This window comes from Kribbella sp. NPDC002412 (assembly GCF_053592935.1).
On sequence record NZ_JBSFBL010000019.1, the window covers coordinates 57,100 to 114,265 of the forward strand.

Below are 57,166 nucleotides of genomic sequence, written 5' to 3' on the forward strand. Positions count from 1 at the left end.
GGCCTCGACGATCCTGCCCCCGGCCGTTCCCGGCCACGAGAAGTACGAGCTGCCGGGCCTGACCGGCAAGGGCAAGGGCGCGGAGGACCCGGCGGTCGCCGAGGAGATCAAGGCCAAGCTGAAGGAGCTCGGCAAGGAGAACTTCGAGCTCAGCTGGTACTACTCCAACGACGACAAGATCGCCACCCAGGTCAACCAGCTGCGGACCCAGGTCTACACCGCGGCCGGCTTCAAGGTGAACGCGATCGGTGTCCCGAAGGCCAAGATCCGGACGATGCGCAACGACCCGGCCGCGCCGGTGAACATCGGCCAGGGCCCGTCGGGCTGGTGCTCGGACTGGCCGTCCGGCGGTAGCTGGTTCCCGGTGCTGTTCCGTTCCGACGCCGTCGAGCTGAGCAACAGCATCGGCATGATCCAGGACAAGTCCCTGGACGCCGAGATCGACCGCGTCAACGGCCTGGCTCCGGACCAGCAGCTCAAGGAGTGGCCGAAGATCGACAAGATGATCATGGAGAAGTACCTGCCGCTGATCCCGCTGTACTACGCGGCCAGCTACTACCCGATCGGCAAGAACCTCGGTCACGTCGTCAACGACCCGACCCAGGGCCTGCCGGAGTTCACCTCGATGTACCTGAAGCAGCCCTGATCCGGACTGCCGTAGTACCTGCAGTCTGATCATCTGATGGAGGGGTGGCGACCGGGCCTCGGTCCGGTCACCACCCCGATCGGTGAGGAGAAACCCTCGTGCTCTACTTCGTGGCGCGCCGGCTGGTGAGCGCGCTCAGCGTCGTGCTGGTCACGCTGATCGCGACCTTCACGCTGTTCTTCGTCGCCCCGACCGACCCGGCCGCGGCGATCTGTGGTGATCGCAACTGCACCCAGGAGCGATACAACGAAATCAAGGAAAACCTGCACCTCGACCGGCCCAAGGTGCAGCAGTTCGCCGAGTACACGGTGGGCATCGTCGCCGGGCGGACCTTCGAGACGGCCGGCGTGAAGCAGGAATGCAACGTGCCCTGCCTGGGCTTCTCCTTCAAGAACGACCGGCCGGTCACGCAGATGCTGAAGGACCGGCTGCCGGTCACGGTCTCGCTGGTGCTCGGGTACGCGGTGATGGTCCTGACCATTGGTGTCTTCGTGGGCTCGATGGCTGCGAAGAGACGTGGCACCCTCGGCGACCGCGCGCTGATGAGCAGCACCCTCATCCTGAGCTCGGTGCCGTACTACATCGTCGCCCTGATGGTCTCGCTGTACCTGACGATCCTGTACCCGATCCTGCCGCGCGGCGGCTACACGCCGTTCAGCGACAACCCGGGCGCCTGGTTCGCCGGCCTGCTCACCCCCTGGCTGGTGCTTGGCGTCTACAACTGCACGCAGTACGCGCGCTACTCCCGCGGCTCGATGGTCGAGGCGCTCAGCGAGGACTACATCCGGACCGCCCGGGCCAAGGGCCTGTCGGACCGGCAGGTGACCTACAAGCACGCGCTGCGCTCCGGGATGATCCCGGTCATCACGATCTTCGGCCTGGACATCGCCGGCAGCCTGGCCGGCGCGATCTTCACCGAGCGGATCTTCGACCTGCCGGGTCTGGGCAACCTCGTGCTGGAGAGCCTGAACAACTACGACCTGCCGGTGATCATGGGCACCGTCCTGGTCGCCTCGGTCATCCTCGTCGCGATGAACTTCCTCGTCGACGTCGGCTACAGCCTGATCGACCCACGAGTGAGGCTGACATGAGCATGAATGATGAGCTGAAGCGGCCGTCGGTCGTCACCCGCGAACGCCGTCAGGGCGCGATCAACCCGAGCGGCGAGACGCCGTACCTGGTGGTCGAGGACCTGACCGTGAGGTTCCCGACCGCCGACGGTGTGGTCAGCGCGGTGAACGGGCTGAGCTACTCGGTCCCGCTCGGCCGCACGCTGGCGATCGTCGGTGAGTCCGGCTCCGGCAAGTCGGTGTCGAGCATGGCCGTGATGGGCCTGCACGACCGCCGGCGGACCCAGATCACCGGCTCGATCACGCTCGGCGGCGACGAGATCGTCGGCCTGCCGGAGAGCGACCTGATGAAGGTCCGCGGCGACGCCGTCGCGATGGTCTTCCAGGACCCGCAGTCCTCGCTGCACCCGCTGTACCCGGTCGGCAACCAGATCGTCGAGGCCTACCGGGTGCACCACAAGGTCAGCAAGGAGGTCGCGAAGAAGCGCGCGATCGAGATGCTCGACCTGGTCGGCATCCCGAACCCGCAGCGCCGGTTCTCGCAGTACCCGCACGAGTTCTCCGGCGGTATGCGGCAGCGCGCGATGATCGCGATGGGCCTGGTCAACGACCCGAAGCTGGTGATCGCCGACGAGCCGACCACCGCGCTCGACGTGACCGTGCAGGCGCAGATCCTGGACCTGCTGAACAACCTGCAGAAGGAGTTCGGCTCCGCGATCGTGCTGATCACCCACGACCTGGGCGTGGTCGCCGAGATGGCCGACGACGTGCTGGTGATGTACGCCGGCCGCTGCGTCGAGTACGGCACCGCCGAGGATGTGCTGGCCCGGCCGCGGATGCCTTACACCTGGGGTCTGCTGGAGTCGATCCCGACCGTGTCGGCCGCGAACGAGCGGCTGCGCCCCATCAAGGGTCTGCCGCCGAGCCTGCTGAACCTGCCCATCGGCTGCTCGTTCAGCCCGCGCTGTCCCTACAAGGACCGGGTCAAGGGCGAGCGCTGCACCACCGACCTGCCCGAGCTGCTGCCGGTCGACGGCGCCGGTGCCCACACGTCCCGTTGTCATCTGCACGACAAGGCCTCGATCTACGAGGCCGAGGTCGCGCCGAGACTGGGCTGAGCGGGGCTGAGGAGAGAGATGAGCGACAACGTGCGTACGGTCGACGCCGTACCGGCGGCCGCGGGAGCACCGCTGCTGCAGGTCCGCGACCTGAAGATGCATTTCCCGATCAAGGAGGCGGCCGGGCTGGGCCGGACCAGGAAGCTGGTCCAGGCCGTGGACGGCGTCAGCTTCGACCTGAAGGCCGGCGAGAGCCTCGGCCTGGTCGGCGAGTCCGGCTGCGGCAAGTCGACCACCGGCCGGATGATCACCCGGCTGCTGACCCCGACGTCGGGGCAGATCAGGTTCAAGGGCACCGACATCGCGCAGCTGAAGGAGCGGGACCTGCGCCCGTTCCGCCGCCAGCTGCAGATCGTCTTCCAGGACCCGTACAGCTCGCTGAACCCGCGGCAGACGGTCAGCAACATCATCAGCACGCCGCTACGGGTGCACAACCTGGTCAAGCGCGGCAAGGAGCTCGACCGGGTCCAGGAGCTGCTGGAGCGGGTCGGCCTGAACCCCGAGCACCACAACCGGTACCCGAACGAGTTCTCCGGCGGCCAGCGGCAGCGGATCGGCATCGCCCGGGCGCTCGCGGTGGAGCCGGAGGTGATCATCGCCGACGAGCCGGTGTCCGCGCTGGACGTGTCCATCCAGGCCCAGGTTATGAACCTGCTGGAGGACCTGCGCCGCGACCTCGGCATCGCGTTCGTGTTCATCGCCCACGACCTCGGCGTGGTCCGGCACTTCTGTGACCAGGTCGCGGTGATGTACCTGGGCAAGATCGTCGAGCAGGGCCCGCGGGAGCAGATCTACGGCGCTCCGCAGCACCCGTACACGCAGGCGCTGCTGTCCGCCGCGCCCGACCTGGGCACCATCCGCGGTGTCCCGCCGAAGGAGCGGATCCGGCTGGTCGGCGACGTGCCCTCGCCGATCGACCCGCCGAGCGGCTGCCGGTTCCGGACCCGCTGCTGGAAGGCCGAGGACATCTGCGCGACCCACGAGCCGCCGCTCGAGGCCAAGCCGCAGTCCCCGGCCGGTCACTCCGCCGCCTGCCACTTCGCCGAGCCCAAGGTCGACCTGACCGCCGCCACAGCCTGAGGTGTTGAAGAAGGCCCCGCACGCTGAACTGCTCCCCGGAAGTTGGACTGAGAAATTCAGTTCCGACTTCTGGGGAGTGTTCGCGCCGCGGAGCCTTCTCCTGTTAGGTGTGCTGCTCGCCGTGCTTCAGTTCGTCTCGCTCCTGGGCGAACCGGATCGACTCGAAGGTGACCAACCCCGCCAATAAGACAGTCAGCACGCCGAGTTGCCCGAGCGCCGGGACCTTCGTGATCAGGGGTACGGCGACCAGCGCGAGCGCCGCCGTGACGAGCCGGGACATGCTCAGCCGGTGCATCGTCCGCCACTTGAAGCCGACGTGTCCCAGGAGATAGAAGATGACGCCGGCGAACAGCGCCCAGAGCCCGATGCCCTTCAGCGGGTCGGCGACGTCGTGATGCTCGGTGTCACCGACGTACTCGAGCACCTTCTTCAGGCCGAGCGCGAGCAGGATGATCCCGGCCACCATCGGGAAGTGCAGGAAGGTGTACGCGTCCCGGGCGAGGGCGGTCCGGGTGTCCTCCGGCTCGGACGCCAGCGCGTGCTCGCCGTACAGGACGGTCGCGTCGAAGTAGATCCACCACAGCGCGGACGACACCATCAGACCGAGCACGGAGGCGATCAGGATCGGCCAGGAGATCGGCAGGTCGGTGACGCCGACACCGATCGCGACGATCGACTCGCCGAGCGCGATGATCACGATCAGCCCGTGCCGCTCCGCGAAGTGCGACGCGGAGTGGAAGCGCCAGCCGTGCGCGTCGATGAGGTAGGTGCCGCCGTAGTCGACGGCCAGTGCGGCGGCCCACAGCAACGTCTGCGTCCGGCCGTCGTACTGCGAAGCGACCACGAGCAACGCGCTGGCGCCGAGCATCGACAGCGAGAAGCGGAGAAGGGTACGGCGTAGCTGCCGGTCGCCCTCGGCGATCAGCCAGAAGAGCACCAGATGGAGCGTGCGGAAGATGAAGTAGGCGCCGGCGATGACCACCGGGCCGGGCAGGCCACCCGGAAGGTCGTCGAACGCCTCCGGGATGGCCAGCGCGATCAGGAACAGAGCAGCCATCGAGGCGAGCATCACGCCCCGGACTGCGCCCTCGTCGGCCTTGACCAGGTTGCACAGCCAGGAGAAGCCGATCCAGCTCCACCACAGCAGCCCGGTCAGCAGGACACCGCGCAGTACGCCGTGCCAGGTGAGGTCGTGGGCCATCAGCGCGGTGATCTGGGTCAGCGCGAACACGAACACCAGGTCGAAGAACAGCTCCAGCGTCGTGACGGTGTGGCCCTCGCTGGTTTGCTCCGCCCTGATGGGTCTTCTGGACTTCATGCGGCACATCCTGCCACCAGAGCAGGCTGCCGGAATGGAAACGGCGGGCTCCCTCCTGGTCAGGGTCAGGGGAGAGCCCGCCGTGCTCTAGGCGCGCCCGTGCGCTTGCCGGCTGCGGCGGCTGAGGGAGTCGATGGTGACGGCGATCAGCAGGACACCGGCGGTCACCATGTAGCGGACGCTGGAGTCGAGGCTGAGCAGCGCGAGGCCGTTCGAGATCGACATGATCACCAGGGCGCCGAGAAGCGCGGAGTACGCCGAACCACGGCCGCCGAACAGGCTGGTGCCGCCGATCACCGCGGCCGCGATCGCGTTCAGGTTGGTGTCCGCGCCACCGCTGCTCTGGTTCACCGCGACCAGCCGGGCGGCCGCCAGCAGACCCCCGACCGCGGCGAAGGTGGAGCAGGCCGCGAACACCGACAGGTAGATCATCCGGACGTTGATACCGGCCCGCCGGGCGGCTTCCACGTTGCCGCCGACGGCAACCACCGAGCGGCCCCAGCGGGTCCGCCGGATGGCGAAGTCGGTGGCCACCACCAGGCCGAGGAAGAGCAGGAACATCGACGACACCCCGCGGTCGCCGTTCAGGATGACGACGGGGATCAGCAGTACGACGGCGAGCGCACCGGCCTTGATCGCGATGATCGAGTTCGGCGCCGCCGACAACCCGGCCGCGACGCGGGCGCGTCTGCCGCGCAGCCTGGTCAGCACGTACACCGCGACGACCACCGCGACCAGCCCGTAGGCCAGCGCGGGGGAGAGGAAGCTGCGGGTGGCGAACCCGACGAGCGCGGAGCCGAAGGGCAGGTTCAGCGAGCCCTCCTTGCCGAGCACCAGCAGCTGCAGGCCGAGGAAACCGAGCAGACCGGCCAGCGTGATCACGAAGCTCGGCACGCCGAACCGGGTGTACAGCGCGCCGTAGAACAAGCCGATCGCCAGCCCGAGCGCGACCCCGAGCAGCAGCGACAGCACCAGCGGCCAGCCCTGGTTCACGAACGTGACCCCCAGTACGGCGGCCGACAGCCCGCTGACCGAACCGACCGAGAGGTCGATCTCGCCCAGCAGCAGGACCAGGACGATGCCGATGGCAATCACTCCGACCGAGGTGGTCTGCAGGGTGAGGTTGACCAGGTTGCGGCTGGACAGGAACGAGCTGTTCGCGATCTGGAAGACCGCCCAGATGATGATCAGGCCGACCACCACCGGGACCGAGCCGAGGTCGCCGGACCGCAGCCGCGCGGTGAACGCCGAGACGGCGCCGCTGATGCCGTGGCTGGCGATCAGCCGCTCGTCCTGCAGGTCGGCCGGCAGCTCCGCGCTGCCTCCCGCGCCGTTCCCGTTCCCGTTGCTCGGGCGTGGGGCGTCCTGCGGCCGGATCTCGGATCCGTGCAGCGTCATGATGCGGTCCCCTCCTCACGGGTCCGGCGCGCTGCGCGCTCGGAGACCGCGTTGTCCGTGGCGCCGGTGATGGCGGCGATGATGTCCTGGGTCTTGGTCTCGCTGACCACGAAGACGCCGTTGTTCCGGCCGAGCCGCAGTACGGCGACCCGGTCCGCGACCGCCATCACGTCGGCCATGTTGTGGCTGATCAGGATCACGGCCAGCCCGCGCTCGCGGAGCCGCTCGACCAGGTTGAGGACCTCGGCGGTCTGAGCCACGCCGAGAGCCGCGGTCGGCTCGTCCAGCATCACCACCTTGGGCTGGCCGAGCAGCGAGCGGGCGATCGCGACGGTCTGCCGCTGACCGCCGGACAGGCTGGCCACCGGGATCCGGACCGACGGGATCTTCGCTGACAGCTGCCGGAGCAGCTCCCACGACGAGCGCTCCATCTCGACCTCGTCGAGCACCTTGCCCGTACGCAGCTCCCGGCCGAGGTACAGGTTCGCGACCACATCGAGGTTGTCGCACAGGGCCAGGTCCTGGAAGACCGTGGCGATCCCGAGCTGCTGCGCCTCGGCCGGACTGCCGACCCGCACCTCCCGGCCGTCGAACACCATCGTGCCGTCGTCGGCGGTGTAGACGCCGGCGATCGTCTTCACCAGCGTCGACTTGCCGGCGCCGTTGTCGCCGACCAGTGCCAGGACCTCACCGGCCCGGACGTCCAGCTCGATGTTCTTCAAGGCCTGGACCGCGCCGAAGCGCTTGGAGATGCCCCGCAGGGACAGCACCGTGCTGGTGCCGACCGGGGCCGGTGTGGGGGTGACAGTCACTCGATCAGCCTCCTGGGGCTTTGTCTTCAGGCCATGATCGCGGCGATCCGGCGGCCGGGACACCCTTTCCGGTTCCGGAACGGGTGTCCCGGGGGTCAGCTGAGGCCGGCGGCGGTGCAGGCGGCGGCGAACGACGCGGTGCAGATGTCGGTCACCTTGTAGATGTTGTCCTTCACCACGGTGTCCTTGATGTTGGCCTTGGTGACGGCGACCGGGTCGAGGATCGTCGACGGCACGCCGTTCTTGTCGGTGGTCGATTCCGGCTTGCCGCCGTTCGCCAGCGCCACCGCGCCCTTGGCGGCGGCCTCGGCCTGCGGCTTCACGGCCTTGTAGATGGTCATCGCCTGGTCGCCGGCGACGATCCGCTGGATCGCGGCGAGCTCGGAGTCCTGGCCGGTGACCGGCGGCAGCGGGGTCACGCCGCCACCCTTGAGCGCTGCGATCGCGCCACCCGCCGTACCGTCGTTGGCGGCGTACACACCGACCAGGCCGTTCTTGATCGCGCTGAGCTGGCCTTCCATCCAGGCCTGCGCCTTGTCCGGGCTCCAGTCCGGGGTGTCGAACTCGGCGGCGACCTTGAACCCGCTGGTGTCGAGCACGCTGTGCGCGCCCTTCTTGAAGTCGGCCGCGTTCGGGTCGGTCGGCGAGCCGTTGATCATGGCCAGGTTGCCGGAGGTCTTGCCGGCCGCCTTCAGGGCGTCGACCAGGGTCTGCGCCTGGAGCTTGCCGACCGCCTCGTTCTCGAAGGAGACGTAGTAGTCGGCGTTCTCGATGAACCGGTCGTAGGCGATCACCGGGACGTTCTGGCCCTTCGCGGAGGCGACCACCGCGGCGGCGGCCTTGCCGTCGACAGGGTCGAGCACCAGCACGTTCGCGCCCTGGGTCAGCGCGGCCTCGGCCTGCTGTTGCTGCTTGGCCGCGTCCTGGTCGGCGTTGCTGTAGATCAGCTCGCAGTCGGCGCAGGCCGCCTTGAGCGCCTCGGTGAACAGCGGCCGGTCCAGCGCCTCGTAGCGGGTGGTCTTCGACTCGGGCAGCAGCAGCGCGATCTTCTTGGCCTCGCCGGAGCCTCCGGCGGCGGGTTCGTCCGACCCACAGGCCACCAAGGACAGGGCGAGGGCCGAGACGGTCAGGCCGAGCCCGACGAGACGGGATGGAGAGACGAACATGTGGCGGCTCCTTGACGTGATGGCCCGAGTAGGCCTGACCGAAGTCAAGCTGCGCTGGGCCTTGGCGTCAAGACTTGAATTCAAGAAATAGACATATTGGCGTTACAAACGTGATCGGTCGGGGGCACCGCGCCTCCGCCGCGCTGCGGTGCCAGGCGGGCGTCCTGGTCCCGGAAGCCCAGAACCGGAGGAGCACCGGGACGGAGCCCGACGGGCGGCATCCCGCATGCAGTCGGCCAGGGGCGGCGCCCCGCACACCCCGCCCGGGCGCCGGCGTGCCGTGCCGCGTGTGGTGGCGCGTAGCGCCGAGGTGGGGTCAGGCGAAGGTTTTGGTGGCTTGGGTGTGGCTTAGGACTGAGGCGAGGTGGATGGCGCCTTGGATGTCGGCTTCGTCGCCGAGTTCGGCGCGGCGGAGTTCGACGGTGGCGGCGGCGCTGGGGATGGCGCAGCGGTCCAGGGCCTCGCGGAGTGGGTCGAGGATCAGGTTTCCGGCTTCGGCCATCAGGCCGCCGACCACGATCACCTCGGGGTTCAGCAGGTTCACCAGGCCGGCCACGGCGACGCCGACCCGGCGGCCGGCGTCCTCGATCACCCGGCGGCAGCCGAGGTCGTCCTGCAGCGCCCGGGAGACGATGTCCTTCAGCCGGAGCGGGCCGTGCGACGCGGCCAGGCTGTTGATCAGCGCCCGCGACCCGACGAACGTGTCCAGGCAGCCGCGGTTCCCGCACCGGCAGATCGGCCCGTTCTCGTCGATGGTGAGGTGCCCGATCTCGCCCGCCGTACCGGCCGAGCCCCGGAACACCTCGCCGGCCAGCACGATCCCGGCGCCGACGCCGTACGAGAACTTCAGGTAGCAGCCGTGCCGGACGCCGCGAAGCGCGCCGTTGCGGAGCTCGCCGAGCGCGGCCAGGTTGGCGGTGTTGTCGAGCGCGACCGGCGCGCGCAGGTGGCCGGCCATCGCCTCGGCGACGTTGACGCCGCGCCAGCCCGGCAGTACGGCGTCGGAGCCGGCTTCACCGCTGACCGAGTCGACCGGCGCCGGCAGCCCGAACCCGATCGCGGCGATGTCCTCGACGCCCGAGCTGACCGTCTCGGCCAGGTCGGCGAGCAGCCGGGCGGCGCGCTCCATCCCGTCGTCGGCGACGTGGTCGGCCTGCAGCGGCATCAGCTGCTGGGCGAGGATCTCGCGGGACTCGTTGGCGATCGCGACCCGGACGTCCCGCTCGCCGAACGCCACCCCGGCGAGCAGCCCGCCGCCGGACGCTAGGGACACGAGTACGGCGCGGCGGCCGTTGCGGATGCTGCGGGACAGGCCGACCATGCCGGCCTGGTCGAGCTCGCGGACCATGTTCGACACGGTGGCGGCGGACAGGCCGGAGGCGGCGGCGATCTCGACCTGGGTCAGGGGGCCGTGCTGCCGGACGACTCCCAGAACGCGCTCGCGGTTGGCTTCGCGCAGCGAAGCCTGCGACCCAGGCGCCGGGCGGGTTGCGTTCATTACATAAACATAACGGATCGCGAGGCCTTCGTTGCCAACTGCCGCTGAACAACCCTCAACATCGCCATCCGACCTCGCCAATCACTGCCTTGCATCTACGTCCCCGGTGACAGTAATGCACGGAGGTCGCGCGGGGGCGCGGGCACGCCAGACGTGCTCACCGGTGCGTCAGACGGTGAGCGCCAGGGTGAGGAGAGTGACTGGTACAGCCAGTTCGACGGCGGCGCCGAGAACGTCGCCGGTGACACCGCCGAGGGCCGACCGTGCCCGCCGGGTGACGAGCAGGCTGACCACTACAGCCAGCAGTACGGCGCCCGCACTCCCTGCCAGTCGCGCGGCATCAAGCCAAGCGAGAGCGAGGGCGCCGGCCAGTACGGCGATGGTCGTGAGGACAGCCGCGATCGGGCGGACGGTCGCGGCGACCATTGCGCCGAGACCGCCGGGGCGGGCTGACGGGACCGTCGTACGGCAGGTCCAGGGGAGCGTCAGGCGGCTCGCGGTGATGGCGATGAGTACGGCCTGCCAGCCGAAGCCGGACTGGATGCACGCCGTCAGAGCCGCGACGTCGAGCAGCAGCACCGCGACAATCGCGACCACCCCGAACGGCCCGATGTCGCTCTGCTTCATGATCCGAAGCATCGTCTCGCGATCCCGCCGGCTCCCCAGTGCGTCCGCAAAGTCCGCTAGCCCGTCGAGATGCAACGCCCCGGACACCACCACAACCACCAGCACCCCGAGCACACCCGCCAGGAGCTCCGCATCCGGCCGCAACAGCTGAGCCGTTGCTACAACACCCGCTGAGATCCCGCCGATCAGCACCCCGACAGCAGGCGCCAGCACCATCGCCCGTCCACCCACCACCCGATCCACCCGCGACGGCATCCGAGCCGGCAACACCGTCAACGTCCCCACCGCCAACCAGCCGCCGTCCACCCACCCACCCCGCCCGCTGTTGTCCAGGCCAGGCCCGGTCCCGCCGGAGCGGTTGGCCGGGGCTGGGCCGGTTCCGCCGGAGCCGTGGTCCGGGGTTGGGCGGTTGCCGGGCTGGCTGTCTTCTGGCGGGGATGTGGTCATGTGAGGGGGAGGGTTCGGCCGGCCACGGTCCACAGGACTGTGGTGGAGTTGAGGGAGATGGTGGTGTTGAGGCGGCCCATCAGGTCGCGGAAGAGGCGGGTGCCTGGGTCGGCGGGGACCACGCCGGAGCCCACGTCGTTGCTGACGGCAACCACCGTCCGGCCGGTGCCCGACCAGGCTTCGGCAAGGGACTCGATGGCCTGGTCGACCAGCCCGGCGCGGCTCAGGTCGGACCAGATGTCCAGGGCGTCCATCGTGCGCGACAGCCACAACGTCAGGCAGTCGATCAGCAGCGGCGGCCCGGGGGAGGCGAGCAGCGGGACCAGGTCGATCGTCTCGGCCAGCCCCCACGACGCCGGCCGGCGGGCGCGGTGCTCGGCGATCCGCTCGGCCCACTCCGGGTCCGACGAGCCGTCTCCGCCGGTGGCGACGTACAGGACCTCCGGCTCGCCACCCAGCAGCCGCTCCGCGGCGATCGACTTGCCGGACCGGGCGCCGCCCAGGATCAACGTGCGCTGCTCAGCCATCAGACCTCCTCGACTCGAACACCACGGGTACGTCGAAGGCCGCCTTCCGCGCCGTACGACGGAAAGCCGCCAGCACCGGCCGCCCCAGCAGCAGCACCATCGCCGCGGACAGCACCCCACGCGGGATGTCCCACCCGAGCGACGTCGCCACCACGAACAGGAGGTACCGCTGCATGTTCTCCGTCAGCGCGTCGCCCGGGATGAACGAGAAGTCGCTGCCGAACGTCGCGTACGGCCAGAACCACAGGTTCATCACCACGCCGTACAGCACCCCCGACACCAGCGCGTACGCCGCCAGCACGAGCAACTCGAGCCGGCCAGCCACCCGCGGTAGCAGCCCGGCCAGGCACCCCACCCACGCGCAGGCGAACATCTGGAACGGCATCCACGGCCCGACCCCGCCGCTGATCATCGCGCCACCCAGCAACGACACGGCCCCCAGCACGAACCCGAACCCGGCCCCGAACGCCCGGCCGGCCAGCACCAGCAGGAAGAACCCAGGCTCCAGCCCGGCCGTACCCGGACCGAGTGCCCGCAGCGCAGCCCCGACAGCCGCGAGCATGCCCAGCAGCGAGATGACCTTGGCGTCGATCCCCGACTCGGACAGCTCAGCCAGTACGACGGCCACCAGCAACGGCAGCAGCAACACGAACAGCCACGGCGCATCGGTGGTGTGCCCGATCGCGGACTCACCCGCCTGATCCGTCACGTACAACAGCGGCCAACCAAAGGCCAGCAGTCCGATCAGGGACGCAACCAGGATCGCAGCAGTGCTGCGCGGCTTCAGCCGGACAAGCTTCACGACGCGCGTTCCAGTGCTGTGGCGACCTCACCGACGGTCAGGAACGGCAACGGTGCCAGGATCTTCGCCACCTGCGGTGCGAACGCCGGCGACCCCGCGATCACCGTCGCGGTTTCCCCGTCACTCACCAGCTCACCCTCAGCCAGGACGAGCACCCGGGTAGCCACCTCAGCCACCATCTCCACGTCATGCGTGGACAGCACGACGGCATGCCCTGCAGCAGCCAGCTCCCGCAGGATCTCCACCAACCGCCGCTTGGCCCCGTAGTCCAGCCCGCGCGTCGGCTCGTCCAACAGCAACAGCGGAGGAGCACCACACAGTACGACGGCCAGCGCAAGGCACAGCCGTTGTCCCTCGGACAGATCCCGCGGATGCATCGCCACGTCGACGTCCGGAGCCAGCCGCTTCAGCAGCGCCCGGCAGCTACCCGCCGGCACCCCGAAGTCCTCGTCGGCACTTGCGCACTCGTCAGCCACCGTCGCCGCGTACAACAGGTCAGCCGGCTCCTGCGGCACCAGCCCAACCGCCTTCACCAGCTGAGAAGGCTTTGTACGACGCGGGTCCGCGCCAGCCGCAACAGCCGTCCCCGACCGCGGCGCCACGATCCCGACCAGCGCGTTCAGCAGCGTCGACTTGCCGGCGCCGTTACGGCCCATCAGTGCGACGACCTCACCGGCCTTGATGCTCAGCGACACCCCACGCAACGCTGTGACGGTGCCGTATCCGGCCACGAGATCCTTGCAGCGCGCCAACTCGACGCCAGGATGCGCAGCCGACCGCTGCGGAACAGCCGAGTCCAGCCGGCTGCGCAACGAGACCGCAGCCCGCCGCGCATCCCGCACCGACAGCGGAAGCGGAGACCAGCCCGCAAGCCGCCCCAGCTCCACTACAGGCGGCGCGACCGGTGCATTGACCATTCGCTCGGCCGGAAGACCAGTAGCCACAGCAGCCGAGCCACCCGGCACCTCGATCACCCGGTCGGCGTACTGAATCACCCGCTCGAGCCGGTGCTCAGCCATCACCACAGTGACGCCCAGGTCGTGCACGAGCCGCTGCAACGCAGCCAGCACTTCCTCGGCCGCCTGCGGGTCCAGCGCCGACGTCGGCTCGTCCAGGACAAGCACAGCAGGGTGAGACGTGAGTGCAGCCCCGATTGCGGTCCGCTGCCGCTGGCCGCCCGACAGAGAGGTCAACGCCCGATCCCGTACGTCGGCCAGCCCGAGCAGATCCAGCGTCTCCTCGACGCGGCGTCGCATCACGTCCGGAGCCACCCCGAGGGACTCCATGCTGTAGGCGAGCTCGTCCTCGACCGTGTCGGTGACGAACCCGGCCATCGGGTCCTGGCCGACCATCCCGACCACGTCGGCCAGGTCACGCGGCCGGTACTCGCTGGTGTTCCGGCCGTTGACGACCACCCGGCCGGACAGCGTGCCGCCGGTGAAGTGCGGCACCAGGCCGTTGATTGCCCGCAGCAACGTGGACTTGCCGGAGCCGGTCCGCCCGATCACCAGGGCCAGCTCACCCTCCGGCACCATGAAGCTCACATCCTGCAGCGCAGGGGCGTCGGCGCCGTCGTACGTCATCGTCACCCGGTCGAACTCGATCATGCGGTCACCAGCTCACGTCGGGGCGCCAGGGGTGGTGCGACTACCGCGGGAGCCAACCCGAGCAGGATCCCGATCACCGGCAGCGTCGGCACCGGAGGCACCACCAGCGGACCGGCCAGCACCAGCCCTTCGACGCCCCGAGCCGCGGCCGCGATCATCGTCCCGGCGGCCAGAGCGCCGGACGTCACCACCAGCCACTCCGGCAGAGCCCATGGGTCCGGCCGATAGCGCGTACGCGTCACCCGCTGCCGGCCGACCGCCATTGCACCCACCGCCAGCAGCAGTCCGACCAGCAACGCGCCGGCCGCGAACGGGAACGCCATGGAGTCGGTCAGCAACGCATAGACACCGAGCAGGATGCCCAGCAATCCCAGCAGCACGCACAGCCCGGTGATCCGGCGCTGACGTCGCGGCACGTGCGCCGTACGGCCGTAGCCGCGGGAGTCCATCGCGGCGGCGAGTTCCACCGAGCGGTCCAACGCGCCTTCCAGCACGGGCATGGCCGTCGTACGGAAAGAGCCCTTGGTGCGGCCGCGCAGCCGGCGGGCGGCGCGGATCCGGCGGGCGTCGGTGACCAGCTGCGGTGCGAAGGTCAGTGCGACCACACACGCCACACCCATCTCGTAAAGGGCCCCAGGCAACGACTTGAGCAGCCTCCGTGGACTGGCGAGCGCGTTGGCCGCGCCGATGCAGCACAGCATGACGGCGAGCTGGCCACCGTCGTACAGCGCGGTCAGCAAGGCCTCGAGAGTGACCTCGCCGCCGAGCTTCACCCCGTTCGCCCAGTCCGGCAACGGGATCTGGGGCAGCGTGAACAGGACCGTGTTGCCCTGCGAGCGCGTCGACAGCAACGCCTGCAGCACCACGCGGACGCCGATGACCACCAGGCCGAGCTTGAGGAACGCGGCGTAGCTGTGGGCCCAGGGAGCGTCGCTCCGCCGGGCCGACACCACGAAGCCGGTCACCACGAGGATCAGCACCAGCAGGACCGGGTTGCGCGTCCTGCTGGCAGCCACCGCCATGCCCAGCGCCCACAACCACCAGGCCCCCGGGTGCAGAGCCCGGGGGAGCGTCAGGTGATCGACAGTACGCACCTAGCTCTGCTGACTCGCACGCCGACGGCTGAGCGCCAGGCCGCCACCAGCCAGTACGACGACCACCACCGCGGCGATGATGATGCCGGTCCACGGCGCGCCACCGGAGTCCGAGGAGCTCGCCGCGGGAGACGCGGTCGGCGAGGGCGCGGCGCTGGACCCGACCGCGGCGCCGATCTGCAGCGTGACCGGGTCGTCGGTGGCCGGGACCTGGATGTTCTTCACCTGCTCACCACAGCCCGCGGACGGGTATCCATCGATCCCGCAGGTCAGGCCCTTCTCGATGCGGACGGGAGCGACGGCCGCCAGGATCTTCGCGCCGGTCGCCTGCACGTCCGTGACCACGCAGGTGCCGGTGGCGGGTCCCGGAGTCTGACCGCTCAGGGCGTCGGCCGGCGTACCCGGGTCGACCACCAGAGCCACCCGCTTCTTGCCGGACTCCGCCGGGGTGCTGCCGCAGATCGCCTCGAAGTCACCGGCTGCGCGCGGCACCCGCGGCTTGGCGCCACCGAGGGCGTACCGCCAGCCCTCAACGGCTCCATCGGCCGGTACGACGCCGTCGGCGCCCTTCTGCGCGAAGGCCCACTGGCCGCCGCTCCACTGGTAGTAGCCCCAGAACCGGTAGCCGTCCTCGGCCTGCGCGGTGGTGGCGACGGTCCCCGCCAGCAGGAGACCCGCCAGCAGGCTGAGGACCAGTCGTACGGTCCGGCGATATGCAGTCATCTCATGTCCTCGATCGGGCCGTGCCCGGTGGAGGAAGTCCCGCCTGCGTCGGCAGGGTGGGGCTCCACCCGCGGACCACGGCGGGTAGTTGAGCCTGTCTGCCTGCGTCACAGTGTTCCGGCTCGCCACCAGGAGGTGGCCTACGGTTGCGGGTCAGCGCCGGACTTCGACCGGCTTCCCTGCGGCACAGGAGTGGTTCAGCCGCAGCTTAACAAGCAGGAACCCGCACGACGCCGCGCAGGAGGTCGTACGGGTTCCGGCAGTTGCTGTTTACTCCGGGGCGGCGAGGCTCATGGGGCCGTAGACCTCGCGGCCGTCCTCGAGCAGGAAGACCTGGCCGACACCGTGCTCGGCCAGATCGCGCCAGCTCTCGCCGAGCCAGCTCTCCGCGTCGCCCTGGGCGGAGAACTCGGCCCCGCCGACCTCACCCGGGTCGACGACGGCGCCGGAAGCGGTCTCGAACCGCCAGCTCCAGCTCATGAGCCCGGCCGGGTCTGCGGCGCGTTCTGCTCGGTCTTGGCCGGGTCGCGCTCGACGATGCTGCCGAGCACCTCGTCGATCTGCTTCAGCACGCCTTCCTCGAGCCGGACGCCGGAGGCCTTCACGTTCTCGACGACCTGCTCGGGCCGGGAGGCGCCGATGATCGCCGAGGAGACGTTCGGGTTCTGCAGCACCCAGGCGATGGCCAGCTGGGACAGCGACAGGCCGGCCGACTCCGCCACCGGCTTGAGCTCCTGCACCCGGGTGAGCACGTCGTCGTTGAGGAACCGCCTGATCATGTTCGCGCCGTTGGCGTCGGTGGCCCGGGAGCCTTCCGGCGGCTGCCGGCCGGGCAGGTACTTGCCGGTCAGCACACCCTGCGCGATCGGCGAGAACACCACCTGGCCGATGCCGAGCTCCTCCGAGGCCGGCACCACCTCGGCCTCGATCACCCGCCAGAGCATGCTGTACTGCGGCTGGTTGGAGACGAACGGGATGCGCAGCTCACGCGCCAGCCGGTGGCCCTCCTGCAGCTGCTCCGCGGTCCACTCCGACACCCCGATGTAGAGCGCCTTGCCGGACCGGACGACGTCGGCGAAGGCCTCCATCGTCTCCTCCAGCGGCGTCTCGGAGTCGTACCGGTGCGCCTGGTAGAGGTCGACGTAGTCGGTCTTGAGCCGCTTCAGCGACGCGTTGATCGACTCGTGGATGTGCTTGCGGGACAGGCCGACGTCGTTCGGTCCGCCCGGGCCGGTCGGCCAGTAGACCTTGGTGAAGATCTCCAGCGACTCGCGCCGCTCACCCTCCAGGGCCTCGCCGAGCACCGACTCGGCCTTGGTGTTGGCGTAGACGTCGGCCGTGTCGAACGTGGTGATGCCGGCGTCCAGCGCCGCCCGCACACACGCCTTGGCCTGATCGTTCTCCACCTGGGAACCGTGCGTCAGCCAGTTCCCGTACGAGATCTCACTGACCTTCAAACCACTGTTGCCGAGATAGCGGAAGTCCATACCCCGACCCTACTGCCCGTGCCGGCGGCGTACCCGCCCAGTCTCAGCTCGGCTTCTCGCCGCGCTTCACCATCGGCTTGGGCAGCCGCCAGCGACGCATCTGCATGGTCCGCCGGACCGCGTAGAAGCCGACGCCCTTGGCCGACTCGTTCGGAAACTTCACCCCGACCGCCTTCTTCAGGCCGGCGGTGAGCAGGAACCAGTCCGCCGCGATCAGCAGGATCATCGCCAGGAAGAGCAGGTTGACCGTCCCGGCCAGCCACGGGAAGGCCGGCGAGAAGACCACGCCGAGCAGCGACACCACCAGCAGGATCGGCAGCGCGAACTCCATCACCGAGTAGCGGGCGTCCACGTAGTCCCTGGCGAACCGCCGGACCGGGCCCTTGTCGGAGGCCGGCAGGTACCGGTCGTCACCGGTCTGCATCGCCGACTGCATCTTGGCGCGCTCGGTCCGCATCTTCTCCCGGCGGATCGCCGCGGCCTCCTTGCGGTTGCGCGGCTTCTTGAACGACGCCTTCCGGGCCGCCTCGGCCTCCCGGCGGCTCGGGGTGGGGCGTCCCTTACCGCCCGGCTTGCCCTGGGGCTCGGCGGGTACGGTGGTATCTGTCTCAGACTTGGTACGACGGAACACGGGGTCTGAACCTCATTCGGCAGGGCAGGTCGCGACTCGGGGGAGTCCCCGGAGCTGACCACCACTTTATCCGGGCCGGTCCTGATGGTGTGGTGACCCGTGGAGACATAGGGTGGTTGACACGCACGCCGGGTCGACTGTCGCCGGCACAGAAGGGGTACGGATATCGATGAGCATCTTCAAGAGGATGTCGACGATCTTCAAGGCCAAGGCGAACACCGCCTTGGACAAGGCCGAGGATCCTCGCGAAACCCTTGACTACTCGTATCAGAAGCAGCTGGAGCTGCTGCAGAAGGTGCGGCGGGGTGTGGCCGACGTGGCCACCAGCCGTAAGCGGGTGGAGCTGCAGGCGTCTCAGCTGCAGTCCCAGTCGGCCAAGCTGCAGGAGCAGGCGCAGAAGGCGCTCTCGATGGGCCGTGAGGACCTGGCCCGGGAGGCTCTGACCCGCAAGTCGGGCCTGCAGGGCCAGATCGACGACCTGCAGACCCAGCACGCCCAGTTGCAGGGTGAGGAGGAGAAGCTGACGCTCGCCTCCCAGCGGCTGCAGGCCAAGGTCGAGTCGTTCCGGACCCGCAAGGAGACCATCAAGGCCACCTACACCGCGGCCGAGGCGCAGACCCGGATCAACGAGGCGTTCTCCGGCATCTCCGAGGAGATGAGCGACGTCGGCCTCGCGGTCCAGCGGGCCGAGGACAAGACCCAGCAGATGCAGGCCCGGGCCGGCGCGATCGACGAGCTGCTCGCCTCCGGCGCGCTCGACGACGCCACCGGCACCAGCAAGGACAGCATCACCCTGGAGCTGGAGCGGATGTCGTCCAACTCCGACGTCGAGAACGAGCTGGCCGCGATGAAGGCCCAGATCTCCGGGGGCAGCGCCCCCAAGGAACTGTCCGGTGACGCCACACCGGGAACCGCCCAGGCACAGCAGCCCACGCAGCAGCCGGCCGCCGAGCCGGTGCGACCTCAGGACGGAGACGCCCGATGATCGTTCGGATCATGAGTGAGGGCCAGTGGCGACTGGCCGACGAGAAGCTGGACGAGCTCAACAAGGTGGACGGCGAGCTCGAGAAGGCTGTCTCGGCCGGCGACGAGGAGGCCTTCAAGGTCGCCTTCGCCGCCCTGCTCGACTTCGTCCGGGCCGGCGACAAGCTGCCGGACGACGAACTGCACGACTCCGACGCGATCCTGCCGCCGAGCGACAGCTCGCTGGCCGAGATGCGCGAGCTGATCAGCGGCGACGGCCTGATCGCCGGCTGACCGGCCACCCCGATCGGCGCCCCGACCCGGCGGCCGATCACCCGAAGTAGTCGAAACGAGACCCCTGGGACCCGCAAATGGGCCCCAGGGGTCTTTTGTTGCCTTCGTGATTGCGCGCGGGTAAACACTCGCGATTGCTACTGTGCGGCACCGCTCTGACGTAGTACTCTCTGGATCACGCCGTTGTGGGGGCGGCGTTTCATCGAAGTTCGTGACGGGGTGTGGGTTGGTCACGTGCTTCGGATTCACCTGTGGGGGGTGACTGTGCGTGACTGAATTTGTCATGTCCGAGGAAGGGTTGGCCGATACGGCTGCCCTTCGGCCTGCGCCGTCGGGGGAACGACGCCGGCCGGTCTGGGTCGTACCGGACGAGGTCCCGGCGATCGTGCCGCGATCTGCCCGGCTCACCGAGGCGCGCTGGGTGTCGAAGTACCGGTGGGCTGCGCTCGCCGGGGACCTCGCCGCCGCGCTGATCGGTGGGTCGCTGGCCCTCGTCGCCCGGTTCGGCGGCCAGATCAACCTCGGCTACTTCATACTCGGCGCCGTGCTGCCGATCGCCTGGCTGGCGTGCGTGGCGCTCGAGCGCGGATACGAGACCCGGTACTTCGGCACCGGTCCGGAGGAGTTCCGCTCGATCATCCGGGCCGCGGTGGCGCTGACGGCGCTGGTGGCGATCACGTCGTACGCCATCAAGCTCGAGGTCGCCCGTGGTTTCGTCGTGCTGGCGGTCCCGATGACCTGCTTCGCGGCGATGTTCCTGCGCTGGCTGCTGCACCGCGCCATCTCCCGGCGCCGGTTCGAGGGTCGGTGCATGCGCCACGTGCTCGTTGTCGGACGCAACGACCAGGTGACCACGCTGCGGCGGCACCTGGAGGAGCGGCCGGCCGACGGGTACGTCGTGGTGGCCAGCTGCCTGCCACGCGGTGACGCGTTCGACGAGGCCGAGCCCGAGCAGCTGGGCCGGACCGAGATGGACATCCTGGCCGCGGTCGACCAGTTCGAGGTCGACGTGGTCGCGGTGGCCGCCGACCCGGAGCTGGCCGGGCACTCGCTGCGCAAGCTGTCCTGGGCGCTCGAGCAGCGCGGGGTCGACCTGATCGTCTCGCCCGGCATCGTCGAGGTCGCCGGCCCGCGGATCTCGATCCGCCCGGTCGCCGGCCTGTCGCTGCTGCACCTGGAGCGGCCGTCGGTGAGCGGCGGGCCGCACCTGCTGAAGAGCATCTTCGACCGGATCGTCGGCGGCCTGCTGCTGATCGGCGTACTGCCGATCCTGCTGGTCACCGCGTTCCTGGTGAAGATCACCAGCCGCGGCCCGGTGCTGTTCAAGCAGACCCGGGTCGGCCACGCCGGCGAGCGGTTCCAGATGCTCAAGTTCCGCACCATGGTGGCCGACGCCGAGGACCGCAAGGCAGAGCTGCAGAAGCTGAACGAGGGCAACGGGGTGCTGTTCAAGCTCCGTGACGACCCGCGCGTGACGAGGGTCGGCAAGTACCTGCGCCGGTTCTCGATCGACGAACTGCCGCAACTGGTGAACGTGCTCCGGGGGGACATGTCGCTGGTCGGGCCACGGCCGCCGCTACCGGCCGAGGTGGCGCGGTACGCCATGGAGGACGAGCGGCGGATGCTCGTGAAGCCCGGACTGACCGGCCTGTGGCAGGTCAGCGGGCGCAGCGACCTGACGTGGGAGGAGTCCATGCGGCTCGACCTGCGGTACGCCGACAACTGGTCGATCGCGCTGGACCTGCTCATCTTGTGGAAGACCGCCCGCGCCGTCCTCGGACGCGACGGCGCCTACTGAAACCGCCCCCGGCCATCTGCCGGCCGGGCGGCATCACAAGCACCACATCTCTGCGTACGACAGCGGTGCATTCCCGAGGGGGGAATCCAATGTTGCAGCAACTCAGTGCTCCATCAGGCACTGACCAACCTATGCCCGGCGACGCGTCCGGCCGGTCCGAGGCCGCGAACCTGGTGATCCAGGCAGCGTCCGGCGACCAGGGCGCTTGGAGCCGGTTGGTCGATCACTACGCCCGGCTGGTCTGGGCCGTCACCCGCAGCTTCCGGCTCAGCGACAGCGACGCCGCTGACGTCTCCCAGATGGTCTGGCTGCGGCTGCTCGAGCACATCCATCGCGTCGACCCCGAGCGGGTCGGCGCCTGGCTGGTCGTCACCACTCGCCGGGAGTGCCTGCGAGTGCTGGCGTTCCGCAAGCGGGTGCTGCTGACCTACGAGTCCGCCGCGTTCGAGGGCGTGCCGGGTGACCAGCCGGAGCTGGACGCCGACCTGCTCGCCGACGAGCGGGCGGACGACGTACGGCGGGCCTTGCAGAGCCTCCCGGATCGGTGGCAGCAGCTGATGGGCATGCTGATGGCCGACCCGCCGGCGCCGTACGCCGAGATCTCCGCGACGATCGGGATCCCGATCGGCAGCATCGGCCCGATCCGCGGCCGGTGCCTGGAGAAGCTTCGCCTGCTGCTTGCCTCCTGAAGCAGCAGACGGGTCGGTCCGGCAATTCCCCTGCGGATTGCCGGACTCGACCGAGCCGGCGGCCGGTCTCGGGCCGCGCGGGTCAGAGCATGACCCACGCGGTCCGGACCGGCCGCTGTGCCGTGCCCGGCCAGCGCAGCAGGAAGCTCACCAACCGGGCGTTCGTCGGGCCGTCCTCCGAACCCCTCGACTCGACCACCACCGGACCGGTGGGGGAGACCCGCAGCTCGACGGTCAGGTCGCCACGGCCCCGGACGTCGACGTCCAGGGTGATGCCGTGGCCCGCGAAGCGCAGCGCCCGCACCTCGTCGCGGCAGCTCTCCGGCGCGTCCACCAGGCTGTCGAACACCAGGTCGAGGACGTCGAGGTTGCGTTCGTGCCGCCCGAACGCGGCGTAGCCGACCGAGCGGAGCAGTGCGATCTGCTCGCCGGCGGCACGCTCAGGAGGCCCGATCATCGCGCTCAGCGCTCCCCTTGCACCTTGATCACGCTGTCCGGGTCCTGCCCGTACGGCGCGCCCTGCCAGGCCGCCCAGTTCACCCGGTTGCCCTGCTCGTGCACGATGAAGTTCCACGGCCCGGCGTAGGTGTTGTCGTAGAACTTGTTGCCCTGCTTGTAGGTGATCGCGTCCTGCACGGTGGCCTGGTGGTACGGCGACCAGGTCGGGAACGTGCCCCAGTTGGCGAACAGGCCGTTGTACCCGCAGCCGGCCCGGGACGCGCAGGTCGTGCCGATCTTGTCCGGGTCGAGGGAGAACACGTTGTCGTGCACGCGCACGTTCTGCGTCTTCCACCGGCAGTCGTTCAGGTACGGCTGGTTCCGGATGTTGTTCGCGTTGCAGGTCTGGGCGGTGACGACGCTCGGGTTGACCAGGGTGCCGGCGCCGGTGCTGGTGTTGGCCGCCGACCCGGAGAACCGGTCGGAGTTCTCCCACAGGATCACGCCGGCCCAGTTGTCGGTGAAGACGTTCCCGGCGATCTCGAAGGTCTGGTTGAACACGCTCTGCACCCGGTTGTCGCTGCCGGACTCGGAGATGTACAGCGCGGGCGTCGGGAAGCCCTGGTTCAGCGGGCCCTTGCCGAGGCCGTTGCGGGCGAACGTGTTGCCCCGGATGCCGGCGTTGTAGCTGGTCTCGTAGACGATGCCCTCGGCCAGATTGTTCGAGATGTAGTTGCCCTCGATCACGAAGCCGGTGTTGTTGGTGTCGGCCCACAGCCCGGCGCTGAGGTTGTCGTGCACCCAGTTGTTCCGGATGATCGCGCCGGTGACCTCCCAGAACTTGCCGCCGCCGGTGCAGCCGCAGCCGACCTTGGCCTTCTCCCAGTTGTCGGTGTTGTTGCCGGCGATCTCGTTGCCCTCGATGGTGATGCCGTTGACCTTCTCCGGGTGGTAGGCGTTGAAGCCGTACTGGCCGTTCCGCTGCAGGCAGTTGCCCTTGACAACATTGTGGTCGCCGACCATTACCCCGGCGCCGGCGTTCAGCCGGATCGTGTTCGCCTGGATCGTCCAGCGGCCGGACGCGTTGTGGTTGACCACACCCTCGTCGTTGTTGCTCCGCGGGGCGCCGAAGTTCTGGATGGTCAGGTTCTTCACCGTGACGCCGGTGGCGTACCCGGTGAACGCGTACCGGTTGCGCTTGCGGCCGTCCAGGACCGCGCCGGGGGCGCCGATGTAGGTGTTGCCCTCCTTCGGGATCACCTGGGCGTACGGCCCGCTGCCGAGGGTGTGTGTTCCGGCGGTGAGGTAAAACGTCGTGCCGGCCGGGCTGGCCTCGGTGAGCTCGTTGAGGTTCTGCGTCGTACTGACGACGACCGCGCCGGCCGGGGCCTGGGCCGGTCCGGCCAGTGCCGTGGTGTTGGCACAGATCTTCGCCGGCGGCGCGGTCGGAGCGGGCGGCGCCGGCTGGTTCTGCGGCGCGGTCGGCGTCGTCGCCGGACTGGCCTGTGCCTCCTCCTGTGCCGGATCGCCGCCGGTGACGACGAAGCCGATCGCCACCAGCGCGGCGACGACGATCAGCGCCGCGGCGCCGAGGATCCGACGGTCGCGGTACCACGCGGTGCTCCGACCGGGGGCCGGAGGGGGCGGGTCGCGATGATCCATGACACATCCTTCAGGGGAAATTGGTCCCGGGGACTCAGCGCTGGGCCGAGGCCGGGTGACGGATGGCGAACCGGTAGATCTCGAGCAGCTGCTCGAGGTTGTGCGCTGTCTGGTGCTTCTCCTCGTAGCTCTTGCGGGCGCGGCGGCCGAGCTCCTCGTACCGGTCCGGCGTGGTGTCGACGTCGAGCAGCAGCTTGGCCAGCGCGTCCGGCCGGCCGGGCTCGAACAACATGCCGTCGACCTCGTGCTCGACCAGGTCCGGGAACGAGCCGTGACCGGACGCCAGCACCGGCACCCCGACCGCCATCGCCTCGACCACGACAAGCCCGAACGTCTCTTCCCACTCCGACGGCAGGACGACGGCTCGGGACCGGCTGATCAGCTCGAAGACCTCCTGCTTGCTCATCAGGCCGCCCAGCTGGACCGACGGCCGCTCGGCGGCCCAGGCGGTCACCTCGTCCTGCAGCGGCCCGCCGCCGGCGACGACGAGTTGCAGGGCATCGTCCCCGGCGATCGCCCGGTACGCGTCCCAGCCCTTCATCAGCAGCGGCGCCCCCTTGGCCGCGTCCAGGCGGCCGACGTAGCTGACCTGCCGGTCGCGGGTGCCGCCGAGTGGTCCGTCGTACGGGACCATGTTGTGCTTGACGAACGAGCGGTGCGGGTCGAAGTCCATCCCGCCCAGCAGTTGGCGCTGGGACTCGGAGATGAAGACGTACGCCGAGACCAGGTCGCGCCACGTCCGCCGGTGCCCGCGGGTGTTGAGCACGGTGGTCGCGGTCGCAAGCTTGGAGCCGCGGTAGCAACCGTGCTTCACGCCGGGGAGCGGGTTGCCGCCGGCGCAGTCGTGGCAGACCGCGCCGTCGCGGAAGAAGTCGCCGCTGGCGCAGAGCAGCTTGTAGTTGTGCAGCGTGATCACGACCGGCACACCCGCGTCGCGGCAGGCGTACAGCACCGACGGGCTGAGCAGCGGGAACGTGTTGTGCACGTGGACGACGTCCGGCCGGAAGCGCTCGAGCTCCGCGGCGAGGTCGCGCCTGCTGGCCGGGTTCCACACCACCCGGGCCGGCAGCGTGGCCTTCTGCCAGGCCGGCCACTCCTCGATCTCGTCGCTGAACCGCTCGAAGTGCCGGACCTCGTGCCCGGCCTCGGCCAGCGCCGCGCTCTCCTGGTCGACCACCCGGTTCTCGCCGCTCGGAGCGGTCGACCGGTACCTGTTGTGCACCAGCAGGATCTTCATCGCGCTCCCTCACGGGTGGTCACGTTGTACACGAGCGACGCCGCCAGCGTCAGTTCGAGCAGGTACGGCGAGGCCTCGCTCAGACCGCTCTCGGTGAAGGACGCGACCACGCAGTAGGCGACCAGGAAGAGCGCCAGCGCCCGCTGCGGTCCCTGGGGCCGGAACCACGCCGCGGTCAGCACGAACAGCACGAGCATGATCGTGATCGCCACCCCGACCAGCCCCACGTCGTAGTACGTGCCGAGCCAGTTGCTGTCGATCGGCAGCCCGTTGAACGACTTGTTGGACAGGCCGAACCCGAAGAGGGTCTCGAAGGTCGAGCGCGGCGTGGCCAGGATCGACTCCCAGACCGCCCGGCGCCCGGTCAGCTCGGTCACCTCGTCGGAGTCCTGCCCGCGGGCCAGCCAGGTCGCCACCACCGAGCCGAGGGTCAGCGCTCCGACGGTGAAGACGACGGCGCCGATCGCCAGGAACCGGCGGGCCCGGGTGCGTGCGGTGAACAGGCTCAGCCCGGCGATCAGCACGCCGGCCAGCAGCGCGACCAGCGCGGTCCGGGTGTGCGTCAGCAGCAGCACCGGGACGGCCACCAGCACGCTGACCAACGCGACACTGCGTCTCAGCAGTCCGGAGAACCACAGCACGATCGTCAGGCCCGTCGCCACCGCGGCGTAGTGCCCGACCTGGGTCGGCGGGATCGGCCAGAGGATTCCGTGCAGCCGGTTCTCGAACATCGCGGTGCCCGGCGAGATCAGGAGACCGAGCACGGCCGTGCCGAGGATGCACCACAGCACGATCAGGTGCGTCCGGACCAGCAGCAGGTCGCGCCGGTTCCACCACGGCGTCAGCAGCCACAGCACCATCGCGAACGTGAGCAGCCGGCCGGCCCGGAACAGCGCGCCGAAGAGGAACTCGGCCCGGATGCTGGCCAGCAACGCCTCCGACGCCAGCAGAAGCAGCAGGAAGATGAAGACGCTCGGCCGGACCCGGACCGGCCGGTTGACCGTCAGGACCAGCACCAGGGCCGCCACCAGGGCGCCCTGCGCGATGAGCTTGCCGATCATGCCCGGGATCGGGAGCAGGTACGGCGCACCGGCGAAGAACGTCATCACGTTCAGCACCAGCAGGCCCCAGACCAGCTGGACGCGGCGACGCCGGCGAACTTCGGGCGCGACCACCCGCCGGGTCGGCCGGCGGCCGATCCGGGTCGCCAGTCGTTCGCTGAGCCCAGTGCTCATCGTCCGAACATCTCCACGTCCACGTTCCGCGCGGGGGCGGCCTCGGCCTCGGCGACGCCGACGGTCTCGTCGGTCCGGTCCGGCCGCAGCACGACGGCGGTGTCGATCTCGAGCCCGGCCAGCCGCAGCATCTCGCCGGTGGCCTGGATCTTGGCCGTGGTCGAACGGCCGGCGGTCACCACGACCGCGGCGTGCGAAGCCCACGTGCCCAGGTGGTCCGCGCCCAGCTCCGGCGTCAGCGTGGCCAGCGTCAGCACCACGTCGGCGACTTCCCAGGCGGCGTCGAGCGCGATGTCACCGCTGCTCTCCGGCCGGCTCGTCTCGCTCAGCCGCAGGTAGCAACCCTGCGCCGGCCCGCCGTCCGGATCGGGCAGGTGTACGTCGATCCGCCGCTGCGGCTCGCTGAACCGCGACTCGCGCGTTCCCGGCGACTTGACGCCGAGCATCATCGCCAGCAGCCGCGTCTCGCTGAGGTCGGCCACCAGGACGTGCTTGCCCTCCTCGGCCAGCGAGACCGCCAGCGCGGCGACGACCAGCGCGGAGGTGCGGGCGTCGTCGACGCTGACCACGACAGTGGCCGGCGTGGGCCGTTCACCCCAGAAGATCCGCTGACCGAGGTGCTGCACCATCAGCCGGACTTCCGGGTTCCGCCGCTGGGACGGGCGCAGGTAGCGCGGGAACGGCAGCAACTGCAAACGGGACGGCCGCGGACTGCTCAGCCGGACCCGCGCGCCCAGGGCGCCGGCGATGTCCTGCCGCTTCCACAGCCGGTCGGAGATCAGCGCCCGGACGATCACGAAGGCGATGCCGATGAACAGGCCGGCGATCAGCCCGGTGCCGGCGTTGATCGCCAGCGTCCGCTTGGCCGACACCGGCACCGGCGCGGCCACGTCGAGGATCCGGCTGCTGTTCATCCGGGAGGCCTGCACCTCCTGGTCCAGCATCTGCTGACGGACGTACTGCAGCCGGTCCCGGGCGACGCCGAGCCGGACCATCTGCGTGCTGTTCGGCCGGGCCGGCTCGTCCGGGTTGTCGCCGGCCGCCCGGACCGCCGCCTCGGCCACCGAGACCGCCGAGTTCGCAGCGCTCAGGTCGCGGCGCAGCGGGCCGTCCTGCAGCGCGATCTGCTCCTTGCGGAAGATCAGGAACACCTGGGCGATGACCGTGGCCTGCCTGGTCGCCTCGTCGGTCGTCTTGGCCCGTACGGCGATCTCCAGCACCCGGTCGGTCTTGTTGGCCGCGGTGTACCGCTTCAGCAGATCGTCCGGCGTCTCCGGCAGCTTGAGCAGGTCGATCACCCGCTGCGCGACCGTGTGCGTGGTCGCCAGGCTGACATCCGTGGCCATCGCCTTGGCCGGGTCCTCGCCGTCCTTGTGCGTCAGCACCAGCCGGGTCGCGGACACCTGCGGCTGGGGCAGGACGTACGTCGATCCCAGACCGCCGAGCAGGCCGATGGCGGCCAGGATCAGCCAGATCCGCAGGTGCCGGCGCAGGGCGTCCCGCAGGAAGCGGAAGGTGACCAGGCTGTCCGGTGGGTAGGCGTTCGTCGGTTCGGTCGCGAACAGGCCGTCGTCGTCGGTCCAGCCGGGATCGGTGGCGACGGGCTGGTTGTAGGGCTGGTTGCTCACTTGGTCCTCCTCGCGGTGGTCCCGGTGAGGAGAGTGGGCAGCCGCGATCCGGAGCGGATGGACTGCGAGACCCGGCCGATGGTGCGGTCCGACGGGTCGGGGTCGGTGACGACCAGGCCGTCGATGATGCGGTCGTCGGCCGCGGCCGCGACGGCCAGCCGGGCGAGCTCCTCGGCCGTCACCATGCCCGCCGACAGCGCGACGATCGTGCGCGTGGTCCGGGTGGTGCCGGCCAGGTGCGGGGCGTCCCGGTCGACCACGACCAGGTGGATGTCCAGGGCAACCTTCCCGGCCGGCTCCTGGTGCGTGTCGACCACGATCGAGGTCGAGATACCGATCGAGGTCGCGAGCGCGGCCAGCTGCGGGCCGAGCGGGAGCGCCTTCTCGTCGTCGGCGAACGAGATGACCGTCAGCGACTGCTGGGAGCCGCCCTTCAGGTCCAGGTCGAGGTGGTGCAGCGTCTTGCGCAGGCTCCACGCCTCGACCGCGGTCGGCGAGTAGTGCTCCAGCAGATAGGCCCAGTCGGACACGTCAGTCGCCCGGTACGACGAGACGGACGCCAGCACCGGCAGTCCGACCGCGTCGGCGATCTCGTCGCGCAACCGCAGCCGGCGGTCGCCGCGCACCTTGGCAAGTACTCCGATCGAGCCCGCGACGGCGCCGATCAGCGCGCCGAGCAGTCCCCAGATCCCCAGATGGACCGCGAGGTTGCCACCCCGCGCGGTCGTCGCCTGCTCCAGCACCCGTGCCCCCGTTTTCTTTCCCAGGTCGCCGGGCAGCACCTGGTCGGTGGTGATGAAGACCAGGTAGACCTCGGAGACCGCGTTCGCCAGCCGCATCGACTGCGCGGCCGACTCGCCCTTGGCGTCGATCTTGATGACGTCGTCGGTCAACGCCGTCACCTTGACCCGCGCCCGCACGACCTTGGTGGACAGCGCCGGGCTCAGGTTCTGGCCGGCGCTCTTCAGCACCGGTTCGCTCCCGGCGATGAACACCTGGGTCTCGATACTCTGCGTGCCCTCGGCCTTCTCCGGGTCCGCCGCGGGCGGTGGAGGCAGCACGACGAGCGAGGTGGCCGTGTGCAACGGCGGCACCAGCAGGCCGTAGCCCACCCCGCCGAGCAGGCCAACCGCTGCCACGGCGGCGACGATGAGGCGGTGCCGCCGGATGGCACGCCAGGATTTCTTGACGTCGAGCTGCTGTGCACTCACAGGCCCCGCTCCTCCAGTCGAACGTCACGATCGGTTCGGAGTAATAGAGGGGCCGAAACCGGAGGTGATACAGCAAGACTCCGGTCAGGACCGGAAGTGAAACCTGCTGATCGCGGGGGAGTCCGGTCCGAGCACCCCGGAGCCGACCAGCGTGGTGATCGGCACCTTGCGGCCGAATCGCGGTGAGTACCAGCCGAGCAACGGATCGTCACCACCACAGTGCGCGGTCCAGCTCAACCCGGCCGGCAACTCGACCATCGCGGACCCGTTCGGCCACTTCAGCCGCCCGGTCGCGCCGTCCAGCTCGACCGTCACCTCCGGGCCGAGATGCCACGCGATCCGTACGCCGGCCGTCCCGTCCAGCTGATCCTCGACCCGCAGCACGCCCTCATCCAGTACGGCGGTCCGCCGGTGAGTGATCGGGGTGTCGCCGGACCGGTAGCCGTCGTGCTCGGCGTCCCAGGTGACCACGTCACCATCGGCGGCGTACCGCCGTACCTTGCCCGTCGCGCCGCGCAGCCAGAGGAACGGGCCGCCCCAGACGGACTGTTCGGCGCCGGCGACCTCGACGGTGTTGTGGGCGATCGTGGAGCGGAAGTAGTTCCGCCACTCCTCCTCGCCGTGGTAGCAGTACGTCCCCGGGTCGGCCAGGATGTCGACGCCGCCGACCCGGACCTCGAGCGAGAGCGCGTCGCAGTGCGCGTGCGCCGCGATGGACAGGAACCCGTGCGGCCCCGCGTCACAGCGGCACCAGATCTCCGGACCTGCGTCGCGACTACGCAGGATCGTGATCCCGGCGTCGGCGAAGTGGTCCGGGCGCTGCGCCGGCCGATGCGGCTGCGCACCGTGGACCAGACTCCCCGCCAGTACGGCGGTCGCCGTCTGCGGACTGTCCGGCCACCAATCGGCGCGGCCGACGACCGCGGCGCCGAGCGAGAGGAACGCCGACCAGCTGTGGACGTCGGGAGGGTCGAGGACGAGGACCATGCCCTCGTCGTCGTCGCCCTGGCGTGGTGGGCGCAGCGTGTTGTCGACGATGGCCGCGGCCACGTCGACAGTCCGGGTCAGCAGCGCCCAGGTTTGCCCGCTCAACGGATGACCGGCCTTGTCCGCCTCCAGAGCGGCGTACAGGCCGAGCTCGGAGACGAAGCGGTGGTAGTCGGTCGCAAGCTCGCGGTTGACGCCGGAAGGGAAGGTGTTGGCGTCCAGCTCGCGCTCCAGCAGCTCAGCCGCGTTCGCGCGCCACTTGTCGCTTTGGGTGAACCAGGGGAACGCGCAGGCGCCCATCAGCTGGCCGGCGGCCTCCGCGATCACGTGGTTGTTCGCCGACGAGCCCCGGCTCTCGAAGGCGGCCAGGTAGCGCTGGTGCCAGTAGAGCTGCCGCAGCGCCAGCTCGTTGTGCTCGAACAGGTCGGTGACCTCGGGCCAGTCGTCGAGCAGCCGCCGGATCCAGGCCCAGCTGATCAGCCGGATGCCGATCTCGATCCCGCTGGCCCAGTGCACCCCGGACAGGAACGGGTTCGACCGCCACCAGTCGTTCAGGTGGTCGGCGACGCGGTCCGCGTAGGTGTCGTCGTGGGTCAGGTACCAGGCTGCGGCGAGCTGGGTCAGGTGGTGGTGCCGGGACAGCTCCCAGACCTGCTTGATGTTCCCGACCAGGTCCTCGTTGCGGTGGTTGAGCTTGAACGTGTACTCCGCCGGGTCCGACCGGCGGCCGGTGGTCGGGTCGCGGAACCAGTCCGGCGCCTTCAGGTCGGTCCGGTCGACGCCGAGCACCTCGAGCTTTCCGGCCAGGATCGCGTCGGCGGTCTCGATGACCGCCGTACGCGCCGCGTCCGGCACGCCGTCGGCGGCGTGCGGCGGCAGCACGGCCGGGAAGGTCAGCTCCTTGCGCAGCGGCAGTTGGATGTCGGCGTCCTGCCCGGGCCGGACCTGCTGGTAGGCCCAGGCAGTACGCCGTACGTGGTCACGCGTTCGCCAGGCCAGCTCGGTGGGGGACATCCGGCGCAGGCGGCGGACGTACCAACCCAAGGGCTGGCGGCTCATACGGCCTCCGGCTTGCCGCTGGCGATGCTGCGGTCGACGGCGATGGTCGCGCGGGTGGTGGCGACCAGCGAGTCGAACGGGATCGGCATCGGTCCACCGGTCTTCACCGCCTGGACGAAGCGTTCCAGCTCGACTCGCTGGCCCTTGTCGGTGCCGCGAGCCTTGCGGGTCGACGGCTTTCGGCCCGCCCACACCGACGCGCTCTGGAAGTTGTCCAGCCGGCCGTTGCGGCCGCCACCGGTGATGTCCAGCGTCTCCTTCGGGAACCGCGAGTTGCCGCCGCCGACGTAGCTGATCGTGGCGGCCGACCCGTTCGCGAACCGCAGGCTGACGATCACGTCGCCGGCGTCCGGTCCGGGTACGGCGTACACCTCGGTGGGCAGGCTGTCGAGCCACCAGCTCACCGTGTCGATGAAGTGGCCGCCCTCGCCGCCGAACCGGCTGCCTTCCTTGTCCTGGTCCAGGTACCAGCTGGACGGGTCCAGCCGGCCGGCGTTCACCAGGTAGCGCAGGGAGGAGCCGCCGCCGGGCGTGCCGAAGCGCTCGCGCAGGTCGGTCAGCAGCGGCGCGAACCGGCGGTTGAACCCGACCATCAAGCGGTCGTTGCCGGTTGCGTCCACGGTCGCGACGATCCGGTCCAGGTCCTCGTCGTTCAAGGCCAACGGCTTCTCGACGAACACGGCCTTCCCGGTCTCGAGCGCTTTGCACGCCAGGTCCGCGTGCGTGCTGTGCCGGGTCACCACGAAGATCGCATCCAGCGACTCGTCCGACAACACAGCCTGGGCATCCGTCGAGATCTGCTCAAACCCGAACCGCCGCTGAGCATTCGCCGCCGACAACGACTTGTTGGTCGCGACATGAGCCAGCGCAACATCCTCGTTCTTCTGCAGGTGCGGAAGAAGCATCGAAGACGCGTAGTTGCCGGCGCCCACAAACCCCAACCGAACAGAACCAGTGGTTGGGCTTGCCGGTCGGGCAACCGACGGTGTTCGAGGAGCGGCTTCCTGGTGTGGAACATCCGGGTACTCGAACAAGAACCCGACACCGGGGAAGGCGCCTGACGAGAGTTGTTGGTAGACCTCGGTGGCGTCTGCGATGGGGAAGACTCTTGCTACCAGGGAGCCTACGTCGATCTGTTCGCGGGCGATCAGGTCGATGAAGCACTCGAGGTTGCGGCGTTCGGTCCAGCGGACGTAGCCGGCGGGGTAGTCGATGCCTTCGAGCTCGTAGCGGTCGTCGTACCGGCCGGGGCCGTAGGAGCGGGAGAACCGGACGTCGAGCTCTTTGTCGTAGTAGGCGTTCCACGGCAGGTCGAGCTTGGTCTTGCCGATGTCGACGACCCGGGCGCGGTCGCGCGCCAGCCGCGCCGCGGTCTCGACCGGGCCGTTGGAGTGACCGCCGGCGGCGAGCAGGATGTGGTCCGCGCCCAGCCCGTTCGACGCCTCCAGCAGCGACCGTTCGAGTACGGCGATGCCCGCCTCGTCGGCCGACGAGCAGTGCAGCGCGCCGGCCTTCTCCGCCATCCGGCACCGGTCCTCGACCGTGTCGATGCCGAACACCCGGACGCCGGCCGCGACCAGCAGCCGCACCACGAGCTGTCCGACCAGGCCGAGTCCGATCACCACCGCCGTGTCGCCGAGCTGCACCTCCGACTGCCGTACGCCGTGCATCGCGATCGCACCCACGGTCGAGAACGCGGCCTGCTCCGGGGGCACGCCGTCCGGCACCGGAACGCACAGGTTGACCGGCACCCAGTTGTACTCCGCGTGCAAGGCGAACTCGTTGCCCGCGGCAGCGACCAGCTGGCCGACGCTGAACTCCTCGGCTCCGGCGCCGACCTCGACGACCACACCGCACAGCGAGTAGCCCAGCGGCGTGTACGAGTCGAGCTTGTTCATCACCTTCTTGTAGGTGTTGAGCGCACCTTGCTGGGCGACCGAGTCCAGCACCTTCTTCACCTGGTCCGGCCGCGCCCGCGCCTTGCCGAGCATCGACAGCTTGGCCTCGCCGACCTTCATCAGCTCGGTACCGGTGGAGATCAGCGAGTAGAGCGAGCGGACCAGCACGCCACCGGGCGCACAGGTGGGCGGCGGCACGTCGAGCACCGCCAGCTCACCGGACTTGTAGTTCTGTGCAACCTGTTTCATGTCGTCCTTCACAAGGAGGTGATGGTCACGCCCAGGGAGCGCATGTGCCGGGTCCAGGTCTCGAGCGTCAGCAGCTGCCAGATCTGCTTGGAGTAGTCCTCACGCCCGGCCCGCTCGTCGTCGACCAGACGCTGTACGGCGGCCTGCTGCAGGAAACCGCTGCCGACCAGCTCGCCACGCAGGAGCACGTCGTCCACCAGTTCGCGCAGGTCGTTGCGGACCCAGGCCCGCAGCGGCGCGCTGAACGACGCCTTCGGCCGGTAGATGATCTCCTTCGGCAACCAGGCCTCGGCCGCCTTCTTCAGCGCGAGCTTGCCCTGCCGCCGGTGGATCTTCGCGCTGCCCGGGATGGAGAACGCGGCCCGCGCGACGATCGGGTCCACGAACGGCGTCCGGACCTCGGTCGACGCGGCCATGCTGGACCGGTCGGTGTAGGCCAGGTTCAGGCCGGGCAGGAACATCCGCGCGTCGGCCAGGCACATCCGGTTGACGTGGTCGTCGAGCGTGGTGTCGTGGTAGATGTCGCTGTGCTCGGAGAGCAGCTTCCCGACGTACGGCTCCAGGTCGGGGCTGAGCAGTCCGGCCAGCTGGTCGCCGTCGTACATCGTGTAGCTGCGCCGGAACGCGGTCTCCTCGGGCAGGTCCGCGAAGGTCTGGAACCGCTTCGCCCAGCGCGCGTACCGCAGGCCGCGGCCGTTCACGGTCACCGGCAGCCGCCGGACCGTGGGGCCGATCAGCCCGTTCCGCAGGACGCCGGGAAGCCGCTGGTACTGCGCTCCCATCACGCAGGCGAGGTGTTTGCGGTAGCCGCCGAACAACTCGTCGGCGCCCATCCCGGACAGCAGCACCTTGACCCCGGCGTCGCGGGCGGCGTCGCACATCAGCAGCGTGTTGATCGCGGCCGGGTCGCCGATCGGCTCGTCCAGTACGTCGACGATCCGGGGCAGCAGGTCCACCACGTCGGGCGCGATCTCGATCTCGTGCAGGTCGATGCCGAACTGCTGGGCCACCTTGCGGGCGTAGATCGCGTCGTCGGGCATCGCCTCGAGCCGCTGGTCCTGCGCCCGGAAGGTGATCGTGTACGAGTCGATTCCCGGGTCGAGCCGCTTGGCCAGCACCGTGACCAGGCTGGAGTCGAGACCGCCGCTGAGGAACGTCGACACCCCGACGTCGGCGACCAGGTGCGCGGCGACCGATTCCTCGATGACCGTGCGCAGGTCGGCGGGCGGGCCGGCGGCCGCCTCGGTGGCGACGTCGGTCACCCGCCAGTACGTCTCGTGCCGGCTGCTGCCGTCCGGCCGGAACTCCGACCACGAGCCCGGCGGGAGCTTCTCCACGCCGTCGATCGCGCAGCGCTGCTCGGGCAGCCAGTAGTAGAGCATCGAGGAGATCAGCGCGCCGGGATCGGTCCGCAGCTCCGGCCCGATCGCGGCGACCAGCGCCTTCAGCTCGGACGCGAAGATGACGCCGCCGTGCCGGCGCAGGAAGTACAGCGGCTTGATGCCGAGCGGGTCGCGGGCCAGGAACAGGCTGCCGCTGTCCTCGTCGAGCATCGCGAACGCGAACATGCCCCGGAACCGCGACAGCGCCGCCGGACCCCAGCGGCGCCACGCTTCCAGCACCACCTCGGTGTCGGAGTGCGTCCGGAACGCCACCCCGGCCCGGGCCAGCTCGGCGCGCAACTCCTTGTAGTTGTAGAGCTCGCCGTTGTAGCTGATCGTCAGGCCGCGCTTGGTGAACGGCTGGTCCGCGCCCGAGGACAGGTCGATGATCGACAGCCGGCGGTGCGCGAGGTACGCCCGGATGTCACCGTCCTCGAACCGGTACACGCCGTCGGCGTCCGGACCGCGGTGCGCGATCCGGTCGTTCATGGTCTGCGCGAGGGCGAGACCGTCGTGCTGCTGGTAGCAGCCGGCGATGCCGCACATCAGGACCCCGCAGCCTTCGGGAACTCGCCGACGACGCTCGAGTGGCCGGTGAGCCGGTCGTACACCTCGAGGTAGGCCTTCTGCTGGTGCTTCCAGGCGAGCACCTGCTCGACCCGTTCGCGACCGAACCGGGCCATCCGGCGGCGCCGTACCTCGTCGTCCAGCAGGTCGACGATCGCCTGGCCGTACTTGGTCACGTCGTTCGGCTCGACGTACACCGCGGCCTCGGCGGCCGAGACCTTGGTCTCGATCAGGTCGAAGGCGACGACCGGCAGCTCGAAGGCCATGTACTCCATCGTCTTGTTCATCGTGGAGACGTCGTTGAGCGGGTTCTTCGGGTCCGGCGACAGGCCGAGGTCGGCGGTCGACATCACCGTGCGGACCGTCTCGTCCGGCACCCGGCCGGTGAACTCGACGTGCTCCTGCAGGCCCAGCTCGTCCCGCAGTGCGACCACGTCGTCGAAGGCGTCGCCGCCGCCCATCAGCGTGAACGCGATGTCGGTGCGGCCGAGCTTGTTGACGACCACGTCGGCGGCCTTGACGACGATGTCGACGCCGTCCTGCGGGCCCATCACGCCGATGTAGGTGACCAGGTACCGGTGCCCGCGGCGCACCGACTCGTCCGGTGCGCCGCGGCGCAACCGCTCCGGATCGGGGCCGGTTCGCACGACGGTCACGTCGTGGTTGGCCTTGCCGCTCCGGGTGATCGCGATGTGCCGGTAGGAGTCGTTGGTCGAGGTGACGTGGTCCGCCGTCCGGTGCGTCCGCCGCTCCAGCCAGCGCAGGCCCTTGTACGCCGGGCTCGTCGTACCGCCGAAGCGGGACTGGAACAGCTCCGGGCACAGGTCGTGGTGGTCGAAGACGAACTTGGTCCGGTCCAGGCGGCGCAGCAGGATCGCGATCGGCCAGAAGATGTCCGGCGGGTTGCACGCCTGCAGCACCTGGAACTTGCCGGCCTTGCGGGCCCGCAGCACCAGCAGCAGCGTCATCAGGAACGAGTAGGCGTACTCCGCCACGAAGCTGAGCTTGCTGCCACCGGGCGCGTACGCCTTGTACTTGTGCACGGTGACGCCCTCGAGGACCTGGTACGACGGATCACCCGGGCCCTTGGGGCAGACCACGGTCACGTCGTACCCGGAGGCCGTCAGGGCCTTGCACTCCAGCCAGACCCGGCGGTCGAACGGCACCCACAGGTTCTGGATGATGATCAGGACGCGCGGACCGCTCACCAGCCCACTCCTTCGTATCCGGCCAGCGCCTCGACCTCGGCGCCCAGCCGGCCGCTCAGGTCGATGGTCCGGGCCGGTGGCGTCGTGAGCAGCGCGCTGATCGCCGCGGGGTCGGTCGCCGAGACCAGCGCCAGGTCCGCCCCGCGCAGCGCCTCGACCGGGTCGGCGGTGAGCACCCGCTGCAGGTGCGGCAGCTTGGACCGCACGTGCCGCAGGTTGGCGCCGACCAGCCGGCTCGGGTTCACGATCGCGTCGTAGATGCGCAGGTTGTAGCCCTTGCCGATCAGCCGCTCGGCGAGCTCGACGCTCGGGCTCTCGCGCAGGTCGTCGGTCGCGGTCTTGAAGCTCAGGCCGAGCAGCGCGATCTCACGGCCCGGTCCGGCCACCACCCGGTCCACCACGTCGCGGACGGTCAGCTCGTTGGTCGCGAGCGTGCCGGCCAGCAGCGGCAGGTCGGTGTCGTTGACCCGGGCCAGGTGCAGCACCGAGCGCAGGTCCTTCGGCAGGCACGAGCCGCCGAACGCGAACCCGGGGCGCAGGTAGTACGGCGAGATGTTGAGGCTGGTGTCCTGGACGAAGAGCCGCATGACCTCCCGCGAGTCCACGCCGTAGTACCGAAAGATCCGGCCCATCTCGTTCGCGAACGAGACCTTGGTGGCGTGGAACGCGTTGCAGGCGTACTTGAGCGCCTCGGCGGTCCGGACGTCGACCACCTGCACCTCTGCCGGGAGGAAGCCGAACAGGTCGGTCAGAGCGGTACCGACCCGCGGGTTCCTGGTGCCGACCACGACGAACGGCGGGTCGTAGAAGTCCGCCAGCCCGGAGCCCTCGCGCAGGAACTCCGGGCACATCGCCGTACCGAAGGTGAAGTCGCCGGAGGCGGGCACCTCGGCCAGGACCTGCTCGACGACCTCGTCGACGGTGCCCGGCGGGACGGTGCTGCGGACGACGATGCTGTGGAAGCCCGACGCCGGCGGCGCGACCACCCCGGCCGCCTCCGCGATGTCGCGGACCGCGCGCCGGATGTAGGTGAGGTCGGTGCTGCCGGCCGGTGTCGACGGCGTTCCCACGCAGATCAGGGAGACGTCCGCTCCATCCAGGGCCAGTCGCGGGTCGGTGGTCGCGTGCAGTCTGCCCGCGGTGACGCCGGCCGCCACGAGCTCGTCCAGGCCGGGTTCGACCACCGGGCTGTGGCCCTCGGTGATCGGTCCGACCTTGGCTGTGTCGACATCGACCCCCCAGACGTCGTGGCCGGCGGCGGCCAGGCAAGCCGCCGTGACCGACCCCACGTAGCCCAAGCCGAATACGGCAACCTTCATAACGCCCCCCAATTGAGCGTGGATCTCCCCTTGCTGGTCTCAGCCCTCTATGGAGCAGCCACCCTCGGGCGCTGATACACCGGACTTGCCGGAATCGAATCCGCGGGCGATGTATCACGGCGCTCGCTCGGTGATCTGTTGTAGCGACGACAGAGCCGAGCGGAGGAGCGGGCGGATGAGAGTTCTGGTCACCGGGGATCGCGGGTACATCGGTGCGGTGATGGTGCCGTTCCTGCGGGACGCCGGGCACCAGGTCGACGGGCTGGACACCGGGCTGTACGAGGGCTGCGACCTGCTCGGCGGGCCGGACCCGATCGGCTCCCGCAAGCCGCGCGACATGCGCGACGTCACCTCGGCCGAGCTCCAGGGGTACGACGCCGTCGTCTGCCTGGCCGCGTTGTCCAACGACCCGCTCGGCCACCTGAACCGGGACGCGACCTACTCGGTCAACCTGGACGGCACCCTGAACGTCGCCCGCGCGGCCAAGGACGCCGGTGTCGAGCGGTTCCTGTTCGCCTCCTCCTGCAGCCTGTACGGCGCGGCCGGCTCCGAAGCGGTCACCGAGGACGCCGAGATGTTCCCGGTCACGCCGTACGGCGAGACCAAGGCGCTGGCCGAGGCGGAGCTGTCCAAGCTTGCCGACGACAACTTCAGCCCGACCTACCTTCGCAACGCGACCGCGTACGGCGCCTCCACCCGGCTGCGGCTGGACATCGTGGTGAACAACCTGACCGCGATCGCGATGACGAGCGGCCAGGTCCGGCTGGAGAGCGACGGCACGCCGTGGCGGCCGCTGGTGCACATCGAGGACATCAGCCGGGTGTTCCTGACGGTGCTGGAGTCGCCGCGCGAGGTGATCCACGACGAGGCGTTCAACGTCGGCCGGTCCGAGGACGTGGTCCAGGTCCGCGACATCGCCGAGATGGTCCGCGACGCCGTACCGGGCTCGACGCTGTCGATCGCCGCGGGCGCCGGGCCGGACCTGCGCAACTACAAGGTCGACTTCGCCAAGCTCAACGACACCTTCCCGGACCTGCGGCTGCAGTGGACGGTGCGCAAGGGCGTCGACGAGCTGGCCGCCGCGTACCAGCGGCACGGCCTGACCCAGGCGGACTTCGACTCCGCCCAGTTCGTCCGGCTGCGCCGGATCCAGCAGCTGCTGTCCGCGGGGCTGGTCGACGACCAGCTGCGCCGGCAGACCGATGACCAGTTCCCGGGACCGGGGGCACCACTGTTCGAGGAGAAGCACTGATGGGGGAACCAGTCGCCTGCCGCCTCTGTGGCGAGCCGTTGACGCGCACGTTCGTCGACCTGGGGATGTCGCCGCCGTGCGAGAGCTACCTGCGGGCCGACCAGCTCGACAGCGGTGAGACCTTCTACCCGCTGCACGTCCGGATCTGTGACAACTGCCTGCTGGTCCAGCTGCCGGCGTACGTCGCGGCCGACGACGTGTTCAGCGACTACCTGTACTTCTCGTCGTACTCGACCAGCTGGGTCGAGCACGCCCGCCGGTTCGTCGTGGACATGCAGGAGCGGCTCGACCTCGGCGCCGAGAGCCTGATCGTCGAGGCGGCCAGCAACGACGGCTACCTGCTGCAGCACGCGGTCGCGCTCGGTATCCCGGTGCTCGGCATCGAGCCGGCCGCGAACATCGCCGAGATCGCCAACGAGAAGGGCATCCGGACCGAGAGCTACTTCCTCGGCGAGGAGACCGGCCGGGACGCGGCCGCCCGGCACGGCCAGGCGGACCTTGTCGTCGGCAACAACGTCTTCGCGCACGTGCCGGACATCGTCGACTTCGCCAAGGGCCTGCGGGCGCTGGTCAAGGACGACGGCCTGGTGTCGCTCGAGTTCCCGCACCTGCTGCGGCTGATCGAGGGCCGCCAGTACGACACGATCTACCACGAGCACTACCAGTACCTGACCCTGAAGACCGCGGCGGCCGCGCTGGAGAAGGCGGGCCTGAAGGTGGTCGACGTCCAGGAGCTCGTCAGCCACGGCGGCTCGCTGCGGCTGATGTCGCAGCCGGTCGAGACGGCGGGGGAGCCGTCGGAGCTGGTGCTGAAGGTTCTGAAGGACGAGGAGGACGCCGGGCTGCACACGGTCGAGGGGCACGCCGGGTTCGCCGACGACGTGTTCGCGATCAAGGCCGACCTGGTCAGCTTCCTGGTCGGCGCCGCCCGGGCCGGCAAGTCGGTCGCCGGGTACGGCGCTCCCGGCAAGGGCAACACGCTGCTGAACCACTGCGGCATCCGCGAGGACCTGCTGCCGTTCACCGTCGACCGCAGCCCGCACAAGCACGGCATGTTCCTGCCCGGGACGCACATCCCGATCCACGCGCCGGAGCGGCTGGCCGAGGTACGGCCGGACTACATCGTGATCCTGCCGTGGAACCTGCGCGAGGAGATCGTCCACCAGCTGGCCTACGCACGGGAGTGGGGCGCGAAGTTCGTCGTACCCATCCCGCGCCTCGAAGTGATCTGAACACGGCAGTACAGCCATAGGGGAGGGGCAGTTCCAAATGAAGGTCGTGATCTTCTGTGGGGGGTTCGGGCTGCGGATGCGCAGCGGGGTGGACTCCGCACCGAAACCGATGATGACGATCGGCGACCGGCCGGTCCTGTGGCACGTGATGCGCTACTACGCGCACTTCGGGCACACCGAGTTCATCCTCTGCCTGGGCTTCGGCGGCTCGGCGGTCAAGGAGTACTTCCTGCGGTACGACGAGACCGTGTCGAACGACTTCGTGATGACCAAGGGCGGGCAGCGGATCGAGCTGCTCGACTCCGACATCAGCGAGTGGAAGATCACCTTCGTCGACACCGGGATCGACACCTCGATCGGCGAGCGGCTGCGCCGGGTCCGCCCGTACCTGGAGGACGACGACGCGTTCCTGGCCAACTACGGCGACGTGCTGACCGACGCGCCGATGGACAAGATCGTCGACCACGTGATGACCAGCGACATCACCGCCAGCCTGCTCGCGGTCCCGCCGCAGGCCTCGTTCCATGTGGTCGAGTTCGGCACCGACGCCCGGATCACCGGCCTGCGGTCGGCCGCCGACCTGAACCTGTGGATCAACGGCGGCTACTTCGTGATCAAGAAGGAGATCTTCGACGTCCTGCACGAGGACGAGGACCTGGTCGGGGACGCGTTCCCCCGGCTGTCGGCGATGGGCCGGCTGGAGGCGATCCCGCACCACGGGTTCTGGGCGCCGATGGACACCCTGAAGGAGCGCAGCCAGCTCGAGGAGCTGTACCGGTCCGGCAAGAAGCCGTGGGCACTGTGGAGCCACGAGACCCGGGAGCAGCGTTCGCAGGTGCTGGACAAGTCGCCGGCCCTGCCGTCCGACGACGACACGCTGGTGGTGGCGATCTGATGCTGCCGTTCCAGCTCGGCCTGCTCGAGCGCCCGGTCCACCTGGTGGCCCTGGGCGCGCATCCGGACGACATCGAGATCGGCTGCGGCGGCACGCTGCTCAAGCTGGCCGAGTCGGTGCCGGAGCTGACCGCCGAGTTCGTGATCGCGACCGGCAGTCCGCTGCGACTCGACGAGGCCCGGCGGGCCGCGGAGCTGTTCCTGCCCGAGTGCGAGGTGACCGTGACCTCGGCCGAGCTGCCGGACGGCCGGCTGCCGGCGTTCTGGAACGAGACCAAGGAGTTGCTCGAGGCAACGGCCCGCGGCGGTACCACTGGTTCTGGGCGCAGCCCGGACCTGGTGCTGGCCCCGAGCCGCACTGACGCGCACCAGGACCACCGCCTGATCGCGGAGCTCGCTCCGACGGTGTGGCGCAGCCACCTGGTGCTGCACTACGAGATCCCCAAGTGGGACGGCGACATCGGCCGGCCGTGGCTGTACGTCGACCTGACCGAGGAGCAGCTGCGGGAGAAGATCACCCGGCTGCACAAGGCCTACCCGTCGCAGGTTCCGCACGACTGGTTCGACGAAGAGGTCTTCGCCGGGCTGGCCAGGCTGCGCGGCATGGAGTGCCGGGCGCCGTACGCGGAGGCGTTCACCACGGCCAAGGCGACGTTGACATGGTGACCGGAGGGGATGAGCAAGTGAGCTTCACGTGTCGTGGGTGCGCGGGGGAGAACGTCGTACCCGTGGTGGACCTGGGTGCGCAGCCGTGCGCCGACTACTTCCCACCCGCGGAGACGCCCGGCCCGGATCCGCGCTGGCCGCTCGAGCTGTGGCTGTGCCGGGACTGCACGCTGGTCCAGCTCGGCCCGGTCGAGCCGCAGTTGCCGGAGGAGCCGCTGGCGGTCGAGTCCGCGACCAGCATCGCGCACGCGGAGAAGTCGGTGAAGGAGATCCTGGCCGACTACCCGGAGCTGACCGGCGGGGTGGTGTTCGAGTTCGCCAGCCACCACGGCGGTTCCTGGCTCCAGCACCTGTACGCCGCCGGGTGCCGGCTGGCCGGTGACGGGGAGAAGGCCAACCTGGTCGTCGATGTGCACGGCATCGTGCACGAGCCGGCGTTCGGAGACCTGCTGAAGCTGCGGGCGGACCGGCTCGCGCCGGGCGGCCTGCTGGTGATGGAGTTCCACCACTTGCTGCCGCTGTTCATCGGCAACCAGTTCGACACCATCCGGCACGGCCACTGGTCGTACATCTCCCTGCGGGCACTGCAGCGCGTCGCCGGCCTGCATGGCCTGACCGTCGAGTCGGTCAAGCAGGTCGAGATGTTCGGCGGCAGCCTGATGGTGATGCTGCGGCACACCGCGGACGCCAAGCCGGATGCGTCGGTCGACGTGGTGCTCGAGGACGAGGAGGCGGCCGGCATCGCCGACGAGGTTCAGCTCGGCAGCTTCCAGGAGGCCGCGTGGCACGCGGCCGGAGTGCTGCACGACGAGCTCGCCCGCCACAAGGCCGCCAGCCGGACCGTGCTCGGGTACGGCGCTCCTTCGAAGGCGCCGGTGCTCCTGGACCTCAGCAAGGTCACCACCGACCTGCTGCCATTCACGGTCGACCTGGCCCCCGGCAAGCACGGTCGGCGGATCCCCGGTGGCTGCGGCGTCCCGATCCGGCCGATCGAGGAACTGCGGGCCGCGCGGCCGGACGTCGTCCTGGTGCTCACCTGGGACATCGCCGACGAAGTGATCGCACAGCTCGAGTCCGGTGGCGGCTGGGGTGCCACGTACCTGGTCCCGCTACCCGAACCGCACGAAGTCGTGGGCTGACTCATGCGAGGGGTGCTGCGCCGCGTTACCTGGGGTCTTGCTGACCAGGCTGTCACCAGCCTGGTCAGCTTCGTGGTCGGCATCGTCGTGGCCCGGTCGCTGGGCGCCGCGGAGTTCGGCGCCTTCAGCCTGGCCTGGGTCACCTACGGCCTGGTGGTCAACATCTCCCGTGGACTCGCGACCGATCCGCTGGCGGTGCGCTTCAGCGGGGTGCCGCACGAGGTGTGGAAGAAGGCCGTGGCGCGCTCGTCCGGGATGGCGATCGCGGTCGGCCTGGCGATGGGCCTGATCTGTGTCGGGGTCGGCGCCGCGCTCGGTGGCCGGCCCGGCGCCGCGTTCGTCGCGCTGGGCTGCGTGCTGCCCGGGCTGATGCTGCAGGACAGCTGGCGGTTCGCGTTCTTCGCCTCCGGCCAAGGCGGCAAGGCGTTCCTCAGCGACATCACGTGGGCGGTCGCGCTGGTGCCGCTGCTCTACCTGGCCAAGCACGACGGTCCGAGCGTGACCAAGTTCGTCCTGGCCTGGGGAGCGGCCGGGATCTTCGCGGCGCTGGTCAGTGGTTTGCAGGCCGGCGTCGTACCCCGGCTGTTCCAGGCTCTGCACTGGCTGCACGACCATCGGGATCTCGGGCTGCGCTACCTGGCCGAGAACACCACGATCAGCGGCGCGTACCAGCTGAAGATGTACGGCCTGGGCGCGTTCGCCGGCGTGGCCGCGGTCGGCACCGTCCGCGGCGCAGAGATGATGCTCGGGCCGTTCTTCATCGTGCTCTCCGGGATCGGTCTGGTGGCGGTTCCGGAGGCGGCGCGGATGCTCCGCCGCTCGCTGGGGGCGCTGCGGAAGTTCTGCCTACTGCTCGGCAGCGCCCAGGCGCTGGCGGCGCTCGCGTGGGGCCTGGGGCTGGTGTTCCTGCTGCCGCATGCCTGGGGACACGCGGTGCTCGGCGAGGTCTGGGACTCCACGGAGCCGTTGTTGGTGCCGGCAACCTTGTCGGTGATGTTCGCCAGCTTCTACACCGGTGCGTCGGCGGGCCTGCGCGCACTCGGGGTGGCTCGGCGGAGTCTGAAGGCCCAGCTGTACGCCTCGGCGGCGTACCTGGTGGGCGGGGTCGGCGGTGGGGTGCTGGGGGGCGCCCTCGGGTCGGCCTGGGGGGCGGCGGGCGCGACGTTCGTCGGGGCGATCGTCTGGTGGTGGAGTCTCCGGGTGGGGATCCGCGAGCGGCGGCATGGGACGGAACCGGAACCGGCTGGGGCGGCGGACCGGCAACAGATGCCAGAAATGAGGAGCACATGAACGCGGTACCAAGGCTGAGTGTCGGCCTGCCGGTCTACAACGGGGAGAAGTACCTGGCCGAGTCCCTCGACGCCCTGCTGGGACAGAGCTACGGCGATTTCGAGCTGGTCATCTCGGACAACGCCTCCACCGACAGCACGGAGGAGATCTGCCGCGAGTACCTGGCCAAGGACTCACGGATCAGCTACTACCGGCAGCCGGTGAACATCGGCGCGACACCGAACCACAACTGGACCTTCGAGCACAGCGGCGGCGAGCTGTTCAAGTGGGCGTCGTACGACGACCTCTACGGCCGCGACCTGCTGCTGCGCTGCATCGAGGCGCTCGACGACGACCCGGCGCTGGTGCTGGCGCACGCGCACCAGGCGATCATCGACGGGAACGGCGACATCGTGCTGAAGGTCGACTACCCGCTGGCCACCGATGACCCGCGGGCGCCGGAGCGGTTCAAGAGCCTGCTGTTCGGGGTCGGCGGCGACGACTTCTACGGCGTGATGCGCTCGGACATCCTGCGCCGGACGCCGCTGAACGGCAGCTACCACCACTCCGACCGCACCATCATGGCCGAGCTGTGCCTGTACGGCCGGTTCCACCAGGTGCCCGAGCTGCTGTTCTTCCGCCGGGACCACCCGGACCGGGCCGAGCGGGCCAAGCCGACCATCCGCTCCCGGTCCGCGAACATGGAACCCCGGCGGGCCAGCCGGCTCAAGCACCCGACGGCCCGGCTGCTGGCCGAGTACGTCGGCGGCTTCGTCGGCGGGATCCGCCGCGCGCCGCTGTCGTCGTCGGACCGGCGCAAGTGCTACGGCCACCTGGCGCACTGGCTGGCGGACCGGGCCATGCCCGGCTCGTCGTCGCGCCGCATCGAGGACAGCGCATCGCCCAGCGCCCCGACCGCGATCCCGGAGAGCTCCGCGGTCGCCGGTCAGCGGAGGGCTTCCTAGGAATGACTACAGCGGGGACTCGCAGGCCGCTACGGATCGCCATCTTCGGCCTGCTGGGATCGGGCAACCTGGGCAACCACGGGTCGCTCGACGCGATGCTGCGGTTCCTCCGGACCAGCCACCCGGACGCCGAGATCAGCTGTGTGTGCTCCGGCCCTGAGGAGCTCGAACGGCAGTACGGCATCCCGTCGACGGCGATCACCTGGTACGGCGCGCACGGTCCGGGCCGGACCCGGCTCACCACGGTCGCGCGCAAGCTGTTCGGCAAGGTCGCCGACCTGGTCCGCATGCCGCGGCTGTTCCGCCGGTGCGACGTGGTGGTCGTGCCCGGCATGGGCGTGCTCGAGACGACCCTGGAGCTGAACCCGTGGGGCTGGCCGTACGCGCTGCTGCTGATGTGCGTGTCGGCCCGGATGGCCGGCGCCAAGGTCGCCTTCGTCAGCGTCGGCGCGAACGTGGCCCGGGAGCGGTCGATCCGGTGGCTCTACACCGGCGCGGCGCGACTGGCGACGTACCGCTCGTACCGGGACCACCTGTCCCGCGACTCGATGCGGGTGATGGGGCTCGACGTCAGCCGGGACGAGGTCTACCCCGACCTCGCCTTCGCGCTGCCCGAACCGGTCCCGCCCGAGCCGTCGCAGCGGCCGCGCAAGACCGTCGGGCTCGGCCTGATGGACTACCACGGCACCAGTGCCGACCGGGGCCGGGCGGACGAGATCTACGCCGAGTACGAGGCCAAGATCGTCGAGTTCGCCCGCTGGCTGGTCGACGACGGCTACCGGATCCGGCTCGTCACCGGTGACCCGGCCGACGAGGTCGTGGTGACCGCCGTGTACGACGACCTGCGGAAGACCCGGCCGGAGCTGGTCGAGTCCCGGCTGGTCCGGGAGCCGGCGGACTCGCTCGGCGAGCTGATGAGCCAGCTGGCCGGGACGGACCTGGTCGTGGCCTCGCGGTACCACAACGTGCAGTCCGCGCTGCGGCTGTCGAAACCGACCATCTCGATCAGCTACGCGACCAAGAACGACATCCTGATGGAGGACATGCGGCTGGCCGAGTTCCGCCAGTCCATCCGCAACCTCAGCGTGCCGCGGCTGATCGAGCAGTTCCGCGCCCTCGAGGCGCGGGCGACCCGGCTCGAGCCGGCCATGCGCGAGAAGAACACCGAGTACGCCGTACTGCTCGAGCAGCAGTTCGCCGTGTTGTCCAAGACCCTGTTCGCCGCCGGCCCGGCGGTCCGGGTGAGCAGGCACTAGGAGGATCGATGGACGTCATCCAGGTACCGAGGATCGCCGGCGGGCTGATGTTCCTGCCGACACCGCACCGGGACGAGCGCGGCTTCTTCTCGCGGACCTACGACCGCGACGTGGTCGCGGCGGCCGGCCTCGACCCGGACGCGTTCGTGCAGGACAGCATCTCCCGGTCGGTGAAGGGCGTCGTCCGCGGCATGCACGTGCGCGCGGGCGCGGGGGAGGCGAAGCTGGTGCGCTGCTCGTACGGCGCTGTCCTCGACGTCGTCGTCGACCTGCGCCCGGACTCGCCGACCTACCGCAACGTCGAGTACTTCGAGCTGACCGGGGACAACCAGGTCACCGTCTACGTCCCGGCCGGGTGCGCGCACGGCTTCCAGGCGCTCACCGACCCGGCCGACGTCTCGTACCGGATCGACCGGGCCCACGACCCGAGCGAGGACGTGTCGATCGCCTTCGACGATCCCGGCCTGGCGATCGAGTGGCCGCTGCCGGTCACGTTGATGTCCGACCGGGACAAGGCCGCGCCGTCGCTCGCCGAAGCCACCAGGAGACTGTCATGACCAAGTCGTTCGGCAAGTCGTTCCGGGCCAACGCCCGGTTGCACGAGCTCGTCCCGGGTGGCGCGCACACCTACGCCAAGGGCGACGACCAGTACCCGCAGGACATGGCGCCGGTGATCTCGCACGGCCTCGGCGCGCACGTCTGGGACGTCGACCGCAACGAGTACGTCGAGTACGGCTCCGGGCTGCGCGCGGTCAGCCTCGGCCACGCCCACCCGAAGGTGCTGGAGGCGGTCCGGCGCGAGCTCGGCCGCGGCAGCAACTTCGTCCGGCCGAGCATCGTCGAGCTCGAGGCGGCCGAGCGGTTCCTGGCCTCGGTGCCGACCGCGGACATGGTGAAGTTCGCCAAGAACGGCTCGGACGCCACCACCGCCGCGGTGAAGCTGGCCCGCGCGGTCACCGGGAAGCCGCTGGTCGCGATCTGCTCCGACCACGCGTTCTTCTCGATCGACGACTGGTTCATCACCCGGACCCCGATGGCGGCCGGCATCCCGGACGAGATCGGCGACCTGACGGTGGCCTTCCCGTACGGCGATCTGGCCGCGACCGAGGAGTTGCTGACCCGGCACGAGGGCCAGATCGCCTGCCTGATCCTGGAGGCGGCCACCCAGCACGACCCGCCGGCCGGCTACCTCGAAGCCCTCCGCGACCTCGCCCACCGCTACGGCGCGCTGCTGATCTTCGACGAGATGATCACCGGCTTCCGCTTCTCCGAGGCCGGCGCCCAGGGCGTGTACGGCGTGACGCCCGACCTCTCCACCTTCGGCAAGGCACTCGGCAATGGGTTCGCGGTGTCGGCCCTGGCCGGCAAGCGGGAGTTCATGGAGCGCGGCGGTCTGCGCGACGACCACGAGCGAGTGTTCCTGCTGTCCACCACGCACGGCGCCGAGACGCACGCGCTCGCGGCCGCCATCGCGGTGATGGACGTCTACAAGGAGGAAGGCATCGCGGCCCGGCTGCACGAGCTCGGCGACAAGCTGGCGTCGGGAGTCCGGGAGGTCGCCGCGGCGGCCGGGGTCGAGGACCACGTCGTCGTCCGGGGCCGGCCCAGCAACATGGTCTTCGCGACCCTCGACCAGGAGGGGCAGCCATCGCAGGAGTTCCGCACCCTGTTCCTGCGCGAGCTGATCCTCGGCGGGGTGATCGGGCCGTCGTTCGTGGTCAGCGCGGCGCTCACCGACGCGGACATCGCGCACACGGTCGACGTGGTCGGTCAGGCCTGTGTCGTTTACCGCAAGGCACTGGACGGCGACGATCCGACACCGTGGATGGGCGGACGTTCGGTCAAGCCTGTCTTCCGCCGCTTCGCCTGAGCGCGGCGTCCGTCAGCAGCGCGGTCGCCGGGACCACGACCAGGGACAGGCCGAAACCGCCGACGGTGTCGGTGGGATAGTGCGCGGACAGGATGATCTGCGCCCATGAGGTCACCGCGGCCCCGGCCACGGTGACGCCGAGCATGACCGCCGTACCCGCGATCGGGCCGAGGCCGAGCACGTCGGCCAGAAGGATCCCGATGATCAGCGCCGCGGCGGTGAGCGCCGCGGTGTGCCCGCTGGGATAGGACAGGAAGCCGGCGTGGATCCGCCTGCCCACCAACGGTTTCAGCACGGTGGCGAGCCCGGTGACCGCGACCATGCTGACCACGGCGGTGACGGCCAGCGCACGTCGCCCGGCGAACCAGCAGGCCAAGGTGATCGCGATCAGCAACAGGGCCCGGCCGATCGGTTCGCCGAGCCAGTCGATGCCGCGGATCAGCTCCCAGGTGCCGTGCGGCGCGCCCTCGAGAACGGCCCGCTCGACGCGGGTGTCCAGCCGGCTGGGGGTGGTGTCTCCCGCGTAGATCAGGGCGGGCAGGACCAACACCGGCAGCCCGAGCAGCACCAAGGCCTTGGCCGGGCGGCGAACCGCCGGAGCCAGTGCCGGCCGGCCCGCGGGCACGCGCGACCGCTCGATGTCGTCGTGTGTCATGTCCCCCACTCCACCCCTACGCAAATTCTAGCCAAGCATCCCCGCGTCTCCGTCGCTGCCGGCCCTCGCGCGTAGTACTCTGCGATGTCGCGCCGCCGACCGGCGGGTGAATTCTGGGGATTTCAGGCAACGCAGTTGTTCCGTCACCTTCGGTGGCGATCTCCGTTTGACAGTGGGTAGGGCAGACTGCAGACTGCGGCGGGTACATACCGTGACCCGGTGGTCGCAGCGTGAGACGAGAGGCCGGAGTGAGCGGAGCAGAGGCGCCGGACGCGGTCGATGACCGCCGTCCGCTCTGGGTGGTGCCGCACGAGGTCCCCGCGATCGTTCCGCTGCCGTCCCGCTCGACCGAGCCCCGCTGGGTCGGGGTCTACCGCTGGGCCGCCGTCGGTGGCGACCTGCTGGCCGCGATGGTCGGTGTCTCGGTCGCCCTGCTGACCCGGTTCGGGTACCACGTCGGCAGCGGCTACCTGATCGTGAGCAGCGTGCTTCCGCTGGCCTGGGTGGGCGCTGTCGCGCTGTCGAAGGGCTACGACCCCCGCTACTTCGGCGCCGGCCCGGACGAGTTCCGGTCGCTGCTGCGTTCCGGCGTCGGGCTCACGGCCGCGGTGGCGATGGCGTCGTACGTGACCAAGACCGAGATCGCTCGCGGCTTCGTCGTACTGGCGATTCCGGTGATGGTGGGGACGGCGCTGGTGCTGCGCTACGCGCTGCGGAAGGACCTGCACCGGCACCGGGTCCGAGGTCGCTGCATGCATCGGGTTCTCGTGGTCGGGCGTAGCGGTCCGGCCGCGACCTTGTGTGAGCACCTCGAGAGCCGGCCGACCGACGGGTTCCGGGTGGTCGCCACCTGCCGGCCGCGCGGCGACGGGCACTCGACCGGGCCGATCCAGCCGGAGGAGCTCGACGAACCGGACATCCTCGCCGCGGCCGACCGGCACGCGGTGGAAGTGGTCGCGATCGCGACCGACCCCGAGCTGGCCGGGCAGTCGCTGCGCCGGCTGTCCTGGGCGCTGGAGCAGCGCGGCATCGAGCTGATCGTGTCGCCGGGCATCATCGAGGTCGCCGGGCCGCGGATCTCCGTCCGCCCGGTCGCCGGCCTGTCCCTGCTGCACCTGGAGCGGCCCTCGGTCAGCGGCGGACCGCACCTGATGAAGGCCGTCTTCGACCGGGTGTTCGCGCTCGGTCTCATCACGTTGCTGTCGCCGGTGCTGCTCGGCCTGGCGATCGCCGTACGGCTGTCCAGCCCCGGGCCGGTGCTCTTCCGGCAGCAGCGGGTCGGCCGCGCGGGTGTCGAGTTCACCATGCTGAAGTTCCGCAGCATGTACTCCGACGCCGAGCAGCGGCTCGGTGACCTGTACGCGCTGAGCGACGGCAACGGCGTGCACTTCAAGATGCGCGACGACCCGCGGATGACCCCGCTCGGCCGGTGGATCCGCCGCTTCTCCCTCGACGAGGTGCCGCAGCTGTTCAACGTGCTGCGCGGCGACATGTCGCTGGTCGGCCCGCGCCCGCCGCTGTCGGAGGAGGTCGCCCTGTACGCGGCCGACGACTCCCGCCGGATGCTGGTCAAGCCCGGCATCACCGGCCTGTGGCAGGTCAGCGGCCGCAGCGACCTGTCCTGGGACGAGTCGGTCCGGCTCGACCTGCGGTACGTCGACAACTGGTCGATGACCCTCGACCTGCTGATTCTCTGGAAGACCGTGCGCGCGGTGATCTACGGCGCAGGAGCGTACTGATGGACCTTCATGCACCCGTCTACGTGGCCGGCCACCGTGGCCTGGTCGGTTCGGCGATCTGGCGCCGGCTCGAAGGGGCCGGCTACCAGCACCTGATCGGCGCCTCGTCGTCCGAGCTGGACCTGCGGGACCGGGCGGCGACCTTCGCGTTCCTGCGCGAGCACCGGCCGGCCGTGGTGATCGACGCGGCGGCCCGGGTCGGCGGCATCCTGGCCAACCGGGACCACCCGACCGAGTTCCTCAGCGACAACCTGCGCATCCAGGTCAACCTGATGGACGCCGCGCTCGAGGTGCGGACGCCGCGGCTGCTGTTCCTGGGGTCCTCGTGCATCTACCCGAAGTTCGCCGAGCAGCCGATCCGCGAGTCGAGCCTGCTGACCGGTGAGCTCGAGCCGACCAACGACGCGTACGCGATCGCCAAGATCGCCGGCATCATGCAGGTCCAGGCGGTCCGCCGGCAGTACGGGCTGCGCTGGATCTCGGCGATGCCGACCAACCTGTACGGGCCGAACGACAACTTCGACCTGACCAGCTCGCACGTGCTGCCGGCGCTGATCCGGCGGTTCCACGACGCCAAGGAGTCGGGTGCGCCCGAGGTGGTGTTGTGGGGGAGCGGTACGCCGCGGCGCGAGTTCCTGCACGTGGACGACTTGGCCGACGCGTGCCTGCACCTGCTGGAGCACTACGACGAGCCGGAGCCGATCAACGTCGGCGTCGGCGCCGACGTGACCATCCGCGAGCTGGCCGAGCTGGTCGCAAAGGCGGTCGGCTACACGGGTGCCATCAGCAACGACCTGTCCAAGCCGGACGGGACCCCGCGCAAGCTGCTCGACGTGAGCCGGCTGAACGCGCTGGGCTGGAAGTCGTCCATCTCCCTGGAAGACGGTGTTGCCGCTACGTATGCGTGGTACCTCGCGGAGCAGGCATCGTGAAGAAGGCGTTCGTCACCGGGATCACCGGCCAGGACGGGTCCTACCTGGCCGAGCTGCTGCTGGCCAAGGGGTACGAGGTGCACGGCCTGATCCGGCGTGCATCGACGTTCAACACCCGCCGGATCGACCACCTGTACGAGGGCCCGCAAGCCGAGGACAAGCGGCTGTTCCTGCACTACGGCGACCTGACCGACGGGTCGCGACTGGTGACGCTGCTGGCCTCGATCCAGCCGGCCGAGGTGTACCACCTGGCCGCGCAGAGCCATGTCCGGGTGTCGTTCGACGAGCCGGAGTACACCGGTGACACCACCGGGATGGGAACGACGCGGCTGCTCGAGGCGATCCGGATGATCGGGCTGGACTGCCGGTTCTACCAGGCGTCGTCGTCGGAGATGTTCGGCGCGACGCCACCGCCGCAGAACGAGGAGACCCCGTTCTACCCGCGGTCGCCGTACGGCGCCGCCAAGCTCTACGGCTACTGGATGACCCGGAACTACCGCGAGGCGTACGACATGTTCGCGGTCAACGGCATCCTGTTCAACCACGAGAGTCCGCGCCGCGGCGAGACGTTCGTGACCCGGAAGATCACCCGGGCGGTGGCCCGGATCAAGCTCGGCCTCGACAAGCGGCTGTACCTGGGCAACCTGGACGCCTGCCGGGACTGGGGCTACGCGCCGGAGTACGTCGAGGCGATGTGGCGGATGCTGCAGCACGACACCCCGGCGGACTACGTGATCGCGACCGGGACGTCGTACTCGGTCAAAGACTTCGTCTCGCTCGCCTTCGAGCACGCCGGGATGGACTGGGAGGACTTCGTCGACTACGACGCGCGGTACGAGCGTCCGACCGAGGTGGACTCGCTGATCGGCGACGCGTCCAAAGCCAACACCGAGCTCGGGTGGAAAGCCCAGGTGCACGTGCCCGAGCTGGTCCGGATCATGGTCGACGCGGACCTGGCCGCCCTGACCGAAGAGGACTGACATGCAGACGGCCATTGACACCGCAGCCCGCGTCGACGTACTCGGCATCCACGTCAGCGTCACGAACCTGGACGACACCGTCGAGACGTTCGGCCGCTGGATCGACCGCGACGAGCGGCACCTGGTCTGTGTGACCGACATGAACTCGCTGCTGCACGCGCGCGCCGACGAGCAGCTCACCTCGGTGTTCAACACGTCCGGCCTGACGGTGCCGGACGGGATGCCGCTGGTGTGGGCGGGCAAGCGGGCCGGGTTCGAGCAGATGGCGCGGGTCGCCGGGCCGGACCTGCTCGAGCGCGTGATGGCGGAGGCGGCCGAGCGTGGCTGGACGCAGTACTTCTACGGCGGCGCGGACGGGGTCGCGGAGGAGCTGCGGTACAGGTTCCAGGAGCGGCATCCGGCGTTGAAGGTGGTCGGCGTCGAGTGCCCGCCGTACCGGCCGCTGACCGAGGCCGAGGACGCCGAGATGGTGGCGCGGCTGAACGAGGCCCGGCCGGACATCATCTGGGTCGGGCTCGGCGCGCCGAAGCAGGAACGCTGGATGGCCGAGCACCGGGACCGGCTGAACGCCGCGATCCTGATCGGGGTCGGCGCCGCGTTCGACTTTCACACCGGCCGGCTGGACCGGGCGCCGCTGTGGATGCAGCGGGCCGGCCTGGAGTGGAGCTACCGGCTCTACAAGGAGCCCCGCCGGCTGTGGAAGCGGTACGTCCTGGGCATCCCACGCTTCCTGTACGGCGTCCTGCGCAAACCCCCGGCACCTGTCTCATAGAGTGCTGTCGTGAAGTTCCCCCGGCGGCCGAAGCTCCGGCGACTGGCCGGACCGGCCGGCCGGGCGAGTTGGGGATTGGCCGACCAGGCGTTGTCGAGCCTGAGCAACCTGGCGGTCGGCGTGGTCGTCGCGCGGTCCAGCACGGTCGCCGACTTCGGTGTCTACGCCCTCGCTTTCGGCGGGTACACGATCGCGCTGAACGTCTCCCGGGCGATCGCCACCGAGCCGTTGGCCGTCCGGTACTCCGGTGATCGCAACCCGGCCTGGGAGCGGGCGGTGCGGGCCAGTACGGCGACCGCGTTGCTGATGGGGTTCGCCGGGCTGCTCGTCGGCCTGGCGATCGCGGCGTTCCCGGGCGTGCCGTCGAAGGGCGTGCTGGTCGCGTTCGCGGTGACGATGCCGGGGTTGCTACTGCAGGACGCGTGGCGGTGGGCGTTCTTCGTGGTCGGCGAGGGCCGCCGGGCGTTCGTGAACGACCTGATCTGGTTGCTGGCCATGCTCGCGATCTTCGGCGGGCTCTACCTGACCGGCACGGCGACCGCGTTCTCGCTGACGCTCGGGTGGGGGCTCGGTGCGGTCATCGCGGCCGTCGCCGGGCGGTTCCAGGCGGGGGTGCCTCCTCGGCGGCAGTTGATCCGCGAGTGGGTGAAGGCGCACTGGGATCTCACCCCGAAGTACATGGGGGAGATGCTCGCGGTGTCCGGCACCATCCAGGTCTACATGCTCGGCATCACCGCCGCCGCCAGCCTGGCCGCGACCGCCGGCATCCGCGGTGCGCAGGTCCTGCTCGGTCCGGTGAACGTGCTCAACCAGGGCATCCGGATGATCTCCGTCCCCGAGGCCGCCCGCGCGCTCCAGCACTCCTACCGCCGCCTCTGGCTGGTCGGCCTGGCGATCTCCCTCGGTGTCGGTGCCGGCGCGCTGGCCTGGGGCGCCGTCTTCCTCCTGCTGCCGTCCGTCGTCGGCCGGGAGCTGCTGGGCCCCGGCGTCTGGGACCAAGCACACAACGTCCTGATCCCAGTCATCCTCCTGCAGGCCTTCGGCGCGTCGAACGCCGGCGCCTTCGCCATCATGCGAGCCCTCGCCGCAGCCACCCGAGGCCTCCGCGTCCGCCTGATCTCCTCCGTCATCCTCGTCACCTGCGGAGTAGCCGGCGCCTACCTCTGGGGCCCTCGCGGCGCCGCCTGGGGTCTCGCCTCCGCCTCCTTCTGCACCCTCCTCCTCTGGTGGAACGAAGCCCACCGAGCCATAGCCGCCCACCGCCGCCCCTAAGAACACCGCCTCCGGCGGCGCTGTTTGTCGGCGCCTTCGGCGCGGCGCGGGCCGGGGGAGCGGCTGGAGGTGTTCGGCGGTGGGGACTGTGTGGCTGGTCGACAGCCGAGGGCCACGACAGCGGGTAGGTTCCACGCGTCTGCGACGGCGTAAGGTCGTCGCCTGCCACCCAGGATCGGAAGTGCGCGCTACGTCGCGCACCCCGCACAGAAGCGGGTCACTCTCACACGAGCAGCATCTCGAGGTCTGGAAGGCGGGCGTACAGGTCGGGGAGGCCGCGGATGCCGTTGCGGGCGGACTCGTGCGAGAGCGCGAGGTCGGGGCCGGTGGTCGCCTCGACGCCGGTCAGGCAGCGGAGGATGTTCCATCTCGTGTGCCCTAGCCAGCCACCGATCATGAACACGAACCAGCTTGGTCCCGACGGCGGCAGCGCTCCGCCCGCTGCGACGTAGCCGTCGAGGACCGAGCGGAAGATGGCGGGCTTGATGTCGTCGAAGCCAGGTCCCTTCGCGAGGCTCAGGGCCGTCGAGCCGAGCTCACCGGCCAGGTCGAGCATCCCCGAGAGCTCCCAGTCGAGCACTACCGGCCGGCCGTCGCGAGCGAGCAGGTTCCACGGTTGGATGTCCCGGTGGGTCAGTACGACGGGGCCCGGCCGTTCGCAGGTGTCGACGAAGTGGGCGATCGCGAGGAACGTCTCGACGTGGGCGGCGAGCTCGTCGGCCCACGGCTGTCCGGTCGCCGCCGCCCGCTGGGCGAGCTCGGGCCAGTCCCGTGGCGCCGGGTCCTCGATCGACCCGTGGGTCCACTCGACGTCCAGCGCGTGGAGGCGCGCGAGGATCTCTCCGATCTCGAACGCGTACGCCGCCGACACCGGTGCTTCGGGCACCTTCTCTCCCTCGACCCACCGGTGGACGAGCGTGTGGTCGCCGGCCGAGATCGGCTCCGGCATCGGGATGCCGGCAGCGAAGGCCGCCCGCTCGAACCTGAACACGTCCTCGACGTGGTACGCCGAGCGGCGGTCGACGAGGTTCAACTCCTTCACCGCGAACGACCCTTGATCGGTGTCGAGCCGGTACATCCGGTTGGCGAACCCGCCGTGGACGCGGTTCATCGGCCCGATCGGTGCACCGAGATGCGAGAGATTCACCCCACGCACTCTAGGACTCGGAGTTCATCGACGCACCGGAATTGCCGGGACGCACGCAACCAGGCCGGTTGGCTGCAGGCCGGTGCCGCTGCCTGGTGCTGCATGCCGGCGGCATCCGGTGTTCTGCCGACGACGTCGATTGGCCGCGTCGGCCTGCACAGATCCGGCCGGATCCGTGCGTGACTGCTCGGCTGTGGTCCGAGTCCGGACCACAGCCGACTTGTGCTGCAGTGGCGGATCAGCCTGTTGCGAGTCTCGGGCAGCGCTGGAAGGCCGGGAACGCCGGGTTGGGTTCGATGAGTTCAAGGTAGAGCGGGCCGTCGGGCGTCTGGTCGATCACGACGAAGACGCCGGTGCCGACGACCTTCGCGGCCGGATGGTCGTAGTTGAAGTCGATCAGCAAGCCGGGTCCTTCGGGTCCGGTGAACGGGACGACCCCTTCGATGAAGCCTGTCGCGTCGAGTGGCCGGGCGAAGTTGCCGGCGTTGCTTCCACCGGAGATCCCGGGCGGGGCGAGCTCATCTTGCCCCGAGCACCATTGGGCGACGATCTCGTGCACAGTGGCCGAGGCCGGTGCACTGGTGATGGTTGCGGCTGCGGCCGTGAAGAGCCCGATCGCGAGCAGGCGTATCAGATTGCGACGCATGTGATTCCCCCTTTGGGCAGGACAGCCCCGGCGAGGGACCGGGTTCCGGTCCCTCGCCGGCCTGGCGGCGAGCTCGCCGCCCGGTGTCCAGCGGAGTGTCAGGTGACTGGCACTGTGATGGTGTCGGAGACCACGCCGCCCTCGAGCAGGGTGAGGGTGGCGTCAGTGAAGGCCACGTCGGTGATGATCGGTGTCCACTGGTTGTTGGGACACGTCGGTGTCGAGGGCAACGGGTTCGGATCGTCGCTCTCGAGGTTGAACCTGAACTGGCCGTTCCGTGGTGTCGGAAGCGGCGTGGTGGTCCCTGCCACCGTGACATCGGTGTCCTGACCCGGCGCGCGGTTTCCGGCTGGGTTGATGCACTCGACCGTGGCGACGCCCGATGCCACGACGGTGATCTCGAAGGTCGTGCCACCGAGGCCCGCGACCTTGCCCGAGCACTCGACCGTGACGCCCTCGTCCGTACACGTCGGCGTACCGACGAAGTGGCCACTCTGCGCGAACGCAGGTGTCGCCGCGATCCCGAAGATGGCGAGCACGAGCGTCGCCATCAGTACTACGATTCGCTTCATTTCCGCCCTCGCAGGGAGGATTGGTTGTTGCGC

Annotated in this window: 52 protein-coding genes (1 of these 52 cut by a window edge); 23 read left to right on the forward strand and 29 right to left on the reverse strand. The window is 69.8% G+C overall.

All coding sequences use genetic code 11. The annotated features are described in order from the left end of the window. The 4 genes from ACWCOV_RS17480 to ACWCOV_RS17495 form a co-directional block, all read left to right on the forward strand. Positions 1–646 carry the end of an ABC transporter substrate-binding protein gene (locus ACWCOV_RS17480; protein WP_449830292.1) on the forward strand. 1,109 nt of this gene lie to the left of the window's left edge, so 646 of the gene's 1,755 nt are visible here — the last part of the coding sequence; its start codon lies beyond the left edge, outside the window; it ends in the stop codon at positions 644–646. A gap of 98 nt (positions 647–744) precedes the next feature. Next, positions 745–1,737 carry an ABC transporter permease gene (locus ACWCOV_RS17485; protein ID WP_449830293.1) on the forward strand — a complete coding sequence of 331 codons (993 nt, stop codon included), beginning with the start codon at positions 745–747 and terminating at the stop codon, positions 1,735–1,737. Beyond that, a complete protein-coding gene (locus ACWCOV_RS17490; protein WP_449830294.1) occupies positions 1,734–2,834 on the forward strand; it encodes an ABC transporter ATP-binding protein in 1,101 nt (366 codons plus the stop codon). The genes ACWCOV_RS17485 and ACWCOV_RS17490 overlap by 4 nt, the downstream gene beginning before the upstream one ends. Before the next feature lie 18 nt (positions 2,835–2,852). Next, complete coding sequence (locus ACWCOV_RS17495; protein ID WP_449830295.1) at positions 2,853–3,914, forward strand: ABC transporter ATP-binding protein; 1,062 nt, start codon at positions 2,853–2,855, stop codon at positions 3,912–3,914. 103 nt (positions 3,915–4,017) lie between these two features. Here ACWCOV_RS17495 and ACWCOV_RS17500 read toward each other — a convergent pair whose 3' ends face one another. From ACWCOV_RS17500 to ACWCOV_RS17565, 14 genes are all read right to left on the reverse strand, one after another. After that, complete coding sequence (locus ACWCOV_RS17500; protein WP_449830296.1) at positions 4,018–5,232, reverse strand: low temperature requirement protein A; 1,215 nt, start codon at positions 5,230–5,232, stop codon at positions 4,018–4,020. Positions 5,233–5,319: 87 nt separating this feature from the next. Next, complete coding sequence (locus ACWCOV_RS17505) at positions 5,320–6,630, reverse strand: sugar ABC transporter permease (RefSeq protein ID WP_449830297.1); 1,311 nt, start codon at positions 6,628–6,630, stop codon at positions 5,320–5,322. Further along, positions 6,627–7,442 (reverse strand): ATP-binding cassette domain-containing protein, encoded by an 816-nt coding sequence (locus ACWCOV_RS17510; RefSeq protein ID WP_449830298.1) that lies wholly within the window; start codon positions 7,440–7,442, stop codon positions 6,627–6,629. Before ACWCOV_RS17510 ends, ACWCOV_RS17505 begins: the two co-directional genes overlap by 4 nt. 95 nt (positions 7,443–7,537) lie before the next feature. Further along, positions 7,538–8,608, reverse strand: a complete 1,071-nt coding sequence (locus ACWCOV_RS17515; RefSeq protein WP_449830299.1) for a substrate-binding domain-containing protein — start codon at positions 8,606–8,608, stop codon at positions 7,538–7,540. Between the two features lie 316 nt (positions 8,609–8,924). Beyond that, positions 8,925–10,106 carry an ROK family transcriptional regulator gene (locus tag ACWCOV_RS17520; RefSeq protein WP_449830300.1) on the reverse strand — a complete coding sequence of 394 codons (1,182 nt, stop codon included), beginning with the start codon at positions 10,104–10,106 and terminating at the stop codon, positions 8,925–8,927. Positions 10,107–10,274: 168 nt separating this feature from the next. Beyond that, on the reverse strand, positions 10,275–11,180 hold the full coding sequence (cobS, locus tag ACWCOV_RS17525) for an adenosylcobinamide-GDP ribazoletransferase (protein ID WP_449830301.1): 906 nt from the start codon (positions 11,178–11,180) through the stop codon (positions 10,275–10,277). Continuing rightward, entirely contained in the window at positions 11,177–11,707 is a 531-nt protein-coding gene (locus ACWCOV_RS17530) for a bifunctional adenosylcobinamide kinase/adenosylcobinamide-phosphate guanylyltransferase (protein WP_449830302.1), read from the reverse strand. Before ACWCOV_RS17530 ends, cobS begins: the two co-directional genes overlap by 4 nt. Beyond that, positions 11,700–12,509: an ECF transporter S component gene (locus ACWCOV_RS17535; RefSeq protein ID WP_449830303.1), complete on the reverse strand. Its 810-nt coding sequence runs from the start codon at positions 12,507–12,509 to the stop codon at positions 11,700–11,702. The genes ACWCOV_RS17530 and ACWCOV_RS17535 overlap by 8 nt, the downstream gene beginning before the upstream one ends. Then, on the reverse strand, positions 12,506–14,116 hold the full coding sequence (locus ACWCOV_RS17540) for an ABC transporter ATP-binding protein (protein WP_449830304.1): 1,611 nt from the start codon (positions 14,114–14,116) through the stop codon (positions 12,506–12,508). The genes ACWCOV_RS17535 and ACWCOV_RS17540 overlap by 4 nt, the downstream gene beginning before the upstream one ends. Further along, positions 14,113–15,210, reverse strand: a complete 1,098-nt coding sequence (locus tag ACWCOV_RS17545) for a CbiQ family ECF transporter T component (RefSeq protein WP_449830305.1) — start codon at positions 15,208–15,210, stop codon at positions 14,113–14,115. The genes ACWCOV_RS17540 and ACWCOV_RS17545 overlap by 4 nt, the downstream gene beginning before the upstream one ends. Continuing rightward, positions 15,211–15,933: an SCO2322 family protein gene (locus ACWCOV_RS17550; RefSeq protein WP_449830306.1), complete on the reverse strand. Its 723-nt coding sequence runs from the start codon at positions 15,931–15,933 to the stop codon at positions 15,211–15,213. A 270-nt stretch (positions 15,934–16,203) separates the two neighbouring features. Next, positions 16,204–16,413: a hypothetical protein gene (locus ACWCOV_RS17555; protein ID WP_132207079.1), complete on the reverse strand. Its 210-nt coding sequence runs from the start codon at positions 16,411–16,413 to the stop codon at positions 16,204–16,206. Then, complete coding sequence (locus ACWCOV_RS17560; protein WP_449830307.1) at positions 16,410–17,420, reverse strand: aldo/keto reductase family protein; 1,011 nt, start codon at positions 17,418–17,420, stop codon at positions 16,410–16,412. The genes ACWCOV_RS17555 and ACWCOV_RS17560 overlap by 4 nt, the downstream gene beginning before the upstream one ends. A 43-nt stretch (positions 17,421–17,463) precedes the next feature. Then, positions 17,464–18,051, reverse strand: coding sequence for a DUF3043 domain-containing protein (locus ACWCOV_RS17565; RefSeq protein WP_449830308.1), 588 nt, complete (start codon positions 18,049–18,051; stop codon positions 17,464–17,466). Positions 18,052–18,220: 169 nt separating this feature from the next. On the opposite strand from ACWCOV_RS17565, the gene ACWCOV_RS17570 reads away from it, so the two are divergent. From ACWCOV_RS17570 to ACWCOV_RS17585, 4 genes are all read left to right on the forward strand, one after another. Continuing rightward, the gene (locus ACWCOV_RS17570; protein WP_449830309.1) at positions 18,221–19,036 is read left to right on the forward strand and encodes a PspA/IM30 family protein; all 816 of its coding nucleotides are present in this window, start codon (positions 18,221–18,223) and stop codon (positions 19,034–19,036) included. Beyond that, positions 19,033–19,308 (forward strand): PspA-associated protein PspAA, encoded by a 276-nt coding sequence (gene pspAA, locus ACWCOV_RS17575; RefSeq protein ID WP_396359684.1) that lies wholly within the window; start codon positions 19,033–19,035, stop codon positions 19,306–19,308. Before ACWCOV_RS17570 ends, pspAA begins: the two co-directional genes overlap by 4 nt. Positions 19,309–19,576: 268 nt before the next feature. Continuing rightward, complete coding sequence (locus ACWCOV_RS17580; protein WP_449830310.1) at positions 19,577–21,106, forward strand: sugar transferase; 1,530 nt, start codon at positions 19,577–19,579, stop codon at positions 21,104–21,106. A 131-nt stretch (positions 21,107–21,237) separates the two neighbouring features. Then, on the forward strand, positions 21,238–21,795 hold the full coding sequence (locus ACWCOV_RS17585) for an RNA polymerase sigma factor (RefSeq protein WP_449830311.1): 558 nt from the start codon (positions 21,238–21,240) through the stop codon (positions 21,793–21,795). Between the two features lie 82 nt (positions 21,796–21,877). Here ACWCOV_RS17585 and ACWCOV_RS17590 read toward each other — a convergent pair whose 3' ends face one another. The 11 genes from ACWCOV_RS17590 to ACWCOV_RS17640 all read right to left on the reverse strand — a co-directional run bounded on the left by ACWCOV_RS17590 (position 21,878) and on the right by ACWCOV_RS17640 (position 37,875). Next, positions 21,878–22,252 carry a hypothetical protein gene (locus ACWCOV_RS17590; protein WP_449830312.1) on the reverse strand — a complete coding sequence of 125 codons (375 nt, stop codon included), beginning with the start codon at positions 22,250–22,252 and terminating at the stop codon, positions 21,878–21,880. 5 nt (positions 22,253–22,257) lie between these two features. After that, positions 22,258–23,895 carry a right-handed parallel beta-helix repeat-containing protein gene (locus ACWCOV_RS17595; protein ID WP_449830313.1) on the reverse strand — a complete coding sequence of 546 codons (1,638 nt, stop codon included), beginning with the start codon at positions 23,893–23,895 and terminating at the stop codon, positions 22,258–22,260. 34 nt (positions 23,896–23,929) lie between these two features. Then, complete coding sequence (locus tag ACWCOV_RS17600) at positions 23,930–25,132, reverse strand: glycosyltransferase (RefSeq protein WP_449830314.1); 1,203 nt, start codon at positions 25,130–25,132, stop codon at positions 23,930–23,932. Then, entirely contained in the window at positions 25,129–26,367 is a 1,239-nt protein-coding gene (locus ACWCOV_RS17605) for a hypothetical protein (protein ID WP_449830315.1), read from the reverse strand. Before ACWCOV_RS17605 ends, ACWCOV_RS17600 begins: the two co-directional genes overlap by 4 nt. Continuing rightward, positions 26,364–27,995: a hypothetical protein gene (locus ACWCOV_RS17610; RefSeq protein WP_449830316.1), complete on the reverse strand. Its 1,632-nt coding sequence runs from the start codon at positions 27,993–27,995 to the stop codon at positions 26,364–26,366. Before ACWCOV_RS17610 ends, ACWCOV_RS17605 begins: the two co-directional genes overlap by 4 nt. Beyond that, a complete protein-coding gene (locus ACWCOV_RS17615) occupies positions 27,992–29,206 on the reverse strand; it encodes a Wzz/FepE/Etk N-terminal domain-containing protein (protein WP_449830317.1) in 1,215 nt (404 codons plus the stop codon). The genes ACWCOV_RS17610 and ACWCOV_RS17615 overlap by 4 nt, the downstream gene beginning before the upstream one ends. Before the next feature lie 84 nt (positions 29,207–29,290). Continuing rightward, the gene (locus ACWCOV_RS17620; RefSeq protein ID WP_449830318.1) at positions 29,291–31,252 is read right to left on the reverse strand and encodes an alginate lyase family protein; all 1,962 of its coding nucleotides are present in this window, start codon (positions 31,250–31,252) and stop codon (positions 29,291–29,293) included. After that, the gene (locus ACWCOV_RS17625; protein WP_449830319.1) at positions 31,249–33,399 is read right to left on the reverse strand and encodes a bi-domain-containing oxidoreductase; all 2,151 of its coding nucleotides are present in this window, start codon (positions 33,397–33,399) and stop codon (positions 31,249–31,251) included. The genes ACWCOV_RS17620 and ACWCOV_RS17625 overlap by 4 nt, the downstream gene beginning before the upstream one ends. An 8-nt stretch (positions 33,400–33,407) precedes the next feature. Then, positions 33,408–35,327, reverse strand: a complete 1,920-nt coding sequence (asnB, locus tag ACWCOV_RS17630) for an asparagine synthase (glutamine-hydrolyzing) (RefSeq protein WP_449830320.1) — start codon at positions 35,325–35,327, stop codon at positions 33,408–33,410. Beyond that, a complete protein-coding gene (locus ACWCOV_RS17635; protein ID WP_449830321.1) occupies positions 35,327–36,556 on the reverse strand; it encodes a glycosyltransferase family 4 protein in 1,230 nt (409 codons plus the stop codon). The genes asnB and ACWCOV_RS17635 overlap by 1 nt, the downstream gene beginning before the upstream one ends. After that, positions 36,553–37,875 (reverse strand): UDP-glucose dehydrogenase family protein, encoded by a 1,323-nt coding sequence (locus ACWCOV_RS17640; protein WP_449830322.1) that lies wholly within the window; start codon positions 37,873–37,875, stop codon positions 36,553–36,555. The genes ACWCOV_RS17635 and ACWCOV_RS17640 overlap by 4 nt, the downstream gene beginning before the upstream one ends. Positions 37,876–38,050: 175 nt before the next feature. Here ACWCOV_RS17640 and ACWCOV_RS17645 point away from each other — a divergent pair, with 175 nt between their 5' ends. Genes ACWCOV_RS17645 through ACWCOV_RS17690 form a run of 10 tightly spaced genes read left to right on the forward strand, consistent with a single transcriptional unit; the run spans position 38,051 to position 48,418 of the window. Then, on the forward strand, positions 38,051–39,127 hold the full coding sequence (locus ACWCOV_RS17645; protein ID WP_449830323.1) for an NAD-dependent epimerase/dehydratase family protein: 1,077 nt from the start codon (positions 38,051–38,053) through the stop codon (positions 39,125–39,127). Beyond that, positions 39,127–40,359, forward strand: a complete 1,233-nt coding sequence (locus ACWCOV_RS17650) for a methyltransferase domain-containing protein (RefSeq protein WP_449830324.1) — start codon at positions 39,127–39,129, stop codon at positions 40,357–40,359. Before ACWCOV_RS17645 ends, ACWCOV_RS17650 begins: the two co-directional genes overlap by 1 nt. A gap of 37 nt (positions 40,360–40,396) precedes the next feature. Beyond that, positions 40,397–41,254, forward strand: coding sequence for a glucose-1-phosphate cytidylyltransferase (locus ACWCOV_RS17655; protein WP_449830325.1), 858 nt, complete (start codon positions 40,397–40,399; stop codon positions 41,252–41,254). Then, positions 41,254–41,919 carry a PIG-L deacetylase family protein gene (locus ACWCOV_RS17660; protein WP_449830326.1) on the forward strand — a complete coding sequence of 222 codons (666 nt, stop codon included), beginning with the start codon at positions 41,254–41,256 and terminating at the stop codon, positions 41,917–41,919. Before ACWCOV_RS17655 ends, ACWCOV_RS17660 begins: the two co-directional genes overlap by 1 nt. Positions 41,920–41,936: 17 nt before the next feature. Further along, positions 41,937–43,058: a class I SAM-dependent methyltransferase gene (locus tag ACWCOV_RS17665; RefSeq protein ID WP_449830327.1), complete on the forward strand. Its 1,122-nt coding sequence runs from the start codon at positions 41,937–41,939 to the stop codon at positions 43,056–43,058. A 12-nt stretch (positions 43,059–43,070) separates the two neighbouring features. Then, a complete protein-coding gene (locus ACWCOV_RS17670) occupies positions 43,071–44,348 on the forward strand; it encodes a hypothetical protein (protein ID WP_449830328.1) in 1,278 nt (425 codons plus the stop codon). Continuing rightward, complete coding sequence (locus ACWCOV_RS17675) at positions 44,345–45,292, forward strand: glycosyltransferase family 2 protein (protein WP_449830329.1); 948 nt, start codon at positions 44,345–44,347, stop codon at positions 45,290–45,292. The genes ACWCOV_RS17670 and ACWCOV_RS17675 overlap by 4 nt, the downstream gene beginning before the upstream one ends. A 2-nt stretch (positions 45,293–45,294) precedes the next feature. Next, complete coding sequence (locus ACWCOV_RS17680) at positions 45,295–46,548, forward strand: polysaccharide pyruvyl transferase family protein (RefSeq protein ID WP_449830330.1); 1,254 nt, start codon at positions 45,295–45,297, stop codon at positions 46,546–46,548. 8 nt (positions 46,549–46,556) lie between these two features. Beyond that, positions 46,557–47,105: a dTDP-4-dehydrorhamnose 3,5-epimerase family protein gene (locus ACWCOV_RS17685; protein WP_449830331.1), complete on the forward strand. Its 549-nt coding sequence runs from the start codon at positions 46,557–46,559 to the stop codon at positions 47,103–47,105. Further along, positions 47,102–48,418 carry a glutamate-1-semialdehyde 2,1-aminomutase gene (locus tag ACWCOV_RS17690; RefSeq protein ID WP_449830332.1) on the forward strand — a complete coding sequence of 439 codons (1,317 nt, stop codon included), beginning with the start codon at positions 47,102–47,104 and terminating at the stop codon, positions 48,416–48,418. Before ACWCOV_RS17685 ends, ACWCOV_RS17690 begins: the two co-directional genes overlap by 4 nt. Here the strand turns inward: ACWCOV_RS17690 and ACWCOV_RS17695 are convergent. Continuing rightward, positions 48,390–49,073 (reverse strand): phosphatase PAP2 family protein, encoded by a 684-nt coding sequence (locus tag ACWCOV_RS17695; protein ID WP_449830333.1) that lies wholly within the window; start codon positions 49,071–49,073, stop codon positions 48,390–48,392. The two genes, ACWCOV_RS17690 and ACWCOV_RS17695, sit on opposite strands and share 29 nt — an antisense overlap. 248 nt (positions 49,074–49,321) lie before the next feature. On the opposite strand from ACWCOV_RS17695, the gene ACWCOV_RS17700 reads away from it, so the two are divergent. From ACWCOV_RS17700 to ACWCOV_RS17720, 5 genes are read left to right on the forward strand one after another with little or no spacing between them, the layout of a single operon-like run. After that, complete coding sequence (locus ACWCOV_RS17700) at positions 49,322–50,812, forward strand: sugar transferase (RefSeq protein ID WP_449830334.1); 1,491 nt, start codon at positions 49,322–49,324, stop codon at positions 50,810–50,812. Beyond that, entirely contained in the window at positions 50,812–51,744 is a 933-nt protein-coding gene (locus ACWCOV_RS17705) for a GDP-L-fucose synthase family protein (protein WP_449830335.1), read from the forward strand. The genes ACWCOV_RS17700 and ACWCOV_RS17705 overlap by 1 nt, the downstream gene beginning before the upstream one ends. After that, positions 51,741–52,724 carry a GDP-mannose 4,6-dehydratase gene (gene gmd, locus ACWCOV_RS17710; RefSeq protein WP_449830336.1) on the forward strand — a complete coding sequence of 328 codons (984 nt, stop codon included), beginning with the start codon at positions 51,741–51,743 and terminating at the stop codon, positions 52,722–52,724. Before ACWCOV_RS17705 ends, gmd begins: the two co-directional genes overlap by 4 nt. Position 52,725: 1 nt before the next feature. Continuing rightward, positions 52,726–53,496: a WecB/TagA/CpsF family glycosyltransferase gene (locus ACWCOV_RS17715; RefSeq protein WP_449830337.1), complete on the forward strand. Its 771-nt coding sequence runs from the start codon at positions 52,726–52,728 to the stop codon at positions 53,494–53,496. Positions 53,497–53,505: 9 nt separating this feature from the next. After that, positions 53,506–54,768, forward strand: coding sequence for a hypothetical protein (locus ACWCOV_RS17720; RefSeq protein WP_449830338.1), 1,263 nt, complete (start codon positions 53,506–53,508; stop codon positions 54,766–54,768). A gap of 223 nt (positions 54,769–54,991) precedes the next feature. Here ACWCOV_RS17720 and ACWCOV_RS17725 read toward each other — a convergent pair whose 3' ends face one another. From ACWCOV_RS17725 to ACWCOV_RS17735, 3 genes are all read right to left on the reverse strand, one after another. Then, positions 54,992–55,915, reverse strand: coding sequence for a phosphotransferase family protein (locus ACWCOV_RS17725; protein ID WP_449830339.1), 924 nt, complete (start codon positions 55,913–55,915; stop codon positions 54,992–54,994). Between the two features lie 238 nt (positions 55,916–56,153). Continuing rightward, positions 56,154–56,561 (reverse strand): hypothetical protein, encoded by a 408-nt coding sequence (locus tag ACWCOV_RS17730; RefSeq protein WP_449830340.1) that lies wholly within the window; start codon positions 56,559–56,561, stop codon positions 56,154–56,156. A gap of 98 nt (positions 56,562–56,659) precedes the next feature. After that, a complete protein-coding gene (locus tag ACWCOV_RS17735; protein ID WP_449830341.1) occupies positions 56,660–57,133 on the reverse strand; it encodes a hypothetical protein in 474 nt (157 codons plus the stop codon). Positions 57,134–57,166: the final 33 nt, after the last annotated feature.

Excerpts from the sequence above, each read along its gene's own strand:
- ACWCOV_RS17685 (WP_449830331.1), top strand. The coding sequence starts at position 46,557 with ATGGACGTCATCCAGGTACCGAGGATCGCCGGCGGGCTGATGTTCCTG.
- ACWCOV_RS17680 (WP_449830330.1), top strand. The coding sequence starts at position 45,295 with ATGACTACAGCGGGGACTCGCAGGCCGCTACGGATCGCCATCTTCGGC.
- ACWCOV_RS17570 (WP_449830309.1), top strand. The coding sequence starts at position 18,221 with ATGAGCATCTTCAAGAGGATGTCGACGATCTTCAAGGCCAAGGCGAAC.
- pspAA (WP_396359684.1), top strand. The coding sequence starts at position 19,033 with ATGATCGTTCGGATCATGAGTGAGGGCCAGTGGCGACTGGCCGACGAG.
- ACWCOV_RS17650 (WP_449830324.1), top strand. The coding sequence starts at position 39,127 with ATGGGGGAACCAGTCGCCTGCCGCCTCTGTGGCGAGCCGTTGACGCGC.
- ACWCOV_RS17520 (WP_449830300.1), bottom strand. The coding sequence starts at position 10,106 with ATGAACGCAACCCGCCCGGCGCCTGGGTCGCAGGCTTCGCTGCGCGAA.
- ACWCOV_RS17675 (WP_449830329.1), top strand. The coding sequence starts at position 44,345 with ATGAACGCGGTACCAAGGCTGAGTGTCGGCCTGCCGGTCTACAACGGG.
- ACWCOV_RS17695 (WP_449830333.1), bottom strand. The coding sequence starts at position 49,073 with ATGACACACGACGACATCGAGCGGTCGCGCGTGCCCGCGGGCCGGCCG.
- ACWCOV_RS17530 (WP_449830302.1), bottom strand. The coding sequence starts at position 11,707 with ATGGCTGAGCAGCGCACGTTGATCCTGGGCGGCGCCCGGTCCGGCAAG.
- ACWCOV_RS17640 (WP_449830322.1), bottom strand. The coding sequence starts at position 37,875 with ATGAAGGTTGCCGTATTCGGCTTGGGCTACGTGGGGTCGGTCACGGCG.
- ACWCOV_RS17505 (WP_449830297.1), bottom strand. The coding sequence starts at position 6,630 with ATGACGCTGCACGGATCCGAGATCCGGCCGCAGGACGCCCCACGCCCG.
- ACWCOV_RS17590 (WP_449830312.1), bottom strand. The coding sequence starts at position 22,252 with ATGATCGGGCCTCCTGAGCGTGCCGCCGGCGAGCAGATCGCACTGCTC.
- ACWCOV_RS17625 (WP_449830319.1), bottom strand. The coding sequence starts at position 33,399 with ATGAAACAGGTTGCACAGAACTACAAGTCCGGTGAGCTGGCGGTGCTC.
- ACWCOV_RS17605 (WP_449830315.1), bottom strand. The coding sequence starts at position 26,367 with ATGAGCACTGGGCTCAGCGAACGACTGGCGACCCGGATCGGCCGCCGG.
- ACWCOV_RS17595 (WP_449830313.1), bottom strand. The coding sequence starts at position 23,895 with ATGGATCATCGCGACCCGCCCCCTCCGGCCCCCGGTCGGAGCACCGCG.
- ACWCOV_RS17490 (WP_449830294.1), top strand. The coding sequence starts at position 1,734 with ATGAGCATGAATGATGAGCTGAAGCGGCCGTCGGTCGTCACCCGCGAA.
- ACWCOV_RS17600 (WP_449830314.1), bottom strand. The coding sequence starts at position 25,132 with ATGAAGATCCTGCTGGTGCACAACAGGTACCGGTCGACCGCTCCGAGC.
- ACWCOV_RS17730 (WP_449830340.1), bottom strand. The coding sequence starts at position 56,561 with ATGCGTCGCAATCTGATACGCCTGCTCGCGATCGGGCTCTTCACGGCC.
- ACWCOV_RS17500 (WP_449830296.1), bottom strand. The coding sequence starts at position 5,232 with ATGAAGTCCAGAAGACCCATCAGGGCGGAGCAAACCAGCGAGGGCCAC.
- ACWCOV_RS17660 (WP_449830326.1), top strand. The coding sequence starts at position 41,254 with ATGCTGCCGTTCCAGCTCGGCCTGCTCGAGCGCCCGGTCCACCTGGTG.
- ACWCOV_RS17515 (WP_449830299.1), bottom strand. The coding sequence starts at position 8,608 with ATGTTCGTCTCTCCATCCCGTCTCGTCGGGCTCGGCCTGACCGTCTCG.
- ACWCOV_RS17550 (WP_449830306.1), bottom strand. The coding sequence starts at position 15,933 with ATGACTGCATATCGCCGGACCGTACGACTGGTCCTCAGCCTGCTGGCG.
- ACWCOV_RS17495 (WP_449830295.1), top strand. The coding sequence starts at position 2,853 with ATGAGCGACAACGTGCGTACGGTCGACGCCGTACCGGCGGCCGCGGGA.
- ACWCOV_RS17540 (WP_449830304.1), bottom strand. The coding sequence starts at position 14,116 with ATGATCGAGTTCGACCGGGTGACGATGACGTACGACGGCGCCGACGCC.
- ACWCOV_RS17655 (WP_449830325.1), top strand. The coding sequence starts at position 40,397 with ATGAAGGTCGTGATCTTCTGTGGGGGGTTCGGGCTGCGGATGCGCAGC.
- asnB (WP_449830320.1), bottom strand. The coding sequence starts at position 35,327 with ATGTGCGGCATCGCCGGCTGCTACCAGCAGCACGACGGTCTCGCCCTC.
- cobS (WP_449830301.1), bottom strand. The coding sequence starts at position 11,180 with ATGACCACATCCCCGCCAGAAGACAGCCAGCCCGGCAACCGCCCAACC.
- ACWCOV_RS17620 (WP_449830318.1), bottom strand. The coding sequence starts at position 31,252 with ATGAGCCGCCAGCCCTTGGGTTGGTACGTCCGCCGCCTGCGCCGGATG.
- ACWCOV_RS17735 (WP_449830341.1), bottom strand. The coding sequence starts at position 57,133 with ATGAAGCGAATCGTAGTACTGATGGCGACGCTCGTGCTCGCCATCTTC.
- ACWCOV_RS17555 (WP_132207079.1), bottom strand. The coding sequence starts at position 16,413 with ATGAGCTGGAGCTGGCGGTTCGAGACCGCTTCCGGCGCCGTCGTCGAC.
- ACWCOV_RS17645 (WP_449830323.1), top strand. The coding sequence starts at position 38,051 with ATGAGAGTTCTGGTCACCGGGGATCGCGGGTACATCGGTGCGGTGATG.
- ACWCOV_RS17705 (WP_449830335.1), top strand. The coding sequence starts at position 50,812 with ATGGACCTTCATGCACCCGTCTACGTGGCCGGCCACCGTGGCCTGGTC.
- ACWCOV_RS17715 (WP_449830337.1), top strand. The coding sequence starts at position 52,726 with ATGCAGACGGCCATTGACACCGCAGCCCGCGTCGACGTACTCGGCATC.
- ACWCOV_RS17690 (WP_449830332.1), top strand. The coding sequence starts at position 47,102 with ATGACCAAGTCGTTCGGCAAGTCGTTCCGGGCCAACGCCCGGTTGCAC.
- ACWCOV_RS17585 (WP_449830311.1), top strand. The coding sequence starts at position 21,238 with ATGCCCGGCGACGCGTCCGGCCGGTCCGAGGCCGCGAACCTGGTGATC.
- ACWCOV_RS17560 (WP_449830307.1), bottom strand. The coding sequence starts at position 17,420 with ATGGACTTCCGCTATCTCGGCAACAGTGGTTTGAAGGTCAGTGAGATC.